Source organism: Thermoflavimicrobium daqui (assembly GCF_003313465.1).
Classification (GTDB): domain Bacteria; phylum Bacillota; class Bacilli; order Thermoactinomycetales; family Thermoactinomycetaceae; genus Thermoflavimicrobium; species Thermoflavimicrobium daqui.
Window position 1 is genome coordinate 1 of record NZ_KZ845676.1, and the last position, 57,671, is coordinate 57,671.

Here is a 57,671-nt window from a genome sequence, read left to right on the forward strand (position 1 = left end):
CGGAAGGGATAAGCGCTGAAAGCATCTAAGCGCGAAGCCCACCTCAAGATGAGATTTCCCTCTGACTTGTTCAGGTAAGACCCCTTGTAGATGACGAGGTGGATCGGTCCGAGGTGTAAGCACAGCAATGTGTTTAGCTGACGGATACGAATCGGTCGAGGGCTTAACCTACTTACTCTCACTCTGACTTCATTTCCTTTCTAATTTTCAAGGTGTGTGATTCACACATCTAAATATTGTCCCAGAATCGCAGATTCTGGGAAACGTCTGGTGATTATAGCGAAGGGGTTCCACTCGTTCCCATCCCGAACACGACAGTTAAGCCCTTCAGCGCCGATGGTACTTGGGGTGCAGACCCCTGGGAGAGTAGGTCATTGCCAGGCAATAACAAAAGCCATCCAGTTTTTCTGGATGGCTTTTTAGTATGTTTTATATAAGAAATCTTTTGATAGAAGAGAGTAAAGGTTCTTATTAAATAAAAAATATTTTAAATTATATTTTTTAATTAAATTTAGATTTATATTCACATAACTTGGTTGACAAATTATATGATAAAAATTATTATTTAAATAAATATTAGTATATTAGTAAATAGTTATACTATTTGCATTCCCGGAGATTGAGCGTGTATTTTTCGTAAAAAAACTAATACATTTTTCCATTTCCTCTATTAGTCTAATAAACTCTGTACTCTCCATTTCTACTAATACAATCTGAGGATATTCCCCTTTTTTAAGATAAAAATTGTTCCCATAACGTTCAAATCTAAAAAAGTAATAATTTTGTTATCTCTTATCAATTAAGATTATCTTCTTAATCTACCACTTACCGCTTTTGAAATTACTCCTTTTGCCTTGATTCTTACATAGAATCTCTTAGAACTCAATTCTTAAGAGAATTATGTTCCTAAGGGTAAAGACAATGATAGACCCATTATATCTAAAAGGGAGCTGTATTCCCTATGAAAGAAAGATTAACAGGACGTATTTCGAAGACACCAGCCCATATGGTGCATGAGGAAGTTTTAGAACCACAATTTACATATGAGGTTGAGTATTTATTGCCAGCGTATATTCAAATTGAACAGGTTATGCTTTTGGAATATGTAAGAATGGAGTGGATTACGAAACAAGAAGCGCAATCTCTTTCCCTTCTACTTCAGTCTATTAATCGTGACACACTGGTGGCAGATCCTAAAAGTAACATGTCGGACATTGCGTTTGCAATTGAGCGACGGGTGGAATCTTCCCTTGCTGAGCCTGTTTCTTGCTGGCATATGGATCGAAGTCGTAATGATTTTCAAGCCTGTGCTCAGATCATGTTTGGGCGGACACAGTGGCTTGAGCTTATGGGGTGTCTGCAAGAATTAATTAAGTCCATGTATATCATTGCTGATCGTTATCGAGAGATGCCGATGCCTGGGCATACCCATTTCCAGTCTGCACAAATTATTACTCCCGGTTTTTATCTAAGTTCGGTCAACGAGGAACTCTTGCAAGCGCTGGTGCGCTGGGTACAAATATACGATGAACTCAATCAGTGTCCTCTTGGCTCAGGAGCGATGGCTGGAGTTGAATTGGATTGGAATCGTGAACGCCTTGCAAGTCTACTAGGATTTTCTAGAGCCCGCCCTAGTGCACTGGTAGCCGTTGCGTCTCGAGAGTGGGTATTAAGAATATCAGCTGAACTATCCATTTTTTCTGTTCTGATTTCAAGACTTGTGACTGATTTAATTCAATGGGGCAGTAGTGAAATGAGCTTTATTGATTTACCTGATCAGCTGTCAGGTATCTCTTCTGCGATGCCTCAAAAGAAAAATTTCCCGATTTTAGAACGGATACGAGGAAAAAGTGCCCATTTGTCTGCATTTCATCTTGATATGGTTCTCGGACAACGTAATACCCCCTTTACCAATTTAGTGGAGACATCGAAAGAAGCTGGAACGCATCTATTAACTTTATTTCATACTACCAAGTCGCTGCTTCGTTTGTTAAAAACAGTAGTTGATCATCTGAATTTTAATGAAGAGCGAATGCTTAGGATCTGTAAGCGTGATTTCTTTGGTGGATTTACCCTTGCCAATTTATTGACCATGCAAACAGGGATTCCATATCGAAAAGCCCAAGTTATCGTTGGGCGATATATTATGAGTGCAGTTCAACGCGGTTTAGCACCCAGCGAGGGAGATCCACAGCTATTGGCAGAAATGTGCGTTGAGGAAGGATTTGAAGTCTCTAATTTAAATCATCTACTCAAGGTAGCATTCGATATTCGAAAAAGTTTGTATATGAAAAATTCTTCGGGATCAACTCATCCAGAGAAAGTTTTAGAGCTTCTGTTGGCACAAAAAGAACGAGCCCAGAGTTTAGGAAAAGAGATTGATGAGCGGACCTCTTACTTATATGCAGCAGATATGAAACGAGAACGTCTTTTAGATAAGTTAGGATCAACCAAGAGGTGAAAGGGATGGTACGTAGATGCTGTATGAAAATATGGTAGGGGTCATAGGCAATACGCCGTTGGTGAAGTTACGTCTAACCTCTCAATCAGTAGGGACGGTATATGCCAAGCTAGAATTGATGAACCCGTTTGGAATGAAAGATCGAGTAGCTAAACAAACCATTCTTACGGCTAAATTATCTGGAGAACTGAAGGATGGTATGCCGATCATCGAGAGTTCATCAGGAACAATGGCTTGTGGGGTAGCGCTTGTTGGCCGACATCTTGGGCATGAGGTACACATTGTGACTGATCCACGTATTGACTCAATCACATATGCTAAGCTTGTATCACTTGGTTGCCAAGTACATATTGTGAAAGAAATGGGCAAAAACGGATGGCAAAGTGCACGACTCGAGCGGCTGTATGAGTTGATGGAAGAATTTCCAGATGCATTTTGGCCCCGCCAGTATGAGAATCCAGAAAATCCCCGTGCATATCAAGAGCTTGCAATAGAGGTAATGAATGATATTAAACGTGTCGATATTCTGGTGGGTTCTGTCGGCAGTGGCGGCTCACTGTCAGGAACTGCATCTGCATTAAAGAAATTTAATCCGAACTTAAAAGTGGTGGCAGTTGATGCGACAGGGAGTGTAATTTTTGGCCAGCCAGATCGCCCTACTCGTTTGCAGGGAGGGCTTGGAAATAGTTTAGTGGCACAAAATGTAGATTTTAGTGTCATTGATTATGTTCACTGGCTAAATGATGAAGAGGCGTTTGCCTCCACATTGCAACTTGCTCGTAACGAGCATATTTTTGCTGGAAACAGTTCAGGATCCGTGTATATGGTCGCCTGTTGGTTAGCTAGCCAGGTCTCACAAGATTGTCATATTGTAGCGATTTTTCCTGATCGTGGAGATCGTTATACTGATACGATCTACAATCATCAATATCGCGAGCAGAAAGGTCTTGAAGAACTCAGCATACCCAAAGAACCACAGTATGTTGATTTGAATTCAGTAGTCACTTCTTGGTCTTATGCTAAGTTAATGGGAGTGCATCCGCATGACAAAAAAACTCATGTTCGTTGAAGCAAATACAACTGGTACAGGAATATTGGCTATTGGTAAGGCACAAGAACTCGGATATGAAGCGATATTTTTGACACAAAAGGCAAGTCGATATGATGGGCTTTCTTCGTTTAAATGCCGAGTGATCGAGACAGACACAAATTCAATGGACGCCTTAAAGCTCTGTATATCCAAAGAGAATATAAATGAGATCGCGGGAATCTTAACGACCAGTGATTATTATCTAGAAACGGTAGCCGAACTGGTACAATTATTTGGACTTAGAGGTAACTCTCCTCAAACGATAGCAATATGTCGTAATAAAGCGTTATTTCGAGAAAAACTCCGAATAGAAAAGCTGTTACAACCCAAGTTTAAGACTATACGCTCGATCGATGACCTTGATGCGGTGCGTGGGTCAGTGTCTCTCCCCTGCGTGGTAAAGCCGGCTGATGACAGTGGATCCAACAATGTGCGCTTTTGTTCTAGTTGGGAAGAGGTAGAACTACTTACAAGCAAGATACTTGAGAAGAAACTTAACGCACGAGGACAGAAGACAGTACAAACCGTATTACTTGAAGAATATATTGAAGGGTCCGAATATAGTGTGGAGATGTTTTCATGGGAGGGCAATTCATATTGTATTGGGATTACCGAAAAACGGCTGACTGGATTCCCGTACTTTGTAGAATCCGGACATATTTTTCCAACTCAACTCCCAGCAGATGTACAACAGGAGATCATATCGACAGTGAAACGTGCACTTCAAATGGTAGACCTGCAATTTGGGGCATCGCACTCCGAAGTAAAATGGACGCCAAATGGCTGTTTGATAATTGAAGTTAATGCTCGGCTCGCAGGTGGTATGATTCCAGAGCTGATACGTTACTCGACAGGAATGGATCTACTCAAATACCAAATTCTCTGTGCTGCAGGTGTTGCTCCAGAATGGGATGCAAATATACGACATCGCTTTGCGGGCATTCAGTTTCTAACAGCAAAAGAATCTGGGAGACTTAACTGTGTAGATAACATGGAGGAAGTAAAGAGGCTTCCAGGTATACAAGAGTTAGTCGTTAAGGCGCAAATCGGACAAGTCGTACAACCTCCCGAAAATTTTTCTCATCGGCTTGGGAATATCATTGCCTGTGGTGATACGTATAAAGAAACAGTTGAGTGTCTCGAAAAGGCAGCAAAGATGATTTCCCTAAAAATCAAGTAAATGTGCGAGATAAGGGGTGTGAAAGATATGATTGAACTAAGAAGTGATACATTTACGTTACCCACGCGTGAGATGATGGACGCAATGCAAGAGGCTGTGCTTGGTGATGATGTTTATGGAGAGGATCCAACAGTTCGCCATTTGGAAGAAGAAGCTGCCCGAATGCTGGGCAAGGAAGCAGCTATTTTGATGCCAAGTGGTACGATGGCTAATCTTGCTTCACTACTTGCTTATTGTCCCCGTGGTTCGAAAGTTCTCGTTGGTAATGAGTCCGACATTTATATTTATGAAGCAGCTGGGGCATCTGTTTGTGGCGGTATTATGTATGAACCTATTCCAACCCAAACAGACGGACGATTGGCAATTGCTGACTTAGAAAAGGCGTTCCCATTGGAGCCAGAAGATCCACAATTTGCTTTACCATCATTGATTTGTCTTGAAAATCCACACAATCGGATGGGTGGACGTGTACTGTCTCTTTCATATCTAGAGGAGATTCGTTTATTTGCTAATTCCAAAGGAATCCCTGTGCACATGGATGGAGCCCGTTTGTTTAACGCGTCCGTGGCACTAGGCGTTGAAGCATCAGAAATTGCACACTTTGCAGACTCAGTACAAATTTGTTTATCCAAAGGTTTGTCAGCACCGATTGGCTCGATTGTTGCTGGTACGAAGCTGTTTATTGAAAAGGTATATCGTTTACGAAAAATGCTTGGTGGTGGTATGCGTCAGGCAGGTATTATTGCAGCACCTGGGCTGGTTGCTCTTAAGCAAATGGTTGACCGTATAGCTATAGATCATGCTCATGCGCTACGTTTAGCAAAAGGGCTTGCTAAAATTCCAGGCATTGTGATTCGTGTTGAAGATGTAGAGACGAATATGGTCTTTTTCCGCATTGAACATCCGAAACATACTTGGCAGACATTGATTAAGGCTGCACATGAGCGTGGGCTAAATGTGGCGGAACTTGGTCATGGACGGATTCGGGCAGTTACGCATTCGGGTATTCAATCGGAGGATATTGACAAAGCGATTTTGATTGTTCGTGAAATTTTGTCCTGAAGAAATGGTACTACAAATGCAAACAGATGAACTACATTTAATAAGAAGGATTGACTGTTTATACGAGCGAAGATGAGATCAAGAATTTGCTAGTCTTACAGCTGACGCGACCTGTTCGCTGGTTGGAGACGTTGAAGTATATGAAGGACATAGGTGCTAGCGGGTTAAACTAGTATGAATAAGAAAAGGGATAAATCAATACTCCCTTTTCCCGCCTTTTTTGACAAACTTCCAATCCATCTCAATGTTTTTTCTAATTTTATACAGAAGTTGGTAAGCAGTTTCGACTTCTTCTGGAGTAAGTCCATTTAGAGCGACTTTAGTAGAATATTCTTCTTCATTCTTAAGAACGAGATAAATATCTTTCCCTTTCTCCGTAGGAAACAAGCGCTTTACTTTTTTATTTACAGGGTGATCCACTTTCTGAATAAATCCTTCTAATTCTAATTTCTGTATCGCTCGAGCAGCAGTAGTGCGGTCTATTTTAAGAATATCTGCAACTTTCTCTTGAATAATACCGGGATTTTCACAAATACGAACCAAATATAAATATTGACCTTTCGAAAGCTGAAGTTCCTTAAATTCGTAGTTACTAATTGAATCGAGACATCGAGCAATCATTCCTACTTCACGTAGGATTTTTGTCATTTCCGATCCCCTTTCATGAAACTGTTTTGTTGTATTTACAACAAAACTTAATTCGTTTATACTAACTAACATAACACAAATAGATAGTAATATCGAAGAGGAGATGATTGAATTTGCATACAAAACGTGTACAGAACCAAAAGGAACTAGACATTGTATTTCAAATTCGCAAAGAGGTTTTTGTAGATGAACAAGGGGTACCGTTGGAACACGAAATTGATGAGTTTGAAAATGATGCAGAGCATATCCTTGTCTATGATGGAAATCAACCGGTTGGTACTGGAAGAGTGCGCGTGATAGAGAATGTAGCAAAATTAGAAAGGATTTGTGTATTAAAAACCCATCGAAAACATGGACTGGGCAAGTTGATCATACAAGAATTGGAGGAAATTGCTAAAGAAAAAGGGATTTCGAAAGCGAAATTACATGGTCAGACACAAGCAGAGGGCTTTTATCAAAAATTAGGTTACAAAACGAACTCAGATATATTTATGGAAGAGGGAATTCCACATATTGTGATGATTAAAGAAATTGGGAACTAACAATCTATATTTTAATGGTGGGGAAGGGTATGTGGTTACGATGCAGACAATTCATGTTTTACTTGATAGGTATCCTTCTGCTAACCCTAGGTGTGACTTTAACGATCCGATCCAATCTTGGAACGTCACCATTTGATGCTCTACTGGTAGGATTATTTAAGACAATCGGTCTTACTGTTGGTAGCTGGGAAATCATTCTAGGTTTAACCATCGTACTAATCAATGCAATGATACAAAGACAACAACCAGAATATATGGCTTTATTAACATCATTGATCACAGGAATGGGTATTGATGGCTGGTTATGGATGCTTCGATGGATTCATCCGGATACTTTCATGAGTCGATTTCTATTAATCGCTTTGGGAATGATCATAGTAGGACTAGGAACAGCCATCTATTTACAATCTCGTTTTGCACCGATTCCGATCGACCGTTCCATGCTTATCATCCAAGAGTTAACAGGGAAAAGTATTACTTATTCACGAGCCCTTATTAGTATTTTACTTGTTATCTTAGCTTTTATATTGAAGGGACCTATTGGCATTGGAACATTATTAAATGCTTTTTTGGTAGGTGGGATTATTCAATTTTTTATGCCCTATGTGTCCCAGTTTGAACAAAGGATTTCAAAGCAAGCCTAGTTAGGACAAAAGTAGATTAGTTGCCCCAACTATCTCTATCAAGTAGATGGTTGGGGCAACTCTATTTTCGATTAAATAGGGATAGTAGAATAAACGCGATAGATGATAAGCTTTCTTCATCACATAATCTCTATCAACAGGCTGTATACTCTATTAATCTATTGTTTGATATAATATATTTTAAATAGTCTTTTGTTATTTTAGGAATATCAGAATATCTGGAACCCCTGCGTTGATAGCTTATAAAAATCCAGAGGAAGTGATAAGGGATTGAAGTGAGTAAATCATTCCAATAGGATGTAAGCCGACACGACTGTTAGTTTATGATATTTATACCAAAATTCTTTATCAATTTAGTATAATAATTCAGTGGAATAATGTTATAAGTTCACAAGCATCATCGGATGATTTTAGAGGGGAACTTTGAGTTGATTTAGTAGAGAGAAAGGTGTACATCATATGGCCATCTTAAAAAATGATTGGAATGACGTCGTTGGGGAAGAATTTAAGAAACCGTACTATATACAGCTTCGTAAGTTTTTAGTTGATGAATATAATACACGAACGATTTACCCTGATATGTACGACATATACAGTGCCTTACATTTAACTCCCTATGCCCAAACGAAAGTAGTAATTATTGGACAAGATCCTTATCATGGAACGGGTCAAGCTCATGGATTAAGTTTTTCGGTTAAACCAGGTGTTGCTATCCCGCCTTCTTTACAAAATATATATTTAGAACTACAGCATGATTTGGGATGTTATATCCCTAACAATGGATATTTAGAAAAATGGGCAAAGCAAGGTGTATTGATGTTAAATACCGTTTTAACTGTACGAAAAGGGACGCCCAACTCTCATCGTGGTAAAGGTTGGGAAATGTTTACAGATCAAGTGATTGTAAGCCTAAATCGCCGTGTAAAACCGGTCGTCTTCATTCTATGGGGGAAAAATGCGCAAGAGAAAAAAGCGCTAATCACCAATCCGCATCATTTTATTATCCAATCCGCTCACCCTAGTCCATACTCTGCTGATCGAGGGTTTTTTGGTAGTCGTCCTTTCTCAAAAGCCAATCAATTTTTACAAAAAATCGGAGAGGAACCTATCGACTGGCAAATTCCTAATATCTAATTGAAGGTTTGATAAGCAAGTATTTCGAGGCTGGATAAGTGACTATTGAGCTAATTATATCTTTTGACGAGTAATCCTTTACTTAGGAGATTATTGTACGGTTTTCCTTTCCCGATTAAACGGCATTTTCTAGTTTATTCATTAGTGGGAATTAAACGGAAAAGGAAAACCGTTATTTACAAGTGATAATGTTTCTCTTAGAAAACATTGTTCTATATAAGATAAAAAATGATTGACGATGATAAGTGGAGATGTTATTCTTTATATGTCCCATATGAATACTAGTTTTTAAGGGAGTCTTAAGGCAGTACTTATAGTTATTCCTAATATTTTTTTGTTATATTGTATTCTTATATGAATACAATATTTCTATTTGAATAAAGGGGAGGATTCAATTAATGAATAAGCAGCAAATCGGAAACCTTGTTCTAAGGTTGGTATTGGGAATTATCTTTCTGGTTCATGGTATTGCAAAATTTCAAACAGGTTTAGATAATACTGCTGGGTGGTTCCAAAGTATTGGACTACCAGGAGCTTTAGCCTATATTGTAGCAATTATGGAAGTAGCTTGCGGCCTTGCTGTCATTGTAGGATTGGCTACCCGCTGGGTTTCTGCTGGACTGACCATTATTCTACTTGGAGCAATCTTTACGGTTAAGCTATCAGCAGGATTTACAGGAACAGCTGGAAAAACAGGATATGAATTTGACCTTGCGCTGCTAGCCATTTCGGTATATCTTACATTAGTGGGTTCAGAAGGGTTGTCGATGGATCGATGGTTACTTCGTGGAAAAAAGAGTGAGGGAGTAAAAGAGAATCCCTCCTCTTAATTAGCCAATAGCGAAAATCCAAGACTTCAATATATATTGAAGTCTTGGATTTTTTTGCAACCTTAATTACTATAATCCGGTATAAACCGCGATTAAGACTTGGGCAGTTTGATCACCAATATTTTTTACATAATGAGGAACACTTGCACACCAACTAAATGAATCTCCTTCTTCTAGAATGACCATATCCTCTCCTTGTTGTGCAAGAATTTTTCCTTGAAGAATGACATGACATTCCTTTCCTTGGTGAGCATGCGCATCGTCACCTGTTGACATTCCTGGTGGAAGCTCGGCAATCATCATACGTAAGCCTTCATAAGAAGCAAGTAGCTCTACCTTAGATTGATATTTGCCAAAGGTTGTAATTTCCCGTTCCTGTTTTCGTACGACCTTCATACGTTCATTTTTTTCGAGAAAAAGATAAGGTAAGGGAACGTTTAAAAATTTAGCTATCGAGTTCAGGGTTTCGACGGAAGGGGAAGTTTTGTTATTTTCTACATTGCTTAAAAAGCCTTTAGATAAGCCTGTTCCGTCTGCTATTTGTGTAATAGTTAATTTTTTTTGTTTTCGTATTTCACGAATGTTAGCTCCGATATCCATTGGTTTTTCTGCTACAACTAGGATTGATCCATGTTCACATTCCTGTTCTTTATGTGTCTTCCCTCTTATCAAGAGTATGGGTAGAATTAGGTTACAAAATATACAACAGTAAAAAGAACTCGCTAATTTGATGGACCATGACTTAAAGTAGCAGTTTCCTCCTTCACGTTTATTAATCTGTTATCTAATATGAATATATATTTTTTATTGGGAAACTGCAAACCATGGTACAGTCTGTAGTGGAACGATGCGTTGACTCGAAAAAGGGTTGTAGGTTATAGTCCTAAAAAGAAGGAATACTAGGAAATGCCGTCATTCCTCTACGCCTTTGAAAAGGCGAGCCTCTTGTCGGTGATTTTCGTGGAAATTTAAAAAAGTCATTTAACCAGATGAAGTTCTTTCATTTATATATTCCATTTTTCTATAGTATAAAAAAGTTGTTTTATAAAATCGATTACTAAATAGAATAAATTCATAAATTACCCAACTATTATGTTATACTTAGTATAATAGTAAAATTCATAAAATATATACACTAACACAATAAATCTATTCTACATATTAAACTAAGCAAATGCTTTTTCGATTTATGTATTTACAAGAAGGAGGTAACTATTAATATCTTAGAATTTTCCTTTTATAAATAGGAGTCGGAAAGCAGTTATATTTTAAAATTACCATTATGTCATAATAGTATTACTAATTAATAAGCAGCGAATTACTGAACAAAATGTGAATGAAATGATTTATTTTTAGTTAGTAATTTGTTATATTACTTATTAATTACTTGAAGGAGGTGTAGATTCCCTCTGTTCTTACGGAGTGAATATTCCGAAATTTGAAAGAGCAGTAGGAGAAGAAAAGATGGAACAAAGAGAACAATGGGGATCAAAAGCAGGTTTTATCATCGCTGCGATCTCATCAGCAGTTGGCCTAGGGAATATATGGCGATATCCATATGTTGTTTATGAAAATGGTGGCGGAGCCTTTTTAATCCCATATTTTATCGCTCTGCTTACAGCAGCGATCCCAATTTTAATTATGGAATATGCTTTAGGGCATCGATCTCGTGGTTCGGTACCTCGTACTTTTCAGGGCTTATCCCGCCGATTTGAATGGATAGGTTGGTGGCAGATTTTTATTTGTGTCGTTATCATCTCTTACTATATGGCTATTATCGGATGGGCATTAAGCTACACCTATTATTCGATCGGAACCCAATGGGGAAATGACCCGGAATCTTTCTTCTTTAAAAACTTTTTAGGAATGTCGGATAGCTTTTGGAATTTTGGCGGCATTCAGTGGAAAGTACTTCTTCCTGTTTTATTAGCATGGGCAGCTCTTTATTTCGTACTCATCAAAGGTGTCAAAAAAGGAATTGAAAAAAGTGCCAAAATATTAATGCCGATTCTAGTAGTGTTTATGATCATTATCACGATTCGAGGAGTGACACTCCCAGGATCAGTAGAAGGATTAAATGTTCTTTTAACGCCGAAATTTTCAGCATTAGCTGATCCAAAAGTATGGATTGCAGCTTATGGACAAGTTTTCTTCTCATTAAGCATCGGATTTGGTATCATGATGACTTATTCTAGTTATCTTCCTAAAAAGTCAGACTTGTCTAATAGTGCATTTATCGCTGGTTTAGCGAATAGTGGATTCGAATTTTTGGCAGCTCTAGGGGTATTTGGAGCTTTAGGCTTTTTGGCAGTTCAGCAAGGAGTAGGCGTAGAAAACGTAGCTAAAGCGGGAGTGGGATTGGCGTTTGTTGTCTTCCCGAATATTATTAATGAGTTTCCCGGACTTAACTCTCTTTTTGGAGTTTGCTTCTTTGGAGCTTTGTTATTCGCTGGTTTTACCTCTGCGGTCTCCATCTTAGAACCTTGTATTTCAGCAGTTAGAGAAAAGTTTAATCTGACCCGGAAAGCAGCAGTAAATTGGGTTTGCGGAATTACCTTTGTTCTTAGTCTTCTTTATACAACGCGCGGTGGATTACGCTATCTCGATACGATTGATCGTTTTATCAATAGTTATGGTATCGTATTGGCCGGTCTAGCCGAAGTGATTGTACTTGCATGGGTATTAAGACAATTAGATCAGATCCGTGACCATGTCAATGGGGTTTCGATTATACGAATTGGTCGTTGGTGGAATTTTGTCTTAGCAGTAGTGACTCCTATCATTCTGATTATTATGACAGCCTTTAACTTAGTGGATGAGTTGAAAAAACCATATGAAGGCTATCCAATGAGTGGATTGATTGTCATGGGATGGGGCGTTGCGGCACTTGTGATTGTGTTTGGTTGGATTGCCCAGTCTATTTCTTGGAAAGATCAAGCAATGACGACAGGGAGGGATGAGCAATGAGTAGTGGCGCATGGACCATGTTGGCTGTAGGCGCTATCGGTTTATGGGGAGGGCTCATCTACTTTTTGTGGGTCGCTTACAAAGCAAGAAATAATGAGTGATGGTTTAGTAGTATCATTGTTATAAATGGTTAAATATATGAAAATGATCAGATAATGGTTAGCTCATTCTAAGAACTAACCATTATCTTTTTGGTTACACAAATTTCCTGTTATTTGGACTGCTTTTCAGAGAGAGATTGATTAGAAAAAAAGAAGAGGAGAGATCATTGAAGAAGGCAAGATCATTACCAAGTTACGAGGAAGGAATTGGTTGCTGGTTAAGTTGTTTACTGGAATAAGCCAAAGTACCAAAGAAAAAACAGCCGAATGATGGGCTGTTTTTTCTTTGAAATCGCTAATGATTATAAATATTCCTCCTTTTCAAATATCGATGGTTCTAATGGGAATAGGGAAGGGAAGTACATATATAATCAACGTTAATTGGAGGAGTCTAGCGCGATGAATATATCTATTCTAGTTACCTGTTTATGTGACGCGATATATCCACATGTGGCTGAGTCAATGGTTAGAATCCTGCATCGCTATGGTATACCGCTTGATTTTCCTGAAATGCAAACTTGTTGCGGGCAACCAGCTTTTAATAGTGGATATTGGGAAGAAGCGAGAGTTGCAGCCATGACAACAATAGCTAGTTTTGAAGATAGCGACTTTGTGATCGCTCCATCCGGATCTTGTGTAGGAATGATTCGACATCATTATCCTACTTTATTTAAAGAAGACCAAGAGATGTTAAGAAAAGTAAATGCATTGATGGAGAAAACCTATGAATTTACACAATTTCTAGTTCATGTATTAGGTATAACGGATCTAGGTGCAACTTTCCCTTATAACGTGACCTATCATCCATCCTGTCATGGGAATCGCCTCTTAGGAGTAAAAGATGAACCGTACCAGCTCTTAAGCCATGTGAAAGGCTGTAAATTGATTCCGCTACCTTTTGCAACCGATTGTTGTGGCTTTGGTGGAACCTTTTCGGTTAAGCTATCTGATTTATCTGGGGCGATGGTTCAAGAAAAGGTGGAGCATGTCATGGAGACTGAAGCTGAAGTGTTGGTGGGACTTGATATGGCTTGCTTGATGAATATTGGTGGTAGATTAAGTCATGAAGGAAAAAACATTCGGGTAATGCATTTGGCAGAACTATTGTATGAAGGAGTGAAAAGAGCGAATGAGTGAACAAAGAGATATGGACGATTTAAAAGAGCGTGTACGGGTGGCATTAAATAACGATTTTTTACGAAACGCAGTTAAATTTACCACAGAGAAGTTACGGAAGGGGAAGCAAGCAGCAACGGATGAATTGGGAAATTGGGAAGAATGGCGTGAGCGTGGAAAGCAGATTCGTCTTCAGACGATTGCCCATCTTGACTACTATCTTTCCTTATTTGTTGACAATTTGCGGGCTGCTGGAGGAAAGGTTCACTTTGCATCAACAGCAGAAGAAGCTGTGCAAATATCCTTGAAAATTATGAAAGCAAAGCAAGCGAAATCGGTGGTTAAGTCGAAATCGATGGTTTCAGAAGAAGTACAAATCAATCAAGCTCTCGAAGAAGCAGGAATCGAAGTTGTGGAAACGGATTTAGGTGAATATATTATCCAACTTGCGAATGAAACGCCATCTCATATTATTATTCCGGCAATCCATCGAAATCGTAATCAGGTGGCCGAGCTATTTTCCGAGGTAGCTGGAGAGAAACTTCCTGCGGATACTACTGTGTTAGCGGGATTTGCTCGCTCGAAGCTAAGAGAGAAATTTTTACAAGCGGATATTGGAATAACTGGGTGTAATTTTGCGATTGCTGAATCGGGTTCCATGGTTTTATTTTCGAATGAAGGAAATGCAAGGATGGTAAGTACATTGCCTAAAACGCAAATTACCATGATGGGAATGGAGAGAATCATTCCTTCTTGGGAAGATCTGGAGGTCATGGCTACCCTTTTACCACGAGCAGCCACAGGGCAAAAACTAACCGTTTATATGTCAGCGATTCATGGTCCAAAACGAAACGATGAGGTAGATGGACCTGAGGAATTACATGTCATTATTATTGATAATGGACGTTCGCACCAATTAGGTGATCCTGATTTTCAAGAAGTACTTCATTGTATTCGATGTGGGGCTTGCCTTAATGCATGCCCTGTTTATCGTCATATAGGAGGACATGCTTATGGATGGGTGTATAGTGGACCAATAGGAGCTGTACTAACACCTGTTCTTAATCCTGATAAAGGTGAGTGGAGAGAAGTAGCCAATGCTTCTAGCTTATGTGGAGCTTGCTATGAAGCGTGTCCTGTAAAGATTCCTCTTCATGATATGTTAGTTTATATTCGTCGCCGCAATGTGGAGGAAAAACGGACAGATGTTATTGAGAAGTTAGGAATGAGCGCTTTTGGGAAGATCGCTTCGAACCATAAGCGGTTTCGTTTGGCGGTTAAAGCAGGGCAACTTGGACAGAAGTTCATAGCGAGAAAAGGAAAAATTACCGCGAAAGTTGGACCTCTAAAAAATTGGACAACTTATCGTGTGGCTCCAACCTTCGCCCAACGATCTTTTCGTGAGTCATGGCGTCAGTTAGATCAAGAACTAAAACAAGAGATGTCACTGCCACAAAATCAAGAAATTCGACAAAGGATGCAAGAAATCATAGCCAAACGAGGTGAGAAAAGTGAATAAGCAAGATCGTTTGCTAATACTAAAAAGCTTAGAGGAAGAATCGAAGAAAAAAGAGGAGGCTTTTTTTTCCCGGATTGCTAATCGATTAGGACGACCTCGAATGACTACGCCTCCTGTACAACCTGTGCGTGGTGTACCGGATTTTTGGAAGCAATATGCTCTACAGCCAGCCGAACGGGTCGAACTTTTTATGAAAAACTGGGCGGATTTAGGAGGGGTTGCCAAAAGGTTTTCGACCAAAGTAGAGTTATCCACATGGATCAACCAAATTTCAACTGAATGGGAAGCGAAACGCCTGATTCGCTGGGATCACTCTCTTTTGAATGATATCCATTTTAATCAGGAAAATTCTCAGATGGAGATCACCGTATGGAATGCCAAGCACGAAGAATTACTTGGCAAGGCTGCTAGAGCTGATATTGGCTTGGTGGTCGCAGACTATGCGATTGCCCATACGGGAACCGCTGTTGTTACTTCAGGAGCAAAGCGAGGTCGTTCTGTTAGTTTACTACCCACTGTATTAATCGTGATTATACCTACCTGTGTGATCAAAACAAAAATGGGTGAAGTATTAGCTGAAATTCATCGTTGGGATGGAAAGAGCATGCCAGCAGGAATTCATTTTATTACTGGGCCAAGTCGTTCATCCGATATTGAAAATGATCTCACGATTGGCGTCCATGGACCAGGAATTGTTTATGCCCTAATATTGGAAGAAAATCATGATGGATAAAAGCATAGTGAAAGTATATGTGTCATTTAATTGTTGAATAGTTCTACTGTTAGCTATACTAATCTATAAATAATAAAGAAAAACAGCCTAACTGTCGGCTGTTTTTCTTTACATCGACTGTGGTGCTTTAATCCCTAAGATGCGTAGACACTCTTTAATAATGGTTGCTACTGAAAAAACTAAATGCAGGCGAGCGTTTTTGTTTTCCGAATCAAGGATCCGTACTTTTGCATAATAGCTATTAAAGGAACGGGCGAGGTCGAGAGCATACCGCGCAATTTTGGATGGGTCATAGTCTGTCCAAGATTGTTTGACCACTTCTCCAAATTGAGAAAGAAGGAAGATAGTCGACCAAGCTTCATCTTCATCAAGTGAATAACCTATTTGTGGAACAAAGTCCCCTGACTTTCGTAACAACGAGTGGCAACGAGCATGTGTATATTGTAAATAGGGTCCTGTTTCTCCATCAAAGTTAAGCATATGTTCAAAGGAGAAATCTACATCATTGGTACGGAAGTTTTTTAAGTCTTGAAAGATGACAGCTCCTATTCCAACCTGTTTAGCAATTTCATGTTTATTCTCTAATGTAGGATTCTTTTGATCGATAATTTGATAGGCGAGCTCTATTGCTTCATTTAAGACTTCCTCTAGTAAAATCACTCGTCCAGCTCTGGTAGACATTTTCTTGCCGTTTTGCAACATCATACCAAATGGAATGTGAATGATGTCCTTTGCCCAGTCAAAACCTGCTTTTTGAAGGACCAGTTTGACTTGCTGAAAGTGGAGAGTTTGTTCACTTCCTACTACATATAAAGAGCGAGCGAAATCAAAGTTACGTTTACGATATATGGCAGTAGCAAGGTCACGAGTAGCATAGATAGTAGCCCCATCAGATTTTTGAATTAGACAAGGAGGAAGATCATTTTCATCTAATTGAACAACAAGAGCTCCGTTACTTTCTTCAATAAGTCCTTCTGCTGTTAGTAACTCTATCACTTCGTCCATTTTATCATTATAAAATGACTCTCCATGAAGATAATCAAAGGAAATATCTAATAATTGATAGATACGGAAAAATTCTTTTAATGATTCCTCGCGAAACCAGCTCCATAATTTAAGTGTTTGTGGATCTCCCTCTTCTAGCTTTTTAAAATAAAGTCGTCCTTCATCATTTAATTCAGAATGCTTGTTAGCTTCGTCGTGAAACTTGATATACAGACGTAGTAACTCAACGATCGGTTGCTGTATTACCTTTTCTTCGTCTCCCCATTTGAGGTATGCAACAATTAGTTTTCCGAATTGCGTTCCCCAATCTCCTAAGTGATTAATTCGTATAGGACGATATCCATTTTTGGCAGTAAGGTTCGCAATGGAATGACCAATCACTGTGGAGCGTAGGTGACCCATTGAGAAGGGTTTAGCAATATTTGGCGCAGAGAGATCGATAGGGACATTTTGGTTTTCTCCATCATTGTTTGAGCCGAAGCTTGCCGCTTTTAAGACGATCTGATTGAGTAATTCTTGACTGATTTGTTTTTTATCTAAGAAGATATTGATATAAGGACCGACAGCATCTACTTTTAAGAAAAGTGGATGGTGAATCGACAAGGCCAGCTGTTCAGCAATCTCTTTTGGAGAGCGCTTAAAGGTTTTGGCCCATGAGAAACAAGGGATTGCATAATCTCCAAAATCAGGATTTTTTGGCTTTTCAATCACGATGGAAAGATCGTGATGAATCATTCGATCTAGAGACTCTTGAATTACCTGCTTCACCATTAGCTTGATATCCAATGTAATTCCTCCTAGTCCTTTATCAATAAAAAAAACTCGTCTCCTATGAGGAGACGAGTTTACCACCCGTGGTACCACTCCGCTTGCACGTGAAAATGCCACTCTGAAAATTGATAACGGAATTAAGTTCCGGTTACGCCTAAAGGTATTCAACGTAACATCTCACGAGTGCGCTTCAAAAAGGGATGTTTACTAGGCTCCCAGCACCCCTAGCTCGCTGTAAAACAAGCCCCTTTTTTACTTTCTCAGTCATTGATAATCGTTGATTTTATTTTTATAAGATCTTAACAGATAAAAATAGAAATGTAAAGAAATTGCTAATAATTATACTCCCTTTTAACCTACAAGATGACAAACAGTAGAATCTATGAAATTTCTTTTGTTTTCAAGTGCTTTCTTCTTTATCATTTTTTGATATAATGCCTCTGTCTGTTGTAATGAAAGAGGGAAAAAGAAGGTGTCTTTCTCAATGAATCTATTAGAATATGAAGAAATCAAACTTCCTATGGTAGAAATCTTTGAAACTGTTGAAGGAGAAGGAACTCGAGCGGGGTTTTCCACGACATTTGTCCGAGTATATAATTGTAATTTACGCTGTACTTGGTGTGATACTCCCTATAGTTATGCGCCAGCTAAGCCAGAGTTCTGGGCGACGATCAGTGAAATCGTTTCTGAAGTTAAAAAGTACCCCCATCAACATATTTGCTTAACCGGCGGTGAACCGCTCATGCATGGCAAGAAGTCGCTTGCACTGATTCAAGCCCTCGCGGAGATCGATTATATACAGGATATTCATATTGAAACCAATGGAGCCATTCATTTGGGACTGTTTCAAGAGTTGCGAGAGATGCATCCACTCGTACAAAATAAAGTACGTTTTGTTTTGGATCATAAACTACCAGCAAGTGGAGAACATGACAAAATGGTACTGGAAAACTTTCAGTATTTAACTGAACAAGATGAGATTAAGTTTGTGATTGGCAGTGAAGAAGATTTCGACTATGCTGTCGATATTCTAAACAAATGGCATCAAAACGGCCTTCCTTTATTTAGCCCTGTTTGGGAAACGATGCCACCAGCAAAATTGGTATCCTTGATGTTAGAGCATCAATTAACTCATGTGAAATTAAATCTACAACTTCATAAAGTGATTTGGGATCCAGAAGCACGTGGAGTGTAGTTAAAGAAAGGGGAAGTGGACGGGTGAAAGAGAAAGCCGTGATTGTGTTAAGTGGCGGATTGGATAGTACCACCTGTATGGGGATTGCTAAACAAAAAGGGTATGATTTATATCCCATCACCTTTTTTTATAATCAACGCCACAATCGTGAAGTAGAACAAGCTAAAAAAGTAGCTGAATATTATGGCGTGGAGCATCATCATAAAATTGTCAATGTTTCCTTTCTAGGCGATATAGGTGGCAGTGCCTTAACTGATCAAGCTATGGATGTACCTACAACCAGCATAGCTGAGGAGATTCCATCGACTTATGTTCCAGCGCGTAATTTGATCTTTTTATCTTTAGCGACAGCCTATGCAGAAGTGATCGGTGCACAAGCGATTTATACAGGGGTTACGGCGGTAGACTATAGTGGTTATCCCGATTGTCGTCCAGAATTTATCCAGTCGATGACAGACACGATCAATCTAGCGACGAAAATGGGTGTAACTGGTGAAGATCGATTAAGGATCAAAACCCCACTCATTCATTTAAGCAAAGCAGAGATTATTCGTATTGGATTAGATTTACAAGTACCATATGAGTTGACCACTTCTTGTTATTTAGGTGAAGAAGAAGCGTGTGGTGTATGTGATAGTTGTCGTTTACGCTTAAAAGGTTTCGCGGAAAATGGGGCTCAAGATCCCATTCGTTATCAGTCGTGTTAATACCAGCATAATGGGTATAGTATGGGCATAGTTTCGTCACGTGACTGATGATGTCGAGCAAAGATGAGTTCGAGTTCGCGTAAGTATATTCCATCAGATAGAACGCGCAAAGCCTTATGGAAGTAACACAAGGAAGCAGTTTGCGCTAAATGCTTACTGACTCCATAGCCTTCCGCTAGGTAAGACATCATAGGTCAACATAGCACCGAAAAATGCTTTTTTTTATTACCTATTTCTAGCTAATCAACACTACAGACATGTTATAGAAGATTACTAGCTAAGCAGTGTGGAATGAAGAAGGTGAAGAGATGCCAGGAAAATACACGTTAATCAAGCACTTTTGGATTTCTTGTGCCCATAGTGTTCCAAGAGCGGGAAAGTGTGAACGCGTCCATGGTCATAACTATAAGGTAACATTTTGTGTTGAGGGAACGGAATTAGATCAAACACAGATGTTGATTGATTTTCGTCTGGTCAAACATGCACTAGAAAAGAAATATGACCATCATTTACTAAATGAATTTCCCGAGTTTAATCCCGAACAGGGAGGAAGTATCCCTTCAACGGAAAAGGTCGCTGAGGTGTTTTATTGGACGATTCATAAGCTTTGTCAAACGAAAGAAAATAAACCAACGCTAAAATGGATTGAAGTTCAAGAAACCAATGAAGCCTATGCACGCTATGAGTGGAACGAGGAATAGGGGGAAAAAGCAAATGCATAATAAGTTGGATGAAGAATTAACCTTACTTGGAAATCAAGGAACAAAGTATACCTTTGAATATAACCCGGATATCTTAGAAACATTTAGTAATGCACACCCTGATACGGATTATTTTGTGAAATTCAATTGCCCAGAGTTTACAACCTTATGCCCCATTACCGGGCAACCTGACTTTGCTACCGTCTATATTAGCTATGTGCCTGATGAGAAACTCGTTGAAAGCAAATCATTAAAATTATATTTGTTTAGTTTTCGGAACCATGGTGATTTTCACGAGAATGCTGTTGTTGTGATTATGAAAGACCTCATCAAGCTATTAGATCCGAAATATATTGAAGTATGGGGTAAATTCTTACCACGCGGTGGAATTAGTATTGATCCCTATGTGAACTACGGGAAGAAAGGCACTGCATGGGAAGATATCGCGAAACGGCGACTAGCCAATCATGATTTATATCCAGAGAGAGTAGATAACCGATAAAAGAATAGGATTCTGGAGAATGATACCCATATCACATTAAAAGTGATTTGGGTTTTTTATTTGGTTTCAGATGATGTGTATAAGAGGGGAGGAGAATTCTTATGAGGATCAAGTGTGAATAAGATAGATGAATAACTTCCTTTCTGGATTGGATATATTGAAAATGCTTCAAAAAGAGAGGAAGATGACTGGTTCAAATGTAAATAAATTGTTTGTTAATAATTAAATTATCAATTTATTTATATGAATTTGATTATTAATTATTCAAAAAAGGGTATAAGATTATAATGATATAATTCTTTAAAATATTGGGTTGTAGAGGAGATGAAAGATTATGCATCAAACGATTATGAATCTATTAAGTGAAGTAAAAGGAACTCCAGAGTTAGTTCATCAACTTACTCCAGAAACAGATATGATTAATGAGGTTGGACTTGATTCACTGCAAATGATCAACTTTATTTTGGCAGTGGAGACGACATTTGACTTACAGATAGATTATGAAGAGTTTGATATGGCACATCTTTCATCGATTAATCAATTTGTCGATTTTTTACACAGTGTGAAAGAGAAGGCGGGTAGTCTCTAATGACAGAATCCCCTTCTATTATTCTGGGGACATTTGATGCCGAATCGATTTGGCGAGATTCCCATTTAGCTCAGCTTCCTTTTTTCCCAGATCATGAGAGAAGACTACTCATTCTTGCGATGGATGAGCTATTGTTTTCACTTTGTCAGTCACAAGATTACTGGATTACCCGTTTTCCGATTGACGATGCCTTTCGATCTTATTTAAAAGTTTTAGGATATGAGATGAATCATTACGCTGTGGTTCCTATCGAACAGATGGCTTATCATGTCGAGCGGTCCACTTGTCTGTTTGAAGAGTTGCTGGAGCCTCACATTTTAGACGATTTACAACCAACTATGTTGGATCATGCTCGATGTGTCCCCTATGCGATCATGCCACAAACAGCAAGGGTATGGGAAACATATCAGCTAAAAGGTAGGTTGCCAGATTATGAACGAGTGAGAAAAGTGAATTCCAAAGTGTATAGCCATCAATTACGAAGACGTTTATCATTTAAGCATGATGGGACAATTATAAGAAGTGTCCGGGAATTGGAGATGGTAGGGGAACGATTTTCAAGGGATTCTTTTTTAATCAAAGATCCTTATGGTGTATCAGGTAAAGGAAACTTACTAATCCAATCGAATCGGATGCTTCAACGTGTTATTGCTTATATTCAAAAACAAGAGCAAGCAGGGAAAAAAGTAACCTTTCTCTTGGAACCTTATCATAATAAAGTGCGGGACTTTTCCTGTCATATGGTTATTGAAGAACAGGGAGATATTCGTTTGCTAGGGATTCAAGAAATAATAAACCAACAATTTAATTATATGGGATCACGAAGTATGTCGGATTTGGAAATAGAAGCATTGGCTCAACAGGGCTATATAGAACAAATGTTCATGGTAGCAAAAGCCTTATATGAAGATGGGTACTTCGGATACTTAGGAATCGATTCGATGGAGTTAACAAATGGGGAGATCATTCCGATCGTTGAAATTAATGCCAGACAATCGATGGGACTGCTCAACCATGCGCTTGATCAAAAACTAAGGCAATGGGGAAAGCAAGGCTCCATCTTATTTATATCGTTGGGATATACAGAAAGATTGGATATAAGTAAGGTATTGACTGAATTAGATGATAGGAAGTTGCTCTATGAACCAGACAAAGATCAAGGCATTATCCCCCTTACCAGTAATCTATTAACGATTCATTATGATGTAATCTCGCAGCAGAGACATAAGGGAATGTCCGTGCCGAGCTTGTATAAAGGTAGATGGTATATGTCGGTTGTTGCTCAGGATATAGAGGAGAAAAAACGCCTAGTGCAAGAAGTAAGCACATTGTTTGAAGAGTGGGGCTGTAAAATCTTTTCATGACTTTTAGTCGTAGAAGGAGGGATCTCTATTTCTTCTTGTGTAACATTACTAGGCTCAGGAAATTCACTGGGTGTATATATTCCAGCACTTCACTTACAAACTCAATTAATCAGCCATGGTGTCCATGCAGAAGTGTTCATTCTCGAAAATTTATATAAAGAAGAAGTAAGGGAAAGAATTCCACTATATAAGAAAGCATTCCACCAAAGTTTTTCAGTAGCATTAACAGGTTATAAGCTGACTCGGGATATCGGGCCTGTCTTAGACGAAAAGCAGGTTGAACAATGTTTATGTACATGGGCAAAAGAAAAGCGAAAACGATTTGTTGCATTAACGGGATTTTGGATTCCCATATTAGAGCGATATAAACAACGTATTGCACCTGAGTTGATCGAGATCGATTTGCTACATTTGGATGCATGTGACTCTCCTTCTTTTCGAGTCTATGCATCCCATATCGATGACTCTTATCAACATATTTGGTTGTATCGCTATGATCAGAAACAAATGTTTTATGAGATTTCGATTACAAAAAAGGAACCTATTCCCTTCGAACAAAGAGAAGATCGGTTTATGATTCATGGAGGGGGTTGGGGAATTGGTACTTATCAAAGTAAAATTCCAGAATTACGTAGTGAAGGATTTAAATTAAATATCACTGCTTATTATCCAGAGGATCTTGAAGATCCAAGTGAACGAGATCAGTTTTTTATCATGGATCCCTCGTGGCAACCATGGCATCGCAGTAAACAGAATCATCATACTTTTCCACCGATGAGGCAAGTAGGGCATACACGCCCGATATCGCCGATAAAATGTGAAACCCGTTATGCATGGTTTGATGTGATTCGTCAGTGTAAAGCAATCATTAGTAAGCTAGGCGGAGCTACCTTGGTTGATTCACTTGCAGCAGCTACACCTATTATATTTTTAGAACCCTTTGGTGATCATGAGCAAAAGAATGCGGATCTATGGGAGCATTTTGGATTTGGGATATCCTATGAACGATGGAAACAATCGGGATTTTCTGAGGACCTCTTACGGTCGTTATCTGCCAATTTATTCAAAGCTAGAGGATCATCAATCGATTATGGAGGGACATTTTATGCAACCAAAAACATCCGTTAAGTTTGATCAGAAAACGTTTAACAATATAAAAAGAACGATTAAAAATATGTCTGTGGCGGGTCGGGCGCAACTACAGGATCCTACTTATGCAGTAGATATTCCTGAAGATATTGGGATTAAATTAAATAATGGGTGTAATCTACGTTGCAAACACTGTTTTGAATGGAATAGTGATGGGTATCATCACGAAATGGACAAAAGTGTGAAAAATGGTGAGATTGATTTTACTGTATTTGAACAAATCATGGAACAGACGAGAGAGAAAAAATCAAGATTATATCTCTGGGGCGGTGAACCCCTTTTTTATAGTCAATTTGATCAACTAGCTGAGTTGTTGGCAAAAGATCCACGAGAAACAACGATTTGCACAAATGCGATATTAATTGAACAGAAGTTGGACGCTATTTTGAAAATGTCAGATCAATTAACCTTACTTGTCAGTTTAGAAGGGTTTGAACAAGAAAATGATGCTATTCGTGGCAAAGGAACTTTTCGCCGTGTTGTTAAAGCCGTCGAGCGGCTACGTGATCTGCAGGAGAAAGGCATTTACAAAGGTCGTGTATCCATCAGCTTAACAATTAATGATGCGATGATTGGAAAGTTATATGACTTCATGGTCTTTTTTGAAGAGATCGGTGTAGATACTGTTTATTTTGTATTTCCGTGGTATATCCCTGAAGCAGTAGCCAATACCATGGATGATTTTTTCATGGAGCAATTCCCGTGGTTGGCTAAGCAGATTTCAGCACAAAAATATAGTTGGCATTCTTTTACCTTTCATATTTCACCAGCGAAAGTGGAGCCACTCATTGAAGAAATGGAGCGAATGAATCAACGGATCTGGCAAAGTCGAATTCGCTTTCAACCTGCTTTAGAGCCAGATGAAGTACGTGACTTTGTCTTAGGGGTTCCAAAGCCGGCGATGAAACGAACCCAGTGCCTATCGATTGCGAGTCGTGTCGATATTATGCCCGATGGAAAAGTCAATCCGTGTAAATTTTTCCCAGAATTTACGCTTGGAGATTTAACCCAAAAGAATGTCACAGAAGTTTTTCATAGTGACAATTTCAAAAAACATCGAGAGGTTTTGGGATGTGGACTGATGCCGATTTGTTCGCGTTGTGTCCTCCTATACAATCATGGTCGCTAGTGAAAGGGAGATAACCATGCAAAACGTAGCGTTTTATCTAACTGACTTTTCTGTATATATTCCAGAGAACAAACGCAGTATCGCCCAACTGATCCAACAAATACAAAAAACAGGCTATACAACTAAAGACGAAGCGGATTATACCGAACGTGGGATTTTCTATGCTCCAGTAGAAGAAGAGCGATCTTGGGAGGAAATGATCGAACAGGTGGTTACACCGGTCTTAGCGAGATGTGCAACTACAGGACAAAGGATAGGACAAATTTGGTTAGTTCAATCTTCGCTTAAGCTTTGGCATGAACGTAATCCGGTTAAAGGCCTATTAAAGAAATGGGAATTAGAGCATCTTCCTTTGTTTACACTCGAAGAATATTTTTGTGCCAGTTATCATGCAGTATTACAAATGGCACCTGGTTTTTTTTCACTGCATCCCGATGAAGCACTCCTCTTGATTGTGGCGGATAAAGGGATGCATCCATCTTGTCGTTTGAATGACTATGTCATGTTTGGAGATAGTGCAAGTGCTTGTCTCTTTACCTTGCAAGGTGGAAAGCATAAAATCTGGACCATTTGTAATCAAATCGATGGAGTCGTATATGATGATGAAGATCACGAAGGTTTAAGCTCGTTAGGAACCACATTTTATTTGGGGATTCGGAAAGTATTTCAAGATGTTTTGCGAAAATCAGGTATTCCATTAGAGCAAATTCGCCAAGTCATTGGAACCAATGTAGATCAACCGATGTGGGACATGGTTGGTCAGATTTGTGGCATTCCTACTGATCGAGTATATCAGGCTACATTATCGGAAACAGGGCACTTGTATAGTACTGATGTAATCTATAATGTGCAACATGCTATACAAAATGGTCTTCTTAAGCCGGGGGATTACTATCTCACTTTCTCCCTAGGTTTCGGTGGGGTTTATGGCTGTGCACTACAACAAGTCGTCGAAGAAGAGCAAGGAGGAAGGTGAAATGGGACGGCTGCTTCTTCATGTTCATACGGTTATCCCCGATACAGTCACTACCTTAGAACAGGATGAACAAGATCAGGAAAATCCTTGGATGGAAAGCGAACCATTTCAATGGATGAAAAGAACTTATCACTTTCCACAAGAAACCCGTTTGGCATTTCGTCATATTCCGATTCCTGAGCTTAGGATGAGTACGGCTGACTTTGCTTATACTCATTTACAAAGTCAGCCTTCTTTTCAACTACAGATCGATGGCTTGATCTATTGTCATGAAACGTTGGAATTGTCCCCTTCATTGATCCCCAGCTTAAAATTAAGAAAGCGAATGAAGTGGAAAAAATCACTTCCACTTACATTGGGACAAATGGGTAGTCTTAGTTGTATCAATGGGCTTACCTTAGCTAACCAAATGATACAAAGTCAAGCAGTAGAGACTCTTTGGCTTCTTTGTATTGCCGACCGCGTCTCTTTTCCATTTCATCGTCATCAGTGGTCGGGTTATCCCAAAGGAGACGGAATCACCTGTTTGAGTGTGTCACGTAAGCAAGGTGGATATGCGTTGTTAGATAGCCAGTTTCACTTAGGGAGTATACAGCCAGATATCCAAACCTGGAGCTTTGCTGAGTATGAGCAAGCAGTCCATCGGCTAATCGATCACGTGAAAGAGCTGTGGAAACGATACAAAGATCATGATCAACCAATTGACCTCATCATTCCTCAGATGATTCATGAAGAATTCATCAGTCAGTTGGTACAACAGCTTGAAGCCAATGTATTCTTACGAACGAATTGGCCACAAATCAATTTGCTAGGAAGTGATCCTTGGTATTCGCTAAGTGAAGCAGAGAAGTCAGGTCAAGTCAAGGAAGGGCAAATGATCTTATTAATTTTTGGCAGTGTCGATTATGGTATTGGTTCATTGCTATTAAAAAAGAGGTAAAGAAAAGCCTAGGCATACCAGATATTTGGATGCCTGGGCTTTTTCTATAGTGATAAACAGTCTCTATTTTTAGGCTTCAGAGAAAAAAAGACGAATAGCAAATGTCTCGTAAGCTAAGGTCATTTGATAAGCTAACCTTCCTTTTGTAAATCGTTCATTGCTTCATCTATTTTTTTAGTATTACAATATCAAAATTTATGATTGAATATACTAAAAGTACTTGTTATACTATATTTACACACAGTCATTCCTATTTCGACAAGTAACAGAAGGTAGGGTGAATTTCATGAAGATCAACCCGAATTATTCGGTGATCATCTATACGACTGAGATTAATAAAAAAATGATCGAACAAATAGAACAATGGATACAATCAGGAATTAAAGTACTATTATTCACGACGGATATATTGGAAGAATATGAGGAAAAGACTCTTTGGCAAAAATGGAGGAAGCAACAATTTTACTACTGGTTTGAAATTCCGTTTCGTGCTGAATACGATAACCGAACAGTCTATTTTATCGATGGACAGATTACAGACTTAGGATTATTTGAGTATCTATGCAAACATAGTCAACAGCAAGGATTCTACTCTTTTAACTCTGAGCAGTATCGAGTTGAACATGCGCCACCACATCATCATTTATTTGTCATGGCTGGATCGGGAACAGGTAAAACCACCGTCATGATTAATCGGCTCCTCTATTTAAAACATTTGAACCCTACCTTTCTATTTTCACAAGTAGCGATGATCACTTTTACCAACGAGGCTGCAACCGTCATCCGTCAGAAGCTTCATCGACGCATTAGAGATTACTATGAACTAACGATGAATCGAAAATATCTGGATTGGATCGATGAGCTTAGGAATGTAGAGATAAGTACCATTCATACTTTTGCAAAAAAGCTATTTGAAAGAGACGGAAGAGAGATAGGCTTTTCGAAAAAGATTCAGATTCGAGGCTATCAAGAAGAGAGAAGGTTTCAGATCGAGAGAATGATTGATCAGTTTGCTCATGATCATCCAGAAATTTATCAGCAGTTTGAGACAAACAGGTACTATCATTTGGTTCAGTCGATTCAATCTGTCATTGAACAATTGGATCATCAATCTCTACATGAAACGGATATCGAGTCGATCGATTTTGGTTATGATGACAAAGGTTTTGGTCAGCTACTAAAATATGTCATTGTCAATGGGATGAGAGAACTGCAGTTGATCAAGGAAGAAAATGACCAATGGGAAGTTCATGACCTGATTCGCAAACTGCACGATTTACAGCAAGTAGAAGGATTTAAACCACAGGTTAAGCTGCAATATATCATGGTTGACGAATTTCAGGATACAGATGCGGTTCAGGTTCAATTTTTATTATGGTTACAAAAAGTTATACCATATTGTCGACTCTTCGTGGTTGGCGATGTCAAACAAAGTATTTATCGCTTTCGTGGAGCTGATTATACCGCTTTTACCCAATTGCGAAAAGGATTACCAGATCAACCTCTCACCCAGATTCATCTCAATAAAAACTATCGAAGTCAAAGCACATTGCTCGAGGAGATGGATAGCCTGTTTAAAAATTGGGGTGCGAAAATTGAAGGGTTTCCTTATCAGTCGAAGGATAAATTACAAGCGATGAATCGAGAGGGCGAAGGAGGAATTTATGAGCAGGATTTTAGCTTGAATGTGGTTTGGAAAAAAGTCCTTAGTGAATTAGAAGGGAAAGAGACAGCGATACTGGTTCGCTCAAATGCATTGGTACAAGAAACGATTGCAAAATGTGAACAAATGGGTTTTTTCTGTGAGGGGAATACGAGTGGAAGTTTTTACCGTTCTCTTCCCGTCCGAGAGCTGTATCTGGTGATTCGCTTTTTGCTTCTGCCCCAATCTAGCTCCAGCCTTTATGCTTTACATCGTTCTTCTTATGGCGATGATACTCTGTCTCATCAAGAGTTGATTCACCATTTTACACCCGATCGAGATTATGCCCTGTCTTTATTACAAAAACAACCTGATTATGATTATTGGCAACAGATCTTGCGGATGGCGAAGTATACCCCACCTGTGATTTTATTGGAAGAAATCATCAAAACGAGGCAACCACATCAGCGATATGGCGAACGACTTTGGCTAAGGATTTCACGCAAGCGGTCAGAAGTAGATCCGCCATTACTTAAAAAACAATGTCTGTACCTGTTGGATCAATATCAAACCCGTTTAAGCTATCTGCTCTATCTCTTGAAAAAGCATTTTTCTGACTCGATTGCGACCTTGCATGGACTGGAACGTTTTCTACGCATTCATATGCAGACAGATACGGAAGAAAAAGATCCGAAAGTACCAGAGCGTGTAGGAAACCAGACGCATATTTTCCGCTGTATGACCGTTCACCAAGCCAAGGGGCAAGAATTTGATCATGTGGTGTTACCACGGACTGACTCGGCTTTTATCGTGCCAGAGCATCCGCATATTTTTGTCGATTTAAAAGGGAGTACTCCTAGTGTTGCCTATCAGCTCAAATTGGACGATCAACTTTTATGGAATAGTATATATAGTCAATTGAAACAAAAAGAACGAGATGAGTTAATTGCGGAAGAAACACGGCTTCTCTATGTGGCGATGACTCGGGCAAGGAAGAGTTTATTTATTCAAACTCCGGCTATTTTTAAACAAAAACGACCAAATAGCTGGGCTGATCTGCTGAGTTGGAAAGGAGAGAAAGTGATTGTTTAGAGTTGAAACCTATCAGGATCCGAGAGAGTATTTTTCCACTCTAGAGTTAGAAAAAGATGCATTACATATCACAGGGGATTCGTCTTTGCGCCTCTTTTTAAGAAATAAGAATCCGAGAGAGAGGAATCGCATCTTAACCTATGAGGAATTGCAGCAAAAGCTATTTCCCAAATGGACTTCACCATTTGCTCATCTTCTTCTAAAGTCCAAAATGCGGGAAGTGATCCAACAACTCTGCAAGGATCAAATTCACTTACAGAGAAGTATGATCGCTTCGTTGGATCCATGGGTGGAACGTTTTCGTTTTCTAGTGGAGTTAAGTTTAACCCAGATCGCACCTCCTCAAGATCAAAGCCAGCTTACACCAGAAAGAGTACTATTTGTCCAAGTTTGGGAACGATTGCTTGCTGATGGGCAGGTGAGACGACTCCTTTTCTCAAGACAAAAAATGGAGCTAGGGCAACGATTGGAACAAGCTTTGGGCAAAAGGCCCCGAGCGTTATATGTATATCAGATGATTCAGATGGATGCAAGTCGTGTCTATTTTTTCTTGCAATGCGCCCAGCACCATATTCCGGTTATTTTCCGAATTCCTTACTTAAGTTCTTTGCCAAAAGTGTATTCCCCTTGGAAAAAGGTTTATGAAAAAATAGCAGGTCATCATTGGCCAGACGATCAGCAGGAAGTATTGATGAAACGGGGACAGAAGTGGGCTTCCTATATTTCAGATGAAGTTCAGATATTTCCAGAAAAGGATGAAGCCACTCCCCAATTTTATCAATTTGCTTCTCCGATCCATTTTCAGCGTTACTTAGAACAAAATCCGATTGTGATCGGTAAAAAACGGATATTGGCAAATAGCAGTATAGAGTTAAACCAAGTGTTTCGTGAATCCAATAGCCTAGTCAAGAATCCATTCACTTTTGCGCAACTTCCCTGTAATCGTTTTTTCTTTCATTTATATCAATGTCAAAAGAAAGATGGAAGCATTTATCTGGAATATCAAAATCTCGTAGAATGCCTAACTTCAGGGTGGATCATGGTTAAAGAGGTGAATGGGATCGAGGCTCACTCCTTACTATTCGACTTGGAGCCTTATATGAAAGGAGCTCGTCATATTGATGAGATCATCGATAGGATCCAACAATTAAAAGCACTTCAAGAGTCCAGTGAACTATTTGATCAGCAGGCAAGAGAGAAGACGGGGCGAAATAAGATAAAACGGTATCTGTCCAATCCCCTACGCCTCTTCCCCTATGTTCACAAAAGTCGTTACTCAATCACGTTAAAGCAGCTGGAAACCCTCGTGATTCGCTTGAAGCAAGTTGCCTTACAGCTCCTTCCGGAAGAAGGAAAAGATATTTATTTGAAAGAACATTTTCGTTTATTGAAAGAATTATTTAAGCAAGTCAAAAGTCATTTGCCATTTGGAAGTGAAGAAGCGAAAGAAGGGATGGAAAAAATTTTTCAAACGACGATCTTTGAGTATTGGCATGCGTCGCGCAAAGAATTAAGTGAATGGATGTCTATTCTTCTGTCCAGACCGATCTTTGAATCAGTCGAGACCGAAGGAGATATCGATAATCTAGATCAATTGGAAGGATTAGTTATCCAAACAAAAGATATACATGTGACCGATTTATCGCTGTACGCATTGAACCATTATGCCTATCATACTGATATCGCTCCGTTAACCTTCCCTTGGTTAAAAGAGTTGGGGAAGATGCAATTTTCCCCAGAAGATCCACGATCCCGCATGTATCGGCTCGCTCTATATGTGCACTATCAATGCCATGAGTCAACGAGAGAGTACTTGCCTTTTCAAATCTTTTATCTGCTTGCTTTTTCACAAGGAGAGGTCACGTTTAGTTGGATTCAAGACCTACGCGATCATGATGAAAAAGGATTATTACTAGAAACTCTTTATCTTCTATATGGGGATCAAGAAGAAGAAATACCGTATTGGCATGAACCAGTCGAAGAAACTAGGTGGAATCCCGGCTTAAGCCAGCCCCAGCAAAAAATAGACGGGAAACCTTTGCATGGTCAAATTCCAACCGTATACTGGCTGGACAAAGATTTTTGTGCTCGCAAGTTTTTCTTAACTAGTTTGATCGAGCTACAGCCAATCTACGAATCTGATTATCATCAGCGCATTGCGTTTGGGATCTTAGCAAAGCTGTTTGCCCAGCAGTACGATGGCGAAGAAAATGTTTTTGCCTATTTGTTTCCTTTATTTCCGCAATGGAATGAAACATTAAAAAAGAACTTATATCAAACTCAATACCCAACCGATTTATACGATGATCGCTCATTTCAAAATCTTTCTTATCCCAAGGACATAGGACGCTTGCAACGACTATACAGTTTGTACCAGGTCACCAAACGTTGGAAAGTAAAAAATGCTTATCGACATGATCGCGAGCATGATTCACAGTGGCTTCAGGAATGGTTAGAATCGATAGACGATAAGCATGTCAAGGCGGAAACCGGACAACATTGTTCGATGTGTCCATATCTGATGATTTGTGATAAAGGGGAGTTTAGCATTGATCGTCAATGAGCAAACGTATATCGAACAGAGAAGGCAATTTTTTATTAGAACAGCCCGAGCTTGGCAGAAATATTTTGACGCCGAAGGACTATTACCAGGGATTACTCCTTCTGATGAACAAAAGGCGATTATCCAGCAGGAAGATGATCAACTCATGATTAATGGATCAGCAGGAAGTGGGAAAAGTATTACACTAATGTATAAACTATTGAAAGTGATGAAGCAAGAGCAGGAACCACAGCGTATTTTATATGTGACATATAATAAAACCTTATTAGACGACTCACGAAAGCGATTAGAGGCAGCGAAAGCATTTCATTCGTTAAAAGAGAGACATCAGCTTCATATGGTGACCTTTCATCAAATGGTCTACTATCTCATGAAAGAGATGGGATATAAGAAGATTAGAAAAGTAGAATCATCAACTCGTGGGATGCAAAAAATAAAAGATCAGGTTTATAGACGAATTGCAGCCATATATGGTGAATTAACGGAATCAAAGGAATATAAAAAACTACCAGCAGAGCAACATTTATCTTCCAAGCATACAGTCGAGTTTCTAGTAGATGAAATCAGATGGATAAAGGAAAATGGTTTTATCACTAAAGAGAAATATTTACAAGTCGAGCGTACCGGGCGGAGTCATAATCCTCGATTAACCAGACAGCAACGTAAAACCATTTTTAAGATTTATGAAAAATATCAGGAGGACATGGAGAAAAAATATCATCACGCGATGGATTTGGAAGATTATGCGCTGGAACTATTAAAAATCATGGATCAAGTGCCAGAGAAGCTATATTATGACTATATTTTTATTGATGAAGTTCAAGATTTGCAACCGATGCAGATTTTTGCCCTTGCCAAGTTAAAAAAGAAGAAAATGGTGCTGACTGGAGATCCAAAACAACGGATTTATAAGACAAGCCCTCATTCCTATAGCTCACTCGGGCTTAATCTATCCGGGCGGCGAAATCGCACTTTGCGCCAAAATTTCCGTTCCACCCGACAGATTATGCTGTTAGCGGAATCACTAGAGTTTGAGGATGTGGAAAATGACCGACTCGATCATCTCACATTCGTCCGAGAAGGAGAAAGACCAATGATCTCCTATCACCCTGGTTCCCGAAAACTGGCTAATGCCATTATTAGAAATGTAAAGAAAATCCAAAAGCAAGACCCGTCAGCGTCCATTGCTATTATTCACCGTGATGAGGATCACATGAACAATGGATTAGAGAACCAGTTGAAACAATACCTTCAACAACAATTGATGCTGATTTCAACCGAAGAGTATCGTAAAAAGTTTGACCACCAGGCAATCAAAAAGCCAGTCTTTTTTACTGATGTATATAGTGTGAAGGGATTAGAGTTTGATCATGTCTTTGTCATTCAATTTGACCGTTTTCACTATCCATCGGAAAAGCGCTTGAAGGAGCTAGAGGCACGGTGTACCGAAGGGATGGACTCCGATAGTTTTCGAAAGGATTTCGATCATTTCTATAGTGATGAGAAAAAGCTTCTCTATGTAGCGATTACCCGCGCGAAACAAACGCTACAGATCATGTATGCAGCAGATAAGGACACGAAAATCTCCCAATTTATTCGGGACTTTCCCGTTCGTGCTTATGAAGCAAAAGGCTTTGATAAGAGTAAGTATGGAAAGTGATTTTGACTTAAAATTCGGATTATATTTCACAAAGTTGTTCCATTAAGAGAGCCAACCAATTAAAATAAGCTTAGAACACATTTTCGTCATTGTCTCTCTCCATAACATATTATGTTTCGGAAATGGTTATAACTGCACCAGATCGAATCGGATAAATACATAAACAGAAAATCACACACTAGTAGAGATGAGGATATTGGTTCTCATCTTTTTTCTTGTCATATAAGGGCTTCGAAATTTAGTATCATAATACTAAAAATGGTTATTGAAAATACCAAGGCCTTCGATTATACTATAATCGAGAGGAGGGAATGATGGGGATTCAGGGAGGCACATAACTATGTTAAGTCGTTTTATAGAACTGCTTGATCAGCGAAATATGGTAGATAGGGAGCAGATCGCGATCGAGCTTTTACGAGTTCATATCACTCACAGAGCCTATAAACAAAAGATAGGCACAAATCAATCGGTAGATGAAGATGTTTTATACGCTTTGATGATAGAGAATACAGAGGAGCGTTTGGGATACTTCCCAGGGGATCAGAGTTGGTTCGCTCAGCTATATCACTCGGGCAAGGAGCTGGATCTAACTTTGGCGATTCAAGAGCTTTTTCAAAAAGACCGCTTTGGAACGATCATTAGTCCAAGATACCTCGTTGACTATTTTACCCGTCAGATCGCCGGTCATGTGGAAACGATCCTAATACCCGAAGCGCATAAACATCTTCATGGGCTGACCGATATGATTGAAGTGCATTTGGATAAATACTTTGTTTTAACTGCTGAGAAAAAGTGGCTAGTTGAACTGCTTCGCTTTATCTTTGAGGCACACCCTCATGTCGAAGTGCTCCAACTCTCCATCTATAGCCTCTTAGATCTGGAATACGAATTTGATTGGATTCTCTCTATTCCAGCATTTGGCTTAAAACCAGATATAGACACCGGTCGCTTTCTTACGAGAGAATCAGAAGGGATTGCCGCTCAGAACTTACTCGACTGGCTAGGTGAATTTGGTGAGCTGCAGATCATTGTCCCAGCGAGGTTTACCTTTTCGGGAGGAACCTTTGCTAGTCTGCGGACATGGATTCTACAGCATTTCTCAGTGAAATCGATTTTTACTTTACCGGAAGGAACACTCCGTCCCTATACAGGGATGAAAACATATTTGATCACTATTTCCGCCCAGCCTGTCGAAGAGATCCAGCTAGGCAGCTTTGAGCGAAGGGAAGAAGGCTTCCTACCTATGGTGGAAAAGGAAATCTCACAGGAGACACTAGCCGATCGGGAAGATTGGCGTATGGAGATCCTTCTGGCTCATGAGCAATTGGATCTACTTGATCAGTTGACCGGAGCCAATCGGAGTATCGTGAAGCTGAAGGAGATCGCTGATCTTTTTCGAGGAAAGTCGATTATGAAAAGTCATATCCAGCCCGGCGAGATCTCCGTACTCAATATCTCGAATATCGAAGAAGGGGAGATTTTCTGGGATCACATGGATACGATTGATGAGGAACTGCGCAAGGTGAGGCGTTATGAGCTGGAAGTGGGCGATCTGGTGATGACCTGCAGAGGAACTGTCAATAAGGTAGCGGTGGTTCGAGATTTACCCAAAAAAGTGATCGCTTCGGCGAATATCATCGTAATGCGCTTTCAAAAGAAGGTGATCAGTGAGTATGTGAAAATCTTTTTAGAAAGCCCAGTCGGACTCGAACTCATTAAAACATTCCAGCGAGGTACAACGGTGATGAATATCAATCCAAAAGACTTAGGAGAGATGGAAATCCCCTTGCCAGAGATCGAAGTGCAAGAGCGGATCGTTGCGGAATATCGGAAGGAACAGCAACTTTATCTGGAAGCAGTTCGAAAAGCGAATGAACGTTGGGAGAACGTGCGAAAGCGAATCTATGAGCAACTATTAGACTAAGGAGGCTGGTCAAAGTGGCAGTATCAAATAACAACAGTGCTGAACTTGGTTTTGAACAAAATCTATGGCAGATGGCGGATAAACTTCGGAATAACATGGACGCAGCAGAATACAAACATGTGGTACTCGGTTTACTATTTTTAAAATATATCTCTGATGCTTTTGAAGAAAAGTATGAAGAGTTAAAGCAAGATGAATGGAGCGATCCAGAAGATCCAGACGAATATATCGCCCATAACATCTTCTGGGTACCACAGGAAGCCCGTTGGTCCCGAATCAAGGAAAACGCAAAAAAGCCGGAGATCGGACAGCTGATCGACAATGCCATGCTTGCCCTTGAAAAAGAGAATGATTCCCTCAAAGGTGTTCTACCAAAAAACTATGCCCGACCTGAACTAGACAAAACCAAGCTAGGTGAGATTATCGATCTCTTTTCCTTTAAAGTGGGCGACAAAGAAGGTCAAGCCAAAGATATATTGGGACGGGTCTATGAATATTTCCTCAATAACTTTGCCAGTGCAGAAGGGAAAAAAGGCGGACAATTCTATACCCCGCGCTCCGTTGTTAAGCTCCTTGTCGAAATGATCCAGCCATATAAAGGGCGGGTCTATGACCCATGCTGTGGATCGGGCGGAATGTTCGTACAAAGCTTAGAGTTTATCAAGTCCCATCAAGGGAAAATTCGGGATCTTTCTGTCTATGGACAAGAATCCAATCCCACCACCTGGCGTCTGTGTAAGATGAACCTCGCCATTCGTGGAATTGATAATAACTTGGGCGAGAGGGCAGCTGATACCTTTTTCCATGATTTACATAAAGCCTTACGTGCCGACTATATCTTGGCCAATCCTCCTTTTAACGTAAGCGACTATTGGGATGAAGATGGAACCCTCGCCGACGATGTCCGCTGGCGATATGGTGAGCCACCAAAAGGAAATGCCAACTATGCCTGGATTCAGCACATGGTTTCCAAGCTCGCGCCGAGTGGAACCGCCGCTTTTGTCCTAGCCAATGGCTCTATGTCAACCAACCAAAGTCAGGAAGTAAAGATTCGGAAGGCGTTAATTGAAGCCGACCTGGTCGAAGCGATTGTTACACTACCTGGACAACTATTCTACTCGACCCAAATCCCCGTCTGTGTATGGGTGATCACCAAAAATAAAGCAGCGAAGGGACAAAGGGATCGTAAGGGAGAAATCCTCTTTATCGATGCCCGGAAGCTAGGACAGATGGTCGATCGCGTCCATCGGGAGCTAAGTGATGAAGACATCCAAAAAATCGCCCAGACGTTCCAAGCATGGCGTGGACAGAAAGATGCTGGCGAATATGAGGATATCCAAGGGTTCTGTAAAGCAGCGACTCTCGAAGAAGTACGGGAGCACGAGTATATCCTCACCCCTGGGCGATATGTAGGGATTGAAGAGGTAGAAGAGGATGGGGAGCCGTTTGCAGAGAAGATGACACGGTTAACGGCAGAGCTAAAGGAGCAGTTTGCCAAGTCACGAGAGCTGGAAGAGGAGATTAAAAAGAATCTGCGGGGGATTGGGTATGAGTTTTGAGGAGTGGAAGGAAGTTCAACTTGAAGAGATTATCTCATTTAATCCAAAGGAGACAATAAAGAAAGGTACTAAGGCAAAGAAAGTCACTATGCAGGATTTAGAGCCTTTTACAAGAAAAATTCAAGGATATTCTGAGGAAATAGTAACAAGCGGATCGAAATTTAGAAATGGAGATACTTTACTTGCAAGAATTACACCATGTTTAGAAAATGGAAAAACCGCTTTTGTGGATATTTTGAATGCAGATGAGGTAGCTTTTGGTTCTACAGAGTTTATTGTAATGAGAGCGAAGAAAAATCTAGCTGATGAAAAATTTGTCTACTACCTTTCTATATCTCCTTGGTTTAGAGAAATTGCTATACAATCGATGACGGGAAGTTCTGGAAGACAAAGAGCTCAAGTTGGTGTATTAGAGAAATCAAAATTAAAACTCCCAACCATAGAGGAACAAAAGGAAATAGGAGAAATACTTTCCTCTATCGACAACAAAATCGAACTCAACAATCAAATCAACAAAAACCTCGAAGAAATGGCACAAGCGATCTTTCAATCTTGGTTTATCGATTTCGAACCCTTTCAGGATGGGGAGTTTGTTGAAAGTGAGCTAGGGATGATTCCGAAGGGATGGGAAGTTAAAAAAATAGCAGATTTGGATGTAGTTGTAACAGATTATGTTGCAAATGGTAGCTTTGCGAAATTAAAAGAGAATGTGACTATTTTAGAAAACGAAGGTTATGCTTTATTTGTTCGAAACACTGATTTGAAAATTGATTTTACAGGGACAAGAAAATATGTCAATAAAAATAGCTATGAGTTTCTTAATAAAACAAAATTATTTGGTGGAGAAGTTTTAATATCAAACGTTGGAGATGTTGGAAGTGTATACTTATGTCCACCATATAAAATACCTATGACATTAGGCAATAACTTAATAATGATAAAATCGGAAAAACGTGACATTAATAACAATTTCTTATTTAGATTGTTTAAATCAGTTTTTGGGCAAGGGCTTATAAAATCTATAACTACTGGATCTGTGCAGTCTAAATTTAACAAAACTGACTTTAGAAATTTAAAATTAGTCGTTCCAAATACTGGAATATTAGAAGAATATAATGAGAAATTTGGGGTTATAGAAAAAATGCTTTTTGATAATAAACTTCAAAATACAAAACTAACCCACCTCCGCGACACCCTCCTCCCCAAACTCATGTCCGGAGAAATTCGCGTCCCCCATGATACGGAAGGGAGTGAGATCATCGATGAGCAACTTTTACGAATCTGAACTGGAGAAGGCTGTCTTGGAGTGGTTTGAGGAACTACACTATGAAGTCCAGTATGGTCCTAATATCGCTCCAGAATCAGACTATCGGGAACGAGACGAATATAGTGATGTGATCCTCCAAGGGAGATTGCGGGAAGCCCTTTCCCGCATCAATCCCCGCTTTTCTAATGAGGTGATCGAGGAAGCGATCCGGAAAGTCTCTATTCCCCAAAGCCCTGATCTGCTTGTCAATAACCAGGCTTTCCACCAGATGGTAACCGATGGGATCGATGTCCAAGTTAGGCAAGAGGATGGAAGTTTTAAGACGGAGAAAGTTTGGCCGATCGATTTGACTCGCCCACAAAACAACGATTGGCTGGTAGTCAATCAGTTTCGCATCAAAGAGGGAAACACTGAAAAACGGCTGGATGTGGTCGTCTTTGTCAATGGGATTCCAATGAGTGTGTTCGAGCTCAAGAGTATGATTGATGAACAAGTGGATATCACCCATGCCTATGAGCAAATGAAAACCTATCAAAAGGCTCTGGGTACGCTCTTTACTTATAATGCTTTTAATGTGATTAGCGATGGCTATCATGCCCGCTTCGGCTCATTGACTGCCGACTTCGATCGTTATATGTGGTGGCGCACGGTTGATGGGCAAGAGGTGGCTCCCACCAATGTCCCGCAACTCGATATTCTGATCAAAGGAATGTTTGCAAAAGAGCGGTTTGTCGATCTCCTCCGTCATTTTATTTTGTTCCAAACCGATGGCAAAAACATCTATAAAATCATTTCCGCCTATCATCAATACCATGCGACGAATAAAGCGGTGGAGCGCACCTTTGCTGCGACCGATGAGCAAGGCGATCGCAAAGTTGGAGTGATCTGGCATACCCAAGGTTCGGGAAAAAGTTTATCCATGACGTTCTATACCGGGAAGCTGGTGGCGGAGCTGAATAATCCGACCGTCGTCGTGGTTACGGATCGTAACGATCTCGATGACCAACTGTTTACCACCTTTAGTAGATCCAAACAGCTCCTGCGGCAAACACCGAAGCAAGCAGGCTCCCGTCAAGAATTACGCGAACTTTTGTCCGTTGAATCAGGTGGGATCGTCTTTACCACGATTCAAAAGTTTGCTCCCGAAGTTAAAGGGGATCAGATGCCAATCTTAACGGATCGGCGCAATGTGGTGGTGATTGTCGATGAAGCCCATCGCAGCCAATATGGGTTTGCTGCTGAAGTGATGGGCGACAAACAGCAAGCCGAAATCAAGTTTGGGCTGGCCAAACACATGCGTGATGCGCTTCCGAACGCTTCGTATATCGGCTTTACCGGGACACCCGTCGAGTTAGCGGATAAGAATACGCCTGCAGTCTTCGGGGATTATATCGATATTTATGATATGACTCGAGCGGTGGAAGATGGAACCACCGTGAAGATTTTCTACGAAAGTCGGCTGGCCATTCTAAACTTGCCAGAGAAAGAAAAACAGGAAATCGATCGAGCCTATCAGCAAATCGCCGAGTACCAAGAAGCGGATGAAAGTACACAGAGCAAGCTAAAAGCGAAGTTTAGTCGCCTAGAAGCCTTGGTTGGCTCAGAAAAAAGGCTGAAGCAGATCGCGCAAGATATCGTGACCCACTTTGAAACCAGGCAAAAGGCAATTTTCGGTAAAGCGATGATTGTCACGATGTCACGGCAAATCGCAGTCCAGCTTTATGATCAGATCATTAAGCTAAGACCCAAGTGGCATCATGATGAAGTGAGCCAAGGTATGATCAAGGTGGTCATGACCGCAGGTGCAAGTGATGATGAAGCGATGAAGAAGCATCATACCACCAAGCGGGAACGGGAACAACTGGCTAGCCGGATGAAAGATCTAAATGATGAACTAAAGCTAGTGATCGTCTGTGATATGTGGCTAACCGGATTTGATGTCCCATGCTTACACACCATCTATATCGACAAAGCGATGAAAGGGCATAATCTCATGCAGGCAATCGCCCGAGTGAATCGGGTATTCAAAGATAAACCGGGGGGCTTAATCGTTGACTATATCGGCATTGCCCCTTCGCTCAAACAAGCCCTTCAGCAATATACCCAAGCGGATCGGGAAACGACCGGGATCGATACCCAGTTGGCTATCGATCTTATGAAAGAAAAGCTCGATCTTCTACAAGAAATGTTATATGGACATGACTATAGCGCATTTGCTACGGGAACACCAAAAGAACGGGCGCAAACGATTGTAAACACGGTGGATTATGTCTTAAGCCTAGGGCAAGAGAAGAAAAAACAGTTTATCAAGTGGGTGACCGAGTTAGCGCAAGCTTATGCCTTATGTGCCACAACACCCGAAGCTCAGTCCCTTAATGTAGAAATTGCTTTCTTCAAAGCGGTTAAAGCTGGGATAGTCAAAATGGTTCAACCCGAGAAAAAAAGAAGACCCATTCGTGGGATGGATTCCGAAATCAATCAGTTGATTTCTAAATCGATCATTACCGAAGGCGTTGTCGATATTTTAGCCGAAGTGGGACTCAATAAACCCAACCTCGCCATCTTATCGGATGAATTTTTGGAAGAGGTTAAAGGGTTAAAACAGAAAAACTTGGCTGTCGAGTTATTACAACGTTTACTGAAGGATCGGATCCGGATTATCTCGAGAAGAAACCTAATCCAATCGAAGAAGTTCTCGGAGATGCTGGAAGAAGCCATTGAAAAATATTACAACCGCTTGATTGACTCGACGGCGATGGTTCTAATGCTGATCGAAATGGCTAAGGAAGTGAATCAGTCACAAAAGCGAGGAGAAGATCTAGGACTGTCCGACGCCGAAGTCGCCTTCTATGATGCCTTATCCAACAGTCAAGATGCCAAAGAATTGCTTGGCGATCACGTATTAAAGCAGATTGCTCGCGACCTTACAGCAGCACTCAAAAAGAACTTAACGATTGACTGGCATCTGCGTGAAAGTGTGCGTGCCCAGATTCGCCTTTTCATTAAAAAATTGTTAAAAAAATACAACTATCCGCCCAAGCAAAACCAGCAGATCGTCGAAATGGTGGTCAAGCAAGCGGAGTTAATGTCTCAGTATGATGAAGATCTTTTGGCAGATGATACAGAATCAGAGGCAACAGAAGAACATCATGAAGAAAGTCCTAAAGTAGAGCCACAAGAAGAAATAACTGAGGCAAACAGGATAGAATCAGAGGCTACAGAAGAGCAGCAAGAAGAAATCAATGAATCAGCCGAAGAACCTGAAGACAAGGAACCACCTTTAAAACCAGTAGCACCTATAATAGAGCCTACTAATGAAAAAGCGGAAGCGCATTCTTATTCGGAGTCACAACGTTCCATAGACCGGGTAGCAGAGGATTCACACAAGTGGCTAGAACTGATCCATCCATCTTATCAAAAAGTGGTCGAACACATGACAAAAGCAGGTATACCTCGACCGGAAGTAGGCTATGAGTTTGAGGAAAATGGCGAAATCATTGGCGAGGCGGAGCTAGTCTGGCCAGAGTCGAAAATCTGTCTCTTGACCCCTGCGCAAAGTGTGGATCGTGATTCGATCGAAAAGCTGGGTTGGCGGGTTTGGGATCTGCCGGGTGATGTAACGGAAGAGATCGATTGGCTTCATTTGTGGAAACAGATGCAGGAGCCAGATACCACAGAGCCTAAGCCCAGCCTAGAAGAAGGAGTAAAAGAGCAAATAGAGGTAAGTTTAGGAAACGTGACCTATCGCATTGAGCAGCATCATAATAAGTCGATTAAGGTTTATCGTCTTAACGACTATGGGAAAGAAAAGATGCTTGCTAAATTAATCCTTCGGAAAGTGATTGCAGAGAAAAAGCTGGATATTTCCCTCTATTATGCTACCGGAACGGCTAAAAATACACAGACATTAGGCAGAGAAGTGATTAGGGAGCTACGTAAACAAGGGAAATAGAAAAATCTTCGGATAAAAAGGGGAGGAGTTACATGAGCTTAGTGGCGATTCAAGATACATTTTTAGAGTCCTTTTCCAAACTCCCGAAGGTGGAACAAAAACGGACTCGTAAAATGATTGATCTTCTGCGGACTCAGCCTGATAGCAATGGATTAAATCTAGAACGCTGTAAAGGAAGTTTGGACTCCAAGGTCTATTCGATCCGTGTTAGTCAGCATTACCGTGTTGTGGCTATACGTCCAGAGCATGAGGACGTAACCCTCCTCGTCTGGGTAGATCATCACGACGAAGCTTATCGTTGGGCCGAGCGGAAACGATTTGATGTGAATCAAAAGACCGGTCTGCTCCAGATGTGGACCAGTGTGGAAAAAACGCCACTTACGGAGGAGTCGTTTGATTTATTTGCTGCCTATACGGATATACAACTTCTAGAGCTTGGCGTTCCAGAAGAATTGCTCCCACTCCTAAGAAATATGGGTACGGAAGCTGAATTTGCCCAACATCAAAAAGTTTTTCCGGCGGATGTTGTGGAGTATCTTTACTTCCTAATCCATGATGATCCTTATGAAGACGTACTCGAACTGGCACAGGAAAGTAAAAGAGCAAAGCCCAAAAAACTGACTTTTGCTGAAGCGGTATCCAGTCCTGGGGCTAGTCGCCATATCGCCATCATTACTTCAGACGAACAATTAACGGAAATGCTAGATCAGCCTTTGGATCGATGGCGAACTTTCCTCCATCCGAGTCAAAAAGAGCTGGTGGAGAAAAGCTACAAAGGACCTGTCCGGGTCTTAGGTGGGGCTGGAACGGGGAAAACGGTTGTCGCTATGCATCGGGCTCGTCAACTGGTACGTACCCTGTTGCCAAAAAATGAGAAAGTACTTGTTACCACTTATACCGTAACCCTTGCCAATAACATTCGTGAGATCCTCACCACTATGTGTACAGCGGAAGAGATGGAACGGATTGATGTCCAGTCCATCGATAGTTTAGCGAAGGAAATCGTGGAAAAAGCATATGGTATCCGTGTCCGACGAGTAAGTAGCGATGATACGAAAGTCAAAGCGATTTGGAAGCAAGCCGTAGCGGAGTTTGGATGGAATGATGAAGATTTACCCTTTTTAAAAAATGAGTATGAACGAGTCATCCAACAAAATGGCGTAGAAACATGGGAGCAATATCTAGATACGACTCGTGTAGGAAGAAAAAAGCGGATTTCCCGCGCTGAACGTAAAAAGATTTGGGATACCATTGCTTGGGTTAGACTTACGATGGAACAAAAGTACCTTTTTGAATATACCGATGTACTTCGCAAAGCTCGGATCTGGCTGGAGGAAAATCCTGATCGCTATACTTATGTATATCGTTCAGCCATTGTTGATGAAGCACAGGATTTCCATCCCGAAGGATTTAAATTGATTCGTGCGTTAGTTCCGGAAAATAATAATGACCTCTTTATGGTCGGTGATGCTCACCAACGGATTTATTCACGCCGAGTTGTGTTAGGAAGATGTGGAATTAATATCCGTGGACAACGTTCGAAGCGCTTGCGGATCAATTATCGGACAACGGAACAGATCCGTAAGAAAGCGATGGAGTTTATTCAGCACCTTAGCTTTGACGATCTCGATGGAGGTAAAGATCAAGGAAAGGATATTTCACTTTTAGCTGGAGCTGTCCCCGAAATCCAAAATTTTGCGATGGCAAAGCAAGAAAAAGCATTTGTCGTTGAAAAAGTGAAAGAATTAATCGATACAGGCTTTAAGCCGAATGAGATCGCCATTTTAGCCCGATTTAACCACATTGCGGAGGGCTATCTCAAAGAATTGGGAAAACATCGGATTCAAGCGAAAAAGCTGTCGCCCAATATGACCAAGGCAGAAGCAGAAGTGCAGTGTGGAACCATGCATAATAGCAAAGGTCTAGAGTTTCGAGCTGTGTTTCTTGTAGAGATCAATGAAGAACATGTTCCACCAGAATGGGTGATCGAGAAGATGGAGGACGAGGAAGAAAAAAATGAGTTTATCAAGCAAGAACGTTCTTTAATCTATGTTGCAACCACTCGGGCTCGTGAGAAAGTATTTATTTCTTCCTGCGGTACACCTTCCAAGTTGCTATTCTAAACAAAAAAAGTGAAAGGGGGGATGCCTGGAAACCAAACGAATGTAGAATATAGCGGATGGAAGTGCCAGTTCCATACCTATTCTTTATCCTGCTCATCTTGCGCCAACAAGCTGAGCAGATGGTAAGTACACCATCGCCAAATGGATGTACTTATACGCTAGGTCTTTGCGCAAAGAGTTACGTTATACATCCCCCAAAATTCACTCTCCTCTTATTGTAACGGACTCTTTGCGCTCTATTCAAGTGAGTCATTTCGAAGAGATCATAGGAGGAAACAACAGATGAAAAAATGGCTACTAGGAATTGGAGCGTTTATTGTGATAGCTGCAATGATTGGAGCAATGAATGATGATGGAAAAACAAGTACAGTTGAAGAAACAACACAAGCGGCTACATCAGAAAGTTCGTCACAAGAAAATAGTACACCAGAACCCTCTTCTCAACCCGTAGAGCAAAATGCCACAGAGAATAAAGAAGTTACTATGGAGAAATTTAAGCAGATCAAAAGTGGGATGAGCTATGAAGAGGTCGTGAAGATTATCGGCTTTGAAGGCACAGAGATGAGCTCAAATGAGTTAGCTGGGATTAAAACAGTGATGTATTCTTGGCAAAATGACGATGGTTCTAACATGAATGCCATGTTTCAAAATAATAAATTAAACTCAAAAGCTCAGTTTGGTTTAAAATAGCCGAAGAAGTAGCCCTGCCTATTTGGAAAGGGTAGGGCTTTCTAAATAAAATACGTGATGTAAATAAGCTACTTGTTTTCATCATAAAAATTAAATGGAGAACTGCTGGGAAGGAGAAATAAGCAGGGGTTTTATCTTGTAAATTGAGAAAATATAGTTTCAACTATGATATTCAATATAAAATATTAAGATTTCATGTAGCTTACTATAAGTTAATAAGGTTTCCATCTTTAATAAAATAGGATCAAAAATAAATGGATCAATCTATATTAAAAGGGAGAATGTGATTGATTCGATGAGCCATTAGTATCATCATCTGCATCTGGACTATCTGTACCATCACTGGGTTGATTTGGGTTCGGATTCGTTGGTGGCTTAGATGGATTATCTGTTCCAGGTTGTGTAGATGGGGGTTCTTTGGTTGGCAGATCAATGGGTGGTTCGTTGGTCACAGGTGGATCTGCTGTTAGATTATCATCGATATTCGGTGGTTTCGTACTGGGATCTGGCTTTGGTGTAAGTGACATAGGGTCAATGATTACTTTGTTGTTTATCCCGATTCCATACATCACATCGATCACACCATCATAAGTAAACCAATCATCTGTACCATAATGTGCATCCAAGGCAGTTACAAAATAACTAGAGTTTACAAGAATTTGGAAGTTATTCGATTTCCATTGTTTTAAAATACCTTCAACGAAACTGTGTTTTCGTTTTTCTTTTTCCTTCTTATCTTTTTGCTCTGGATCTTGTTGGCTGAGATTTCGTGTTTGATTCGTTTGTATGGGAGTAGCTGCTACAACGGTCGGAGTGGGTATTGCGACAGCTTTTTTCTTGTCTTGTGGCTCTTTCTTGGGCACATGAATCATTTGTTTCACGACAGATATCAAAGGGGATTGACTACTCATCTGCTGATAGTAAATAAGACCTGCGCCTGTGAGAAAAACAGTGATGACCATTCCGATAAAAATAAAGAAGAGATTTTTTCTCATGATGTCCCACCTCTTGAAGTAAACCCCTTTTTCTTTATGAAAGTTTTTCAGATGTCAATTTTATATTTTTTCATTGTTCGATCTAAAAATTATGACAAAAGGGAAAATGAAACGTATTTATCTTATCATATTGGAAAGAAAAAGGCTAGAGAATAAATTTCATTTTTTCGAAAAATACTGTTGAGAAATTTACTAACCTTAAATATAAAGGAAAAGTATTTGGAAATGAAGAATCTTGAACAGCTTAGAAACTTATTGTATGAGGAAGATGAAGTAAAAGTATTAGATGAAATCAACAGAATAGAAAATGCGTTGGATCTCCATATCTTAGCAAGAAACATAAATATGAATGATGGATTTCAAGTGGCTTGTTCGATATTAAATAATCCATACTGCGATCTAGGTACAGCTCTGCTCCTTTTTTATGACGCGGATGGTTATCGCTTACTTACAGAAGATATAGAGAAGATTTCGGACAGGCTTAGGGAATGGAAAGAATTTGTTCTCCTTTTGTATAATCGGATCGTGAATGATGAATTTAGCAACAAGCATATTTCATTTATCCCTCCTCTCGGAAAAGTAGATATTTATAAAATGAAGAAGAAAAATCCAGATATACCTAAAGTATTTTTAGAGCCATCTCCAGGAAAAGAAATCGGTATCTTATCTATAGTTGAAAAAAAGAGAGGGTCTCAAACCTAGTAAAGTAACAGCCCATACCACTTTAGATATGATATGGGCATTTTTTTAAGAAATTCTTTAGATGAAGTTCATTTTCTAAAATGAGAAGTAACAACATCTATCGGCTGTGAGCCCAGCGCAATTTTGTGTCGCATTTTATTGAATAGTGGCGTTCTTGATAGGAGTGGCATTAGGATTCTTCTTAACTCGAGAAGGAAAGGATTTTTTATACCAATTAAGTTTGCTTGTATACTTTGTATTTTTTGTATTTGTGAAACGGAGGGGCGTCTTATCTCCTCGTATGGTTTTAATAAGTTTATCGATAATGGAGAGGAAGTATGTGTTAGTGCTTTCATAATCACATCATGAGCAACAACAGCATCTTGAATAGCCAACTGTTTGCATACATAATTCTCCCTTGATTTTTACTAAGTAAATACTTAATGAAATAGGTAAAAAAATTAATGAAAGATTTTAAGTTTAGAAGTAGTGTTCTATATTTAATATGACCAGTCAGTTTAGGTATTGATAAAATAAAAAGGCTCTTCGTTTTATTCAATTTGACTTTTCCTAGCTTCTGTTAATTTTCGTGCAGTTTTACTCATAGGTATTTCTTTTTCATCCCGATAGGTTCCCATGATTCGATCACCTGTTAGATGTGTTACACCATACCAATAATTTTCGTTTTTAAAGTGGTGGAGGAGATGAAATTTTTTTAACTTTCTTCCCCATGGAGTAAGCGGTTTAATCGGTCGATGTGCTACATAGTGTTTCCATTCATAATGGAGATGATAACAAATAGCACCCGTTGTATAAGCGCAGGTTAGCACGATGTCCCTTGTAAATAGATACCCAATGCCACTTGCTAAAATAAATAGAGGTCCACTATACCAAATGGGGACGAATAATCGCTTTAAGTTAGTAGGATCTTCATGATGATCGTAATGTAAGCGCCTTAAAAGTGAGAGAAAAAAAGGATTTTTGGGAGGGGGTAAATGAAAGAGAAAACGATGAATCAGATATTCACTTAGAGCAAAAGATAGTAAACCAAGTAACCAAGCAAGCCCAATCCATGAAGTGGTTATGTGAAAGACTATAAAAGTGATTCCAACGAGTGCAATGATACACATGAAGAAAATGTCTGGAAAGAAGAAGAATTCTTTTAAATATTTCCTCATAGATGTCAACTCCTCTTTTTGCATGTGGCATCATTCGAGTCAAAACCTAGATGATTCTTAAAGTTAGAGGAAGCAAGTGACTTTTGACTGATAGGATACAGGAACGAGTGGGGAAGCGATGAGCAGCCGATTCATGCAACAAACTCATAGGATGATCTAAGTATATTATAGGACAATTTTAAATAGTTTTGCAATCGGTGAGGACATTAGATTATTGTATAACTTTATTTACTTTTCAACTAAAAAATGTTTGATTTTCTAACTGTAACACAGTATTGTTAACATGATTCTTTTGAAAAAAGGGGGTATTCGTATTGCACGAAACAGAACAAAACAAGTTGAAATTAAAAAGGACGCTAACATTAGCTCCAATTGTACTGATTGGGTTGGCTTATATGGACCCATTGGTGGTATTTGATTCATATGGTGTTGTTGCACAAGAGACGAAAGGTCATGTGGCTTTATCGTATATCGTTATTCTGGTAGCCCTTTTGTTTACTGCCTATGGTTATGGACAGATGGTGAAGGCATATCCTTCGGCAGGGTCAACTTATACTTATACCCAAAAAAGTATCCATCCGATGATTGGATTTTTGGTCGGATGGTCTGTACTACTGGACTATTTATTTTTGCCTATGGTAAATTTCGCCATCGGCAGTGCATATCTAAAAGCAGCTTTTCCTAAAGTTCCACATGCTATCTGGGTTTTTGCCTTAGCAGCAATTGTAACGATCATTAATATCCTAGGTGTTAAGTTAACAGCGAATATGAATACGCTCTTTGTCACTTTTCAGACACTGGTATTAATTGTGTTTGTCGGATTTGTAGTGAAGGGGCTCATTAGTGGAATGGGACAGGGGACTTTAGTATCCATCTCCCCTTTTTATACAGCCAATATTGATCTTTCGTTAATTATGACTGGCGCGTCAATTTTGTGCTTTTCATTTTTGGGTTTTGATGCGGTTACCACTTTATCAGAGGAGACGTTAAACCCCAAGAAGACCATCCCAAGAGCGATTTTTCTGATTGCTTTGATTGGAGGGGTACTGTTTACTGCGACCTCCTACTTTTTACACCTTATTCATCCAAACTATTTGTCTTTTAAGAGTGCAGATGCGGCTTCATTAGAAATTGCCTCTTATATTGGCGGAGCTTTTTTACATTCATTTTTCCTTGTTGGGACGATGGTCGCTGTTTTTTCATCCTCTTTATCATCATCGACGAGTGCTTCACGTTTATTATTTGCGATGGGACGAGAAGGCTCATTTCCCAAAATTTTTGCTTATCTCCATCCAAAATGGAAAACACCCGTGTTTAATCTTTTATTGATCGGTTTTATTTCATTGACAGCGATTTTTGGGGAATTAGAAGTAATCTACTCGTTTATTAGTTTTGGGGCATTGATCGGCTTTTTGTTTGTCAACCTCTCAGTCATTTTCCATTATTATTTACGTCAAAAAAGAAGAAAAGGATTTGATTTTGTGCGTTATTTTATTGTTCCGTTGATAGGAGCAGCTTTTACTTTGTGGCTATTTACCAGTCTAAACTTATCCGCAATGGCTTTAGGTTTTAGCTGGTTAATCATTGGTGTATTATATAGTGTGATTGTTTCAAAACGAAAGAAAGAGCTAGCTTTTAAATTCGATAAAGGATAGATGAAAAGTCTAATGATCTAATGGATGGATCATTAGACTTTTTTTAGGTGCTTCCGGAGGTTTTATTATCGTAATATTAGCACAAATGCTGTATTTGAAGGAAAATGAATGAAAATGAGAGAAAATGATTGAAAGTTTTTGATTGATTTTGGTATGATAACCATATAAATGGCGAATCGAACGAGGTGATGAAAGTGCTTACATCCCAGAGATATCAGCTGATTTTAGATATGTTAAAGAAGAAGGGATTTGTAAAATTACAAGATCTGATACTTGCAACCGGTTTATCTGAGTCAACGATTCGCAGAGATCTTATTTATTTAGAGAAAAAACGACAGTTAAAACGTGTGCATGGTGGAGCAGCCTTACTACAAGGAAAAACAGTAGAACCGAGTATCGCTGAAAAGTCCTCCAAAAACCTTCAAGAAAAAAAGAGAGTAGCCACTTTTGCAGCTTCTTTATTAGAAGAAGGAGATTGTATATATCTTGATGCGGGTAGTACAACGATCGAAATGATTCCAGAGCTCGTCGGCAAAAAGGTTACGGTTGTGACGAATGGGATTAGTCATTTGGAAGCGCTTGTGGAAAAAAATATTCCTGCCTATGTTTTAGGAGGAAAAATGAAGGAATCGACTCGAGCTATTATTGGTGCGTTAGCCGTTAACGGGTTACAACAATTTCGCTTTGATAAATGCTTTTTAGGAGTTAATGGCATTCATCCTCAAATGGGATATACAACGCCTGATCCGGAGGAGGCCCTTTTAAAAAGAACAGCAATGCAGTTTTCGAGCCAAACTTATTTTTTAGCAGATCATAACAAATTTATGGAAGTATCGTTTGCCAAAATAGCTAGCTTAGATGATGCAATTTTAATAACCGATAAAGTACCAACAGAAATTAGAAAGGACTTAGAAGGTAAATTACAAATATTTGAGGTAGATCAGTCATGATATATACAGTTACTTTAAATCCAAGTATTGATTTCTTTATAGAAGTAGAAAATCTTAAAATAAATGATTTAAATCGAATGAAAAAAGAACAAAAAATCCCAGGAGGAAAAGGGATTAATGTTTCTAGGGTGTTATCTCACTTGGGAATCCCATCGACCGCCTTGGGTTTTGTTGGTGGGTTTACGGGTGAATTTATTCGTAATACGTTGATAAAAGAAGGACTACAAGTTGATTTTGTAGAGGTCGAAACCGACTCTCGGATTAATATTAAGCTTCATTCAAACTTGAAAGATGAAACTGAAATCAATGGACAAGGACCCATCATTTCACCAGAGAAGTTGGCTGAACTCTGTAAGAAATTAAAGCGAATTCAACCTCAGGAATGGGTTGTATTGGCAGGAAGTATCCCGGCATCGCTCCCTGAACATATCTATGAAGATTGGACGAAGGATTTAAGTCAGCGAGGAATTCGATTGGTCGTCGATGTAGCTGGGAAATCTTTATTAAATGTAGTGAAATCTCGTCCTTTTTTAATCAAACCAAACCATCATGAACTTGGGGAGTTATTTCATGTTCACTTAAACAGTGTGCAAGAGATCATTCCGTATGGATGTGAATTAGTTGAGCGAGGGGTAAAAAATGTGATTGTATCGATGGGAGGAGACGGAGCCTTACTCTTTACTACCGAAGCGATTTATTGGGCACGAACACCCACATGGAAAGTAGTTAATTCTGTAGGAGCGGGAGACTCTTTAGTAGCTGGTTTTATTGGAACTTATACGCAAACCAAAGACTTACTCTATTCGTTCCGATATGGTGTTGCGGCAGGAAGTGCGACCGCTTTTTCGCAAGACTTATGTACAAAAGACATGATTGAACAAGTATTACCTCAAGTGAGAATTCAAAAGATATGAGGTGTAAACTCCATGAAGATTATTGATCTATTGAAAAAAGAAACAGTCATTATGAATCTGAAGGCTACTACGAAAGATCAAGTCATTGATGAATTAGTGGATCAATTAGACCAAGCAGGGTGCTTAAATGATCGATCAGAATTTAAACAAGCTATTTTAATACGAGAAAACCAAAGCTCAACGGGGATAGGAGAAGGAATTGCGATCCCTCATGCCAAAACAAAAGCTGTTAAAGAACCAGCGATTTGCTTCGGGAAAAGCGAACACGGAATTGACTATGAATCTTTGGATGGACAACCTAGTCATTTATTTTTTATGATAGCGGCTTCAGAAGGGGAACATGAAGAACATTTGGAAACACTATCACGTTTGTCAACAATGTTAATGAATGAAGAATTTCGACAAAGATTAATTCAAGCTAAAACGATTGATGAAGTTTTTCGTTTGATGGCTGATGCCGAAAAACAAATCGAGAACGAAGAGGAAATAGACCAATCAAAAGAAGAAATAGGAGGATCAAAGGGGTTAGTTTTAGCTGTTACAGCATGTCCGACCGGAATTGCTCACACGTATATGGCGGCAGATACGTTAAAAACGAAGGCAGGAGAGCTAGGAGTTCCCATTAAAGTTGAAACGAATGGTGCAACAGGTATTAAAAACGCATTAACTAAGGAAGATATCGAAAATGCAACGGCTATCATCGTTGCAGCAGATAAGCAAGTAGAGATGAATCGTTTCCAAGGTAAGCGAGTCATTCAAGTACCTGTAGCTGATGGCATTCATAAAGCAGAACAATTAATTCAAAAAGCCATCAACCAAGATGCACCGATTTTTCATGGAGGAAGTAAAGATTCGAGCAAAGAAGATACGAGTGAAAAGCAAGGTTTTGGTTTTTATAAGCATTTGATGAATGGTGTAAGTAATATGCTTCCCTTTGTAGTAGGGGGAGGAATATTAATCGCTCTAGCATTTGCTTTTGGTGGCATTGATACGAAAGGACCCATCGCAAAAACATTGATGCAAATCGGTGGAGATGGTGCATTTCATTTTCTTGTGCCCATTTTAGCTGGTTTTATTGCAAGTAGTATCGCTGATCGTCCAGGTTTTGCGCCAGGAGTGGTAGGAGGTTTTCTAGCAGCGACAGCTGGAGCTGGATTTCTAGGTGGGCTTATCGCTGGATTTCTAGCAGGTTATATCGTGCAAGGGTGTAAGAAAGTATTTTCGTACCTTCCCAACCAATTAGAAGGAATTAAACCTGTGTTGTTGTACCCCGTCTTTGGAATCCTAATTACAGGGGTGTTGATGGTAACCGTCATCAATGGTCCTGTTGTTACGATCAATAAAGCTCTTATTGCTTGGCTAAATGGCCTTAGTGGAACGAATGCCATCATTTTAGGATTGATTTTGGGAGGAATGATGGCGATAGATATGGGTGGTCCAATTAATAAAGCGGCCTTTACTTTTGGGATTGCTGCGATATCGTCTGGGAATTTTGGCCCCCATGCTGCGATCATGGCTGGTGGGATGGTACCACCATTGGGAATAGCATTGGCGACTACATTCTTTCGATCAAAGTTTACAGATGCAGAGCGAAAAGCAGGCATAACCAACTATATTATGGGAGCTTCCTTTATTACAGAAGGAGCTATCCCATTTGCCGCAGCAGATCCTCTTCGTGTTCTAGGTAGCTGTATTGTTGGATCAGGAATAGCAGGAGCCCTCACTATGTTATTTCAGATTACCCTCCCTGCTCCGCACGGTGGAATTTTCGTTATTCCTCTTGTGAATAAGCCGTTGCTATATATTTTGGCCATTTTAGTAGGATCTGTGGTAACGGCGTTGATTCTAGGAGTTTGGAAGAGAAAACTGCTACGATAGAAAATTTTTTAACAAGCTAAAAGAGGTGACCCAAAAGGTACTTATGTGCCCTTTGAGGTCACCTCTTTTTCACCAAGAAACAAATAAAAAATCACTTGCTTTATGTATTCCTGAAAATCACAAGTATATCAATATATGCTATCTATTTACTATGCTTGTTCTTCTTCCAATCCTGTACAAAAAATATGATGCTTGCTGTTACACCAAAGACACTAGCTAAAGTAATTCTCCATGTCGAATCTATGGACTTTCAACATTAAATTCCATTTTATTCCTCAATTTCTTCTTTCGAATTAAAAAAGAGCTTTATCTAAAAGAGGAAAATCCTCTTTTGAGTCAGCTCTTTTCTTCATACAATGCTTACTAACGTGTTTTTATTTTCTTTTTACGTCTGCGTTTACGCTCTTTTGGGATGGATAAAGAACCTTTATTCGGGGAATGTCCTTTTTTGTTTTTTGGCTTTTTCTCCCCTTTGTCTCTGCCTCTTCCTTTTCCGAAGTAAGGATGGTCTTCGCTGATTTGGATAGGGGTTTTATTTGGTTCTTTCGTAATCATTTTCAACGCAGCCGATAAAAGGGTAACTGAATCGGTATGCTCGAGTAGCTCTTCGGCTAAGGCAATATAGTTTTGGAATTCATTTTCTTCAACGACTTGAAGCAGTTTTTCAGTAGCGATCCGCTGTTGTCCTGCGATTACTTCATTAATGGTAGGGATTGATTGGCGTATCATTTTTCTTTTAATAGAACGCTCGATATTGCGAAGATGTTCTATTTCTCTATGGGTGACAAAAGTAGTGGCAATACCCGTTTTGCCAGCGCGCCCTGTACGACCAATACGATGAACATAGCTCTCAGGATCTTGAGGGATATCAAAGTTATAGACATGGGTGACACCAGAGATATCGAGTCCACGAGCAGCAACATCAGTTGCCACCATAATATCAATCGTTTCATCACGGAAGCGACGAATGACTGTATCACGACGAGCTTGTGATAAATCACCGTGTAATCCTTCAGCTGAATATCCCCGTTTATTTAACGCTTCGGAAATTTCATCTACACGCTTTTTCGTCCGAACAAAGACGATAGCTAATTCGGGAGATTGAATATCTAATAAATCGCATAGACTATCAAATTTTTGTTTTTGGGACATTTCAATGTAATATTGCTCGATTTTTGGCATGGTTACTTCTTTTGCTTTGATTTTTACTTCGATAGGATTTACCATGAATTTTTCGGCAAGAGCTCTGATGTCTTTGGGCATCGTAGCGGAGAAAAGTAATGTTTGTCGTTCGGCAGGAATTTCCGATAAGATCTCTTCGATCTCTTCGAGAAAGCCCATTTGTAGCATTTCATCTGCTTCATCTAAGACGACTTGGTTAATCGTATGGAGTCGAATGGTACGACGACGAATATGGTCTCTTAAACGACCAGGTGTACCTACAATGATTTGGGGTCTTTTTTTGAGAGAACGAATTTGTCGATTAATATCTTGTCCTCCATAAATCGGTAGTGCACGCACCTGTTTAAACTGGGCAATCCGGTTTATCTCTTCAGCTACTTGCATGGCTAACTCGCGTGTAGGTGTAATGACGATCGCTTGTACCTGATCTGATTCGATCGATACTTTTTCAATCAAAGGAATACCAAAAGCTGCTGTTTTGCCCGTACCAGTCTGGGCTTGTCCTAATAAATCATGACCTTCCATTGCAATGGGGATCGTTTGGGCTTGAATGGGTGTGGCTTCTTCAAAGCCCATAGCCCGAATTGAGTCAAGTATAGCATTACTTAGTTCAAGATCACTAAATTTAGCCAAGAGATCAGCTCCTTTTTTTGTTTGGTAGCAAAGGCATACAGATCCATTATCTAAGTAAAATCAAAGAATATATTGAGTGATTTTTTCATTAGTGTTTTTAATTTTTAATTAGCTATACCTTGTTTAGCTCCACTTAACAAAAAAGTCATTGGAAAATGATAGTAAATACCAATTTGTTGAAAAAATTTCTTATGCGGCCGTTTTCTTTTTCCGTTCGCTCATTTTACTTCTGATCATGTAAATAAAAAAGGATTGACGACATGCTCTTCAAAGCGACATTTAGCGCATGCTAGTCGTCAATCCTTTCTCATATCTTATGGACCTGAACGTGCTATGCATGAATTTCAAGTATATACGAAAAAGGAGTCAGGTGCAAATCAATTGATTGGCAAAAGTGGGAGCAATGTGGAAATAAAAATGTTCAACTGTAACTAAAAGTTTCCGATCCAATTCAGATTCTAGAGAAAATGTCATACTTATTCATTGGTATCCTTCTTGCATAGTCATGCAATGAAAAACATCTAGAAGGGAGCCATTGATGAATATGAATGGATCTAAAAAAGAAATGCATTTGTCGACAAAAGTGATTCATGCAGGTAATTCAATAGATCCGCTGGGCGCATTAGCTACTCCGATTTACCAAACATCTACTTTTGTCTTTTCTTCCGTTGATCAAGGAGCTAGTCGATTTGCTGGCGAAGAAGCAGGTTATATCTATTCAAGATTGGGAAACCCAACGATAGATGTACTTGAGCAAAAAGTTGCCACACTTGAAAAAGCAGAAGCAGGTCTAGCGTTTGCATCAGGCATGGCTGCTGTTTCCGCTGTGATCTTAGGGCTTGTCAAAACAGGGGATCATATCCTTTGTTCTAAAGGACTTTATGGTTGTACTTATGGCTTTTTCAATTGGTTAAAAGAGAGGTTTGGTGTCAATTTCTCATTTTGTGAAATGACGGATGAAAAAACAGTGATGCAAGCCCTTCAGGATAAAACGAAAGTGATTTATATAGAAACGCCAATCAATCCCACGATGGAACTAGTAGACTTAGCGATGATCGCTAAAATCGCCAAACAAGCTGGAATTAAGACTATCGTGGATAATACATTTATGTCTCCTTATTTGCAGCGTCCACTTGAATGGGGCTGTGATATTGTTATCCATAGTGCTACCAAATATATCGGAGGGCATGGTGATGTGGTTGCCGGTCTTGCTGTGGGTTCCAAGGAATTGATCGATGAGATTCGATTGACCACACAAAAAGACATAGGGGGAATTTTAGCTCCTCTTGCTGCATACCTACTCATTCGGGGAATCAAAACACTGAGTGTGCGGATGGAGCGTCACTGTGAAAATGCACAAAAAGTAGCGGAATTTTTAGAATCCCATCCAAAAATCGCTGCAGTTTATTATCCGGGCTTAGCTAGCTATAGCCAAAACCCATTAGCCAAAAGACAGATGGATGGATTTGGTGGAATGATTAGCTTTTGTTTAAAAGGAGGATTTGAAGCTGGTATACGGATGATGAATCATGTGACTTTATGTAAGAGGGCAGTAAGTCTAGGAGATGTCGAATCACTGATTCAACATCCCGCTTCCATGACACACGCAGTAATACCGAGAGAAAAGAGAATACAAATGGGAATATCGGATGGACTTATTCGCTTATCAGTCGGTCTTGAAGATGTCGGGGATATCATCGAAGATTTAGAGCATGCACTTTTATATGTCTAGATCAGGAATGTTGATTAACCAAAAATAGGTAAGAAAGGGAGGCATTTTTCGACTCAGTCGACCTCATGCCCCGCTCTACGGGATAAGAAGTTCTAAGAGGCAAAACCTATAAGAACTTCTATCATGTCTTACCTAGCGGAAATGAATGGAATCAGAGGGGCTTTTAGCGCAATGACTTCCGCGTGTTACTTCCATACGGCTTTGCCCGTTCCATCTAAAAGAAGCCCGTACCACCTTCCTTGTGCACTTGTGATACGGGCTTCTAAACGGAATATAAGGATTAGTAAGTGGAGATATCCTCTAGATAGATGGATGGGATCTAAAAGGATCATTCACAGTTTAACTT

At 39.8% G+C, this 57,671-nt stretch carries 43 protein-coding genes, 2 rRNA genes, 1 pseudogene and 1 other annotated feature; of the genes and pseudogenes, 40 read left to right on the forward strand and 6 right to left on the reverse strand.

What is annotated here, in order from left to right:
* The 6 genes from DL897_RS16215 to DL897_RS16240 form a co-directional block, all read left to right on the forward strand.
* Positions 1-171, forward strand: a 23S ribosomal RNA gene (locus DL897_RS16215); the annotation flags it as partial.
* Between the two features lie 95 nt (positions 172-266).
* Positions 267-383 (forward strand): 5S ribosomal RNA (rrf, locus tag DL897_RS16220).
* Positions 384-961: 578 nt separating this feature from the next.
* Positions 962-2,461, forward strand: coding sequence for an argininosuccinate lyase (locus tag DL897_RS16225; RefSeq protein WP_113660175.1), 1,500 nt, complete (start codon positions 962-964; stop codon positions 2,459-2,461).
* Between the two features lie 16 nt (positions 2,462-2,477).
* Positions 2,478-3,530, forward strand: coding sequence for a PLP-dependent cysteine synthase family protein (locus tag DL897_RS16230; protein WP_113660176.1), 1,053 nt, complete (start codon positions 2,478-2,480; stop codon positions 3,528-3,530).
* Complete coding sequence (locus DL897_RS16235) at positions 3,505-4,731, forward strand: ATP-grasp domain-containing protein (protein ID WP_113660177.1); 1,227 nt, start codon at positions 3,505-3,507, stop codon at positions 4,729-4,731. Before DL897_RS16230 ends, DL897_RS16235 begins: the two co-directional genes overlap by 26 nt.
* A gap of 27 nt (positions 4,732-4,758) precedes the next feature.
* Complete coding sequence (locus tag DL897_RS16240) at positions 4,759-5,793, forward strand: GntG family PLP-dependent aldolase (RefSeq protein WP_420824147.1); 1,035 nt, start codon at positions 4,759-4,761, stop codon at positions 5,791-5,793.
* A 195-nt stretch (positions 5,794-5,988) separates the two neighbouring features.
* Here the strand turns inward: DL897_RS16240 and DL897_RS16245 are convergent, their stop codons facing one another.
* The gene (locus DL897_RS16245; protein WP_113660179.1) at positions 5,989-6,441 is read right to left on the reverse strand and encodes a MarR family winged helix-turn-helix transcriptional regulator; all 453 of its coding nucleotides are present in this window, start codon (positions 6,439-6,441) and stop codon (positions 5,989-5,991) included.
* Between the two features lie 113 nt (positions 6,442-6,554).
* Between DL897_RS16245 and DL897_RS16250 the strand changes: the two genes are divergently transcribed.
* The 4 genes from DL897_RS16250 (at position 6,555) to DL897_RS16265 (ending at position 9,591) form a co-directional block, all read left to right on the forward strand.
* Complete coding sequence (locus DL897_RS16250; RefSeq protein WP_113660180.1) at positions 6,555-6,983, forward strand: GNAT family N-acetyltransferase; 429 nt, start codon at positions 6,555-6,557, stop codon at positions 6,981-6,983.
* Positions 6,984-7,012: 29 nt separating this feature from the next.
* The gene (locus DL897_RS16255) at positions 7,013-7,627 is read left to right on the forward strand and encodes a YczE/YyaS/YitT family protein (protein ID WP_113660181.1); all 615 of its coding nucleotides are present in this window, start codon (positions 7,013-7,015) and stop codon (positions 7,625-7,627) included.
* A gap of 459 nt (positions 7,628-8,086) precedes the next feature.
* A complete protein-coding gene (locus DL897_RS16260) occupies positions 8,087-8,761 on the forward strand; it encodes a uracil-DNA glycosylase (RefSeq protein WP_113660182.1) in 675 nt (224 codons plus the stop codon).
* A 398-nt stretch (positions 8,762-9,159) separates the two neighbouring features.
* Positions 9,160-9,591, forward strand: coding sequence for a DoxX family protein (locus DL897_RS16265; protein WP_113660183.1), 432 nt, complete (start codon positions 9,160-9,162; stop codon positions 9,589-9,591).
* Between the two features lie 69 nt (positions 9,592-9,660).
* Here DL897_RS16265 and DL897_RS16270 read toward each other — a convergent pair whose 3' ends face one another.
* On the reverse strand, positions 9,661-10,191 hold the full coding sequence (locus tag DL897_RS16270) for a helix-turn-helix domain-containing protein (RefSeq protein WP_113660184.1): 531 nt from the start codon (positions 10,189-10,191) through the stop codon (positions 9,661-9,663).
* 864 nt (positions 10,192-11,055) lie between these two features.
* Between DL897_RS16270 and DL897_RS16275 the strand changes: the two genes are divergently transcribed.
* From DL897_RS16275 to DL897_RS16295, 5 genes are all read left to right on the forward strand, one after another.
* Positions 11,056-12,558: a sodium-dependent transporter gene (locus tag DL897_RS16275; RefSeq protein WP_113660218.1), complete on the forward strand. Its 1,503-nt coding sequence runs from the start codon at positions 11,056-11,058 to the stop codon at positions 12,556-12,558.
* Positions 12,555-12,659 carry a MetS family NSS transporter small subunit gene (locus DL897_RS16280; RefSeq protein ID WP_113660185.1) on the forward strand — a complete coding sequence of 35 codons (105 nt, stop codon included), beginning with the start codon at positions 12,555-12,557 and terminating at the stop codon, positions 12,657-12,659. Before DL897_RS16275 ends, DL897_RS16280 begins: the two co-directional genes overlap by 4 nt.
* Before the next feature lie 399 nt (positions 12,660-13,058).
* A complete protein-coding gene (locus DL897_RS16285; protein ID WP_113660186.1) occupies positions 13,059-13,796 on the forward strand; it encodes a (Fe-S)-binding protein in 738 nt (245 codons plus the stop codon).
* On the forward strand, positions 13,789-15,294 hold the full coding sequence (locus DL897_RS16290; RefSeq protein WP_113660187.1) for a LutB/LldF family L-lactate oxidation iron-sulfur protein: 1,506 nt from the start codon (positions 13,789-13,791) through the stop codon (positions 15,292-15,294). Before DL897_RS16285 ends, DL897_RS16290 begins: the two co-directional genes overlap by 8 nt.
* Entirely contained in the window at positions 15,287-16,027 is a 741-nt protein-coding gene (locus DL897_RS16295) for a LutC/YkgG family protein (RefSeq protein ID WP_240627477.1), read from the forward strand. The genes DL897_RS16290 and DL897_RS16295 overlap by 8 nt, the downstream gene beginning before the upstream one ends.
* Positions 16,028-16,135: 108 nt before the next feature.
* Here DL897_RS16295 and argS read toward each other — a convergent pair whose 3' ends face one another.
* Positions 16,136-17,818 (reverse strand): arginine--tRNA ligase, encoded by a 1,683-nt coding sequence (gene argS, locus DL897_RS16300; RefSeq protein WP_240627478.1) that lies wholly within the window; start codon positions 17,816-17,818, stop codon positions 16,136-16,138.
* Positions 17,819-17,864: 46 nt separating this feature from the next.
* Positions 17,865-18,080 (reverse strand) — a binding site (T-box leader).
* A 207-nt stretch (positions 18,081-18,287) separates the two neighbouring features.
* Here argS and DL897_RS16305 point away from each other — a divergent pair.
* The 19 genes and pseudogenes from DL897_RS16305 to DL897_RS18730 all read left to right on the forward strand — a co-directional run bounded on the left by DL897_RS16305 (position 18,288) and on the right by DL897_RS18730 (position 45,527).
* Positions 18,288-18,998, forward strand: coding sequence for a 7-carboxy-7-deazaguanine synthase QueE (locus tag DL897_RS16305; RefSeq protein WP_113660188.1), 711 nt, complete (start codon positions 18,288-18,290; stop codon positions 18,996-18,998).
* 23 nt (positions 18,999-19,021) lie between these two features.
* On the forward strand, positions 19,022-19,705 hold the full coding sequence (queC, locus tag DL897_RS16310) for a 7-cyano-7-deazaguanine synthase QueC (protein ID WP_113660189.1): 684 nt from the start codon (positions 19,022-19,024) through the stop codon (positions 19,703-19,705).
* A 308-nt stretch (positions 19,706-20,013) separates the two neighbouring features.
* The gene (locus DL897_RS16315; RefSeq protein WP_113660190.1) at positions 20,014-20,406 is read left to right on the forward strand and encodes a 6-pyruvoyl trahydropterin synthase family protein; all 393 of its coding nucleotides are present in this window, start codon (positions 20,014-20,016) and stop codon (positions 20,404-20,406) included.
* Between the two features lie 13 nt (positions 20,407-20,419).
* A complete protein-coding gene (gene queF / locus DL897_RS16320) occupies positions 20,420-20,908 on the forward strand; it encodes a preQ(1) synthase (RefSeq protein ID WP_113660191.1) in 489 nt (162 codons plus the stop codon).
* Between the two features lie 334 nt (positions 20,909-21,242).
* Complete coding sequence (locus tag DL897_RS16325) at positions 21,243-21,497, forward strand: acyl carrier protein (RefSeq protein WP_168188848.1); 255 nt, start codon at positions 21,243-21,245, stop codon at positions 21,495-21,497.
* Positions 21,497-22,861 (forward strand): hypothetical protein, encoded by a 1,365-nt coding sequence (locus tag DL897_RS16330; RefSeq protein WP_113660193.1) that lies wholly within the window; start codon positions 21,497-21,499, stop codon positions 22,859-22,861. Before DL897_RS16325 ends, DL897_RS16330 begins: the two co-directional genes overlap by 1 nt.
* A 132-nt stretch (positions 22,862-22,993) precedes the next feature.
* Entirely contained in the window at positions 22,994-23,989 is a 996-nt protein-coding gene (locus DL897_RS16335; protein ID WP_113660194.1) for a UDP-glucuronosyltransferase, read from the forward strand.
* Positions 23,967-25,139 (forward strand): radical SAM protein, encoded by a 1,173-nt coding sequence (locus DL897_RS16340; protein ID WP_113660195.1) that lies wholly within the window; start codon positions 23,967-23,969, stop codon positions 25,137-25,139. Before DL897_RS16335 ends, DL897_RS16340 begins: the two co-directional genes overlap by 23 nt.
* A 16-nt stretch (positions 25,140-25,155) precedes the next feature.
* On the forward strand, positions 25,156-26,115 hold the full coding sequence (locus DL897_RS16345; protein ID WP_168188849.1) for a 3-oxoacyl-[acyl-carrier-protein] synthase III C-terminal domain-containing protein: 960 nt from the start codon (positions 25,156-25,158) through the stop codon (positions 26,113-26,115).
* A 1-nt stretch (position 26,116) separates the two neighbouring features.
* Positions 26,117-27,055, forward strand: a complete 939-nt coding sequence (locus DL897_RS16350) for a hypothetical protein (RefSeq protein WP_113660197.1) — start codon at positions 26,117-26,119, stop codon at positions 27,053-27,055.
* Between the two features lie 286 nt (positions 27,056-27,341).
* A complete protein-coding gene (locus DL897_RS16355; RefSeq protein WP_113660198.1) occupies positions 27,342-29,789 on the forward strand; it encodes a UvrD-helicase domain-containing protein in 2,448 nt (815 codons plus the stop codon).
* Positions 29,782-32,352, forward strand: a complete 2,571-nt coding sequence (locus tag DL897_RS16360; RefSeq protein WP_113660199.1) for a hypothetical protein — start codon at positions 29,782-29,784, stop codon at positions 32,350-32,352. The genes DL897_RS16355 and DL897_RS16360 overlap by 8 nt, the downstream gene beginning before the upstream one ends.
* Positions 32,339-34,012: a UvrD-helicase domain-containing protein gene (locus tag DL897_RS16365; RefSeq protein WP_240627479.1), complete on the forward strand. Its 1,674-nt coding sequence runs from the start codon at positions 32,339-32,341 to the stop codon at positions 34,010-34,012. The genes DL897_RS16360 and DL897_RS16365 overlap by 14 nt, the downstream gene beginning before the upstream one ends.
* Before the next feature lie 340 nt (positions 34,013-34,352).
* Positions 34,353-35,936 (forward strand): restriction endonuclease subunit S, encoded by a 1,584-nt coding sequence (locus tag DL897_RS18725; RefSeq protein ID WP_113660200.1) that lies wholly within the window; start codon positions 34,353-34,355, stop codon positions 35,934-35,936.
* 14 nt (positions 35,937-35,950) lie between these two features.
* Complete coding sequence (locus DL897_RS16375) at positions 35,951-37,495, forward strand: class I SAM-dependent DNA methyltransferase (protein ID WP_276308600.1); 1,545 nt, start codon at positions 35,951-35,953, stop codon at positions 37,493-37,495.
* Entirely contained in the window at positions 37,485-38,780 is a 1,296-nt protein-coding gene (locus DL897_RS16380; protein WP_113660201.1) for a restriction endonuclease subunit S, read from the forward strand. The genes DL897_RS16375 and DL897_RS16380 overlap by 11 nt, the downstream gene beginning before the upstream one ends.
* A pseudogene (locus tag DL897_RS16385) lies at positions 38,758-41,856 on the forward strand (type I restriction endonuclease subunit R); the annotation flags it as partial. The gene DL897_RS16380 and the pseudogene DL897_RS16385, both read left to right, overlap by 23 nt.
* An 890-nt stretch (positions 41,857-42,746) precedes the next feature.
* Entirely contained in the window at positions 42,747-44,837 is a 2,091-nt protein-coding gene (locus DL897_RS16390; RefSeq protein ID WP_113660203.1) for a UvrD-helicase domain-containing protein, read from the forward strand.
* 282 nt (positions 44,838-45,119) lie between these two features.
* Complete coding sequence (locus tag DL897_RS18730; protein WP_113660204.1) at positions 45,120-45,527, forward strand: DUF3862 domain-containing protein; 408 nt, start codon at positions 45,120-45,122, stop codon at positions 45,525-45,527.
* Between the two features lie 269 nt (positions 45,528-45,796).
* Here DL897_RS18730 and DL897_RS16400 read toward each other — a convergent pair whose 3' ends face one another.
* Complete coding sequence (locus DL897_RS16400) at positions 45,797-46,522, reverse strand: hypothetical protein (protein ID WP_113660205.1); 726 nt, start codon at positions 46,520-46,522, stop codon at positions 45,797-45,799.
* A gap of 225 nt (positions 46,523-46,747) precedes the next feature.
* Here DL897_RS16400 and DL897_RS16405 point away from each other — a divergent pair, with 225 nt between their 5' ends.
* The gene (locus tag DL897_RS16405; protein WP_145962239.1) at positions 46,748-47,224 is read left to right on the forward strand and encodes a DUF4274 domain-containing protein; all 477 of its coding nucleotides are present in this window, start codon (positions 46,748-46,750) and stop codon (positions 47,222-47,224) included.
* A gap of 530 nt (positions 47,225-47,754) precedes the next feature.
* On the opposite strand, the gene DL897_RS16415 is transcribed toward DL897_RS16405, so the two are convergent.
* Positions 47,755-48,381 carry a sterol desaturase family protein gene (locus DL897_RS16415; protein WP_113660207.1) on the reverse strand — a complete coding sequence of 209 codons (627 nt, stop codon included), beginning with the start codon at positions 48,379-48,381 and terminating at the stop codon, positions 47,755-47,757.
* 314 nt (positions 48,382-48,695) lie between these two features.
* Here DL897_RS16415 and DL897_RS16420 point away from each other — a divergent pair, with 314 nt between their 5' ends.
* The 4 genes from DL897_RS16420 to DL897_RS16435 all read left to right on the forward strand — a co-directional run bounded on the left by DL897_RS16420 (position 48,696) and on the right by DL897_RS16435 (position 53,778).
* On the forward strand, positions 48,696-50,036 hold the full coding sequence (locus DL897_RS16420) for an APC family permease (RefSeq protein WP_240627480.1): 1,341 nt from the start codon (positions 48,696-48,698) through the stop codon (positions 50,034-50,036).
* A gap of 194 nt (positions 50,037-50,230) precedes the next feature.
* Positions 50,231-50,986, forward strand: a complete 756-nt coding sequence (locus DL897_RS16425; RefSeq protein WP_113660208.1) for a DeoR/GlpR family DNA-binding transcription regulator — start codon at positions 50,231-50,233, stop codon at positions 50,984-50,986.
* Entirely contained in the window at positions 50,983-51,900 is a 918-nt protein-coding gene (gene pfkB / locus DL897_RS16430; protein WP_113660209.1) for a 1-phosphofructokinase, read from the forward strand. The genes DL897_RS16425 and pfkB overlap by 4 nt, the downstream gene beginning before the upstream one ends.
* A 12-nt stretch (positions 51,901-51,912) precedes the next feature.
* Positions 51,913-53,778: a PTS fructose transporter subunit IIABC gene (locus tag DL897_RS16435; protein WP_113660210.1), complete on the forward strand. Its 1,866-nt coding sequence runs from the start codon at positions 51,913-51,915 to the stop codon at positions 53,776-53,778.
* A gap of 363 nt (positions 53,779-54,141) precedes the next feature.
* On the opposite strand, the gene cshA is transcribed toward DL897_RS16435, so the two are convergent.
* Positions 54,142-55,593 carry a degradosome RNA helicase CshA gene (gene cshA / locus DL897_RS16440; RefSeq protein WP_113660211.1) on the reverse strand — a complete coding sequence of 484 codons (1,452 nt, stop codon included), beginning with the start codon at positions 55,591-55,593 and terminating at the stop codon, positions 54,142-54,144.
* Positions 55,594-56,131: 538 nt separating this feature from the next.
* Here cshA and megL point away from each other — a divergent pair.
* Positions 56,132-57,325 carry a methionine gamma-lyase gene (megL, locus tag DL897_RS16445; RefSeq protein WP_420824148.1) on the forward strand — a complete coding sequence of 398 codons (1,194 nt, stop codon included), beginning with the start codon at positions 56,132-56,134 and terminating at the stop codon, positions 57,323-57,325.
* Positions 57,326-57,671: the final 346 nt, after the last annotated feature.

Excerpts from the sequence above, each read along its gene's own strand:
- DL897_RS16225 (WP_113660175.1), top strand. The coding sequence starts at position 962 with ATGAAAGAAAGATTAACAGGACGTATTTCGAAGACACCAGCCCATATG.
- DL897_RS16230 (WP_113660176.1), top strand. The coding sequence starts at position 2,478 with ATGCTGTATGAAAATATGGTAGGGGTCATAGGCAATACGCCGTTGGTG.
- DL897_RS16235 (WP_113660177.1), top strand. The coding sequence starts at position 3,505 with ATGACAAAAAAACTCATGTTCGTTGAAGCAAATACAACTGGTACAGGA.
- DL897_RS16240 (WP_420824147.1), top strand. The coding sequence starts at position 4,759 with ATGATTGAACTAAGAAGTGATACATTTACGTTACCCACGCGTGAGATG.
- DL897_RS16245 (WP_113660179.1), bottom strand. The coding sequence starts at position 6,441 with ATGACAAAAATCCTACGTGAAGTAGGAATGATTGCTCGATGTCTCGAT.
- DL897_RS16255 (WP_113660181.1), top strand. The coding sequence starts at position 7,013 with ATGTGGTTACGATGCAGACAATTCATGTTTTACTTGATAGGTATCCTT.
- DL897_RS16260 (WP_113660182.1), top strand. The coding sequence starts at position 8,087 with ATGGCCATCTTAAAAAATGATTGGAATGACGTCGTTGGGGAAGAATTT.
- DL897_RS16265 (WP_113660183.1), top strand. The coding sequence starts at position 9,160 with ATGAATAAGCAGCAAATCGGAAACCTTGTTCTAAGGTTGGTATTGGGA.
- DL897_RS16270 (WP_113660184.1), bottom strand. The coding sequence starts at position 10,191 with ATGGATATCGGAGCTAACATTCGTGAAATACGAAAACAAAAAAAATTA.
- DL897_RS16275 (WP_113660218.1), top strand. The coding sequence starts at position 11,056 with ATGGAACAAAGAGAACAATGGGGATCAAAAGCAGGTTTTATCATCGCT.
- DL897_RS16280 (WP_113660185.1), top strand. The coding sequence starts at position 12,555 with ATGAGTAGTGGCGCATGGACCATGTTGGCTGTAGGCGCTATCGGTTTA.
- DL897_RS16285 (WP_113660186.1), top strand. The coding sequence starts at position 13,059 with ATGAATATATCTATTCTAGTTACCTGTTTATGTGACGCGATATATCCA.
- DL897_RS16290 (WP_113660187.1), top strand. The coding sequence starts at position 13,789 with ATGAGTGAACAAAGAGATATGGACGATTTAAAAGAGCGTGTACGGGTG.
- DL897_RS16305 (WP_113660188.1), top strand. The coding sequence starts at position 18,288 with ATGAATCTATTAGAATATGAAGAAATCAAACTTCCTATGGTAGAAATC.
- DL897_RS16315 (WP_113660190.1), top strand. The coding sequence starts at position 20,014 with ATGCCAGGAAAATACACGTTAATCAAGCACTTTTGGATTTCTTGTGCC.
- queF (WP_113660191.1), top strand. The coding sequence starts at position 20,420 with ATGCATAATAAGTTGGATGAAGAATTAACCTTACTTGGAAATCAAGGA.
- DL897_RS16325 (WP_168188848.1), top strand. The coding sequence starts at position 21,243 with ATGCATCAAACGATTATGAATCTATTAAGTGAAGTAAAAGGAACTCCA.
- DL897_RS16330 (WP_113660193.1), top strand. The coding sequence starts at position 21,497 with ATGACAGAATCCCCTTCTATTATTCTGGGGACATTTGATGCCGAATCG.
- DL897_RS16340 (WP_113660195.1), top strand. The coding sequence starts at position 23,967 with ATGCAACCAAAAACATCCGTTAAGTTTGATCAGAAAACGTTTAACAAT.
- DL897_RS16345 (WP_168188849.1), top strand. The coding sequence starts at position 25,156 with ATGCAAAACGTAGCGTTTTATCTAACTGACTTTTCTGTATATATTCCA.
- DL897_RS16350 (WP_113660197.1), top strand. The coding sequence starts at position 26,117 with ATGGGACGGCTGCTTCTTCATGTTCATACGGTTATCCCCGATACAGTC.
- DL897_RS16355 (WP_113660198.1), top strand. The coding sequence starts at position 27,342 with ATGAAGATCAACCCGAATTATTCGGTGATCATCTATACGACTGAGATT.
- DL897_RS18725 (WP_113660200.1), top strand. The coding sequence starts at position 34,353 with ATGTTAAGTCGTTTTATAGAACTGCTTGATCAGCGAAATATGGTAGAT.
- DL897_RS16380 (WP_113660201.1), top strand. The coding sequence starts at position 37,485 with ATGAGTTTTGAGGAGTGGAAGGAAGTTCAACTTGAAGAGATTATCTCA.
- DL897_RS16390 (WP_113660203.1), top strand. The coding sequence starts at position 42,747 with ATGAGCTTAGTGGCGATTCAAGATACATTTTTAGAGTCCTTTTCCAAA.
- DL897_RS18730 (WP_113660204.1), top strand. The coding sequence starts at position 45,120 with ATGAAAAAATGGCTACTAGGAATTGGAGCGTTTATTGTGATAGCTGCA.
- DL897_RS16400 (WP_113660205.1), bottom strand. The coding sequence starts at position 46,522 with ATGAGAAAAAATCTCTTCTTTATTTTTATCGGAATGGTCATCACTGTT.
- DL897_RS16405 (WP_145962239.1), top strand. The coding sequence starts at position 46,748 with ATGAAGAATCTTGAACAGCTTAGAAACTTATTGTATGAGGAAGATGAA.
- DL897_RS16415 (WP_113660207.1), bottom strand. The coding sequence starts at position 48,381 with ATGAGGAAATATTTAAAAGAATTCTTCTTCTTTCCAGACATTTTCTTC.
- pfkB (WP_113660209.1), top strand. The coding sequence starts at position 50,983 with ATGATATATACAGTTACTTTAAATCCAAGTATTGATTTCTTTATAGAA.
- DL897_RS16435 (WP_113660210.1), top strand. The coding sequence starts at position 51,913 with ATGAAGATTATTGATCTATTGAAAAAAGAAACAGTCATTATGAATCTG.
- megL (WP_420824148.1), top strand. The coding sequence starts at position 56,132 with ATGAATATGAATGGATCTAAAAAAGAAATGCATTTGTCGACAAAAGTG.